General features: G+C 43.0%; 44 protein-coding genes, 1 pseudogene and 1 riboswitch (1 of these 46 running past the window's edge). Of the genes and pseudogenes, 30 read left to right on the top strand and 15 right to left on the bottom strand.

What is annotated here, in order from left to right:
• Both M1F74_RS07475 and M1F74_RS07470 read left to right on the top strand, forming a co-directional pair.
• Positions 1 to 993, top strand: partial view of an ABC transporter ATP-binding protein gene (locus tag M1F74_RS07475; protein WP_000159802.1) — the 3' portion only. Its footprint begins 75 nt before the window's first position; 993 of the gene's 1,068 nt are visible here — the last part of the coding sequence; its start codon lies off the left edge, out of view; its stop codon occupies positions 991 to 993.
• 10 nt (positions 994 to 1,003) lie between these two features.
• Positions 1,004 to 1,933 (top strand): ATP-binding cassette domain-containing protein, encoded by a 930-nt coding sequence (locus M1F74_RS07470; RefSeq protein ID WP_247946723.1) that lies wholly within the window; start codon positions 1,004 to 1,006, stop codon positions 1,931 to 1,933.
• Positions 1,934 to 2,021: 88 nt separating this feature from the next.
• Here the strand turns inward: M1F74_RS07470 and M1F74_RS07465 are convergent, their stop codons facing one another.
• Together M1F74_RS07465 and trkA are read right to left on the bottom strand one after the other, a co-directional pair.
• Positions 2,022 to 3,461, bottom strand: coding sequence for a TrkH family potassium uptake protein (locus tag M1F74_RS07465; RefSeq protein ID WP_247946722.1), 1,440 nt, complete (start codon positions 3,459 to 3,461; stop codon positions 2,022 to 2,024).
• 3 nt (positions 3,462 to 3,464) lie between these two features.
• A complete protein-coding gene (trkA, locus tag M1F74_RS07460) occupies positions 3,465 to 4,814 on the bottom strand; it encodes a Trk system potassium transporter TrkA (RefSeq protein ID WP_247946721.1) in 1,350 nt (449 codons plus the stop codon).
• 401 nt (positions 4,815 to 5,215) lie between these two features.
• Here trkA and M1F74_RS07455 point away from each other — a divergent pair, with 401 nt between their 5' ends.
• The 9 genes from M1F74_RS07455 (at position 5,216) to rpsI (ending at position 14,703) form a co-directional block, all read left to right on the top strand.
• Positions 5,216 to 5,719, top strand: coding sequence for a tRNA (cytidine(34)-2'-O)-methyltransferase (locus M1F74_RS07455; protein ID WP_007522363.1), 504 nt, complete (start codon positions 5,216 to 5,218; stop codon positions 5,717 to 5,719).
• Positions 5,720 to 5,759: 40 nt separating this feature from the next.
• Positions 5,760 to 5,978: riboswitch (FMN riboswitch) on the top strand.
• Between the two features lie 153 nt (positions 5,979 to 6,131).
• On the top strand, positions 6,132 to 6,695 hold the full coding sequence (locus M1F74_RS07450) for an ECF transporter S component (protein WP_247946720.1): 564 nt from the start codon (positions 6,132 to 6,134) through the stop codon (positions 6,693 to 6,695).
• On the top strand, positions 6,685 to 7,335 hold the full coding sequence (locus M1F74_RS07445) for a phosphatase PAP2 family protein (protein WP_247946719.1): 651 nt from the start codon (positions 6,685 to 6,687) through the stop codon (positions 7,333 to 7,335). The genes M1F74_RS07450 and M1F74_RS07445 overlap by 11 nt, the downstream gene beginning before the upstream one ends.
• A 379-nt stretch (positions 7,336 to 7,714) precedes the next feature.
• Complete coding sequence (pheS, locus tag M1F74_RS07440) at positions 7,715 to 8,761, top strand: phenylalanine--tRNA ligase subunit alpha (RefSeq protein ID WP_000103747.1); 1,047 nt, start codon at positions 7,715 to 7,717, stop codon at positions 8,759 to 8,761.
• 128 nt (positions 8,762 to 8,889) lie between these two features.
• Positions 8,890 to 11,295 carry a phenylalanine--tRNA ligase subunit beta gene (pheT, locus tag M1F74_RS07435; RefSeq protein WP_247946718.1) on the top strand — a complete coding sequence of 802 codons (2,406 nt, stop codon included), beginning with the start codon at positions 8,890 to 8,892 and terminating at the stop codon, positions 11,293 to 11,295.
• A gap of 250 nt (positions 11,296 to 11,545) precedes the next feature.
• On the top strand, positions 11,546 to 12,439 hold the full coding sequence (locus tag M1F74_RS07430) for an ABC transporter ATP-binding protein (RefSeq protein WP_247946717.1): 894 nt from the start codon (positions 11,546 to 11,548) through the stop codon (positions 12,437 to 12,439).
• Positions 12,436 to 13,635 (top strand): ABC transporter permease, encoded by a 1,200-nt coding sequence (locus M1F74_RS07425; RefSeq protein WP_247946716.1) that lies wholly within the window; start codon positions 12,436 to 12,438, stop codon positions 13,633 to 13,635. Before M1F74_RS07430 ends, M1F74_RS07425 begins: the two co-directional genes overlap by 4 nt.
• Before the next feature lie 210 nt (positions 13,636 to 13,845).
• Positions 13,846 to 14,292, top strand: coding sequence for a 50S ribosomal protein L13 (rplM, locus tag M1F74_RS07420; RefSeq protein WP_001044624.1), 447 nt, complete (start codon positions 13,846 to 13,848; stop codon positions 14,290 to 14,292).
• Between the two features lie 18 nt (positions 14,293 to 14,310).
• Positions 14,311 to 14,703 carry a 30S ribosomal protein S9 gene (gene rpsI, locus M1F74_RS07415; protein WP_000075973.1) on the top strand — a complete coding sequence of 131 codons (393 nt, stop codon included), beginning with the start codon at positions 14,311 to 14,313 and terminating at the stop codon, positions 14,701 to 14,703.
• Positions 14,704 to 14,809: 106 nt separating this feature from the next.
• Here rpsI and M1F74_RS07410 read toward each other — a convergent pair.
• The 7 genes and pseudogenes from M1F74_RS07410 to M1F74_RS07380 all read right to left on the bottom strand — a co-directional run.
• Positions 14,810 to 15,359 (bottom strand): annotated as a pseudogene (locus tag M1F74_RS07410) (tyrosine-type recombinase/integrase); the annotation flags it as partial.
• 605 nt (positions 15,360 to 15,964) lie between these two features.
• Complete coding sequence (locus tag M1F74_RS07405) at positions 15,965 to 22,114, bottom strand: alpha-L-fucosidase (protein ID WP_247946715.1); 6,150 nt, start codon at positions 22,112 to 22,114, stop codon at positions 15,965 to 15,967.
• A 341-nt stretch (positions 22,115 to 22,455) separates the two neighbouring features.
• Positions 22,456 to 22,932: a glutathione peroxidase gene (locus M1F74_RS07400; protein WP_247946714.1), complete on the bottom strand. Its 477-nt coding sequence runs from the start codon at positions 22,930 to 22,932 to the stop codon at positions 22,456 to 22,458.
• Entirely contained in the window at positions 22,929 to 23,507 is a 579-nt protein-coding gene (locus M1F74_RS07395) for a DUF3278 domain-containing protein (RefSeq protein WP_247946713.1), read from the bottom strand. The genes M1F74_RS07400 and M1F74_RS07395 overlap by 4 nt, the downstream gene beginning before the upstream one ends.
• A 12-nt stretch (positions 23,508 to 23,519) precedes the next feature.
• Positions 23,520 to 23,861: a hypothetical protein gene (locus M1F74_RS07390; protein ID WP_247946712.1), complete on the bottom strand. Its 342-nt coding sequence runs from the start codon at positions 23,859 to 23,861 to the stop codon at positions 23,520 to 23,522.
• A gap of 10 nt (positions 23,862 to 23,871) precedes the next feature.
• Positions 23,872 to 24,414 carry a DUF3278 domain-containing protein gene (locus M1F74_RS07385; RefSeq protein ID WP_247946711.1) on the bottom strand — a complete coding sequence of 181 codons (543 nt, stop codon included), beginning with the start codon at positions 24,412 to 24,414 and terminating at the stop codon, positions 23,872 to 23,874.
• A 15-nt stretch (positions 24,415 to 24,429) separates the two neighbouring features.
• Positions 24,430 to 24,624, bottom strand: a complete 195-nt coding sequence (locus tag M1F74_RS07380; RefSeq protein ID WP_001082470.1) for a helix-turn-helix transcriptional regulator — start codon at positions 24,622 to 24,624, stop codon at positions 24,430 to 24,432.
• Positions 24,625 to 24,786: 162 nt separating this feature from the next.
• On the opposite strand from M1F74_RS07380, the gene rsmH reads away from it, so the two are divergent.
• The 4 genes from rsmH to mraY are packed head-to-tail and all read left to right on the top strand — an operon-like array spanning position 24,787 to position 29,306.
• Positions 24,787 to 25,737, top strand: coding sequence for a 16S rRNA (cytosine(1402)-N(4))-methyltransferase RsmH (gene rsmH / locus M1F74_RS07375; protein WP_247946710.1), 951 nt, complete (start codon positions 24,787 to 24,789; stop codon positions 25,735 to 25,737).
• A 10-nt stretch (positions 25,738 to 25,747) separates the two neighbouring features.
• Positions 25,748 to 26,065, top strand: coding sequence for a cell division protein FtsL (gene ftsL, locus M1F74_RS07370; RefSeq protein ID WP_000840799.1), 318 nt, complete (start codon positions 25,748 to 25,750; stop codon positions 26,063 to 26,065).
• Between the two features lie 3 nt (positions 26,066 to 26,068).
• On the top strand, positions 26,069 to 28,324 hold the full coding sequence (pbp2X, locus tag M1F74_RS07365; protein ID WP_247946709.1) for a penicillin-binding protein PBP2X: 2,256 nt from the start codon (positions 26,069 to 26,071) through the stop codon (positions 28,322 to 28,324).
• Between the two features lies 1 nt (position 28,325).
• Complete coding sequence (gene mraY / locus M1F74_RS07360; protein ID WP_247946708.1) at positions 28,326 to 29,306, top strand: phospho-N-acetylmuramoyl-pentapeptide-transferase; 981 nt, start codon at positions 28,326 to 28,328, stop codon at positions 29,304 to 29,306.
• 69 nt (positions 29,307 to 29,375) lie between these two features.
• Here mraY and M1F74_RS07355 read toward each other — a convergent pair whose 3' ends face one another.
• The gene (locus M1F74_RS07355; RefSeq protein WP_247946707.1) at positions 29,376 to 34,484 is read right to left on the bottom strand and encodes an SIALI-17 repeat-containing surface protein; all 5,109 of its coding nucleotides are present in this window, start codon (positions 34,482 to 34,484) and stop codon (positions 29,376 to 29,378) included.
• Positions 34,485 to 34,808: 324 nt separating this feature from the next.
• On the opposite strand from M1F74_RS07355, the gene M1F74_RS07350 reads away from it, so the two are divergent.
• From M1F74_RS07350 to yidD, 10 genes are all read left to right on the top strand, one after another.
• Positions 34,809 to 35,054: a YneF family protein gene (locus tag M1F74_RS07350; protein ID WP_000364986.1), complete on the top strand. Its 246-nt coding sequence runs from the start codon at positions 34,809 to 34,811 to the stop codon at positions 35,052 to 35,054.
• 205 nt (positions 35,055 to 35,259) lie between these two features.
• A complete protein-coding gene (racE, locus tag M1F74_RS07345) occupies positions 35,260 to 36,054 on the top strand; it encodes a glutamate racemase (RefSeq protein WP_247946706.1) in 795 nt (264 codons plus the stop codon).
• Entirely contained in the window at positions 36,012 to 37,022 is a 1,011-nt protein-coding gene (locus M1F74_RS07340; RefSeq protein WP_432654179.1) for a nucleoside-triphosphate diphosphatase, read from the top strand. Before racE ends, M1F74_RS07340 begins: the two co-directional genes overlap by 43 nt.
• Positions 36,998 to 37,519, top strand: coding sequence for a metallophosphoesterase (locus tag M1F74_RS07335; protein ID WP_247946704.1), 522 nt, complete (start codon positions 36,998 to 37,000; stop codon positions 37,517 to 37,519). Before M1F74_RS07340 ends, M1F74_RS07335 begins: the two co-directional genes overlap by 25 nt.
• A complete protein-coding gene (cbpB, locus tag M1F74_RS07330; RefSeq protein ID WP_000560694.1) occupies positions 37,516 to 37,977 on the top strand; it encodes a cyclic-di-AMP-binding protein CbpB in 462 nt (153 codons plus the stop codon). Before M1F74_RS07335 ends, cbpB begins: the two co-directional genes overlap by 4 nt.
• Positions 37,974 to 38,708, top strand: coding sequence for a site-specific tyrosine recombinase XerD (xerD, locus tag M1F74_RS07325; RefSeq protein ID WP_282184754.1), 735 nt, complete (start codon positions 37,974 to 37,976; stop codon positions 38,706 to 38,708). The genes cbpB and xerD overlap by 4 nt, the downstream gene beginning before the upstream one ends.
• Positions 38,708 to 39,436 (top strand): segregation/condensation protein A, encoded by a 729-nt coding sequence (locus M1F74_RS07320; RefSeq protein ID WP_247946702.1) that lies wholly within the window; start codon positions 38,708 to 38,710, stop codon positions 39,434 to 39,436. Before xerD ends, M1F74_RS07320 begins: the two co-directional genes overlap by 1 nt.
• Positions 39,437 to 39,454: 18 nt before the next feature.
• Positions 39,455 to 40,024, top strand: coding sequence for an SMC-Scp complex subunit ScpB (gene scpB / locus M1F74_RS07315; protein ID WP_000105285.1), 570 nt, complete (start codon positions 39,455 to 39,457; stop codon positions 40,022 to 40,024).
• A complete protein-coding gene (locus M1F74_RS07310; RefSeq protein WP_247946701.1) occupies positions 40,011 to 40,733 on the top strand; it encodes a pseudouridine synthase in 723 nt (240 codons plus the stop codon). Before scpB ends, M1F74_RS07310 begins: the two co-directional genes overlap by 14 nt.
• Entirely contained in the window at positions 40,733 to 40,975 is a 243-nt protein-coding gene (yidD, locus tag M1F74_RS07305; RefSeq protein ID WP_247946700.1) for a membrane protein insertion efficiency factor YidD, read from the top strand. Before M1F74_RS07310 ends, yidD begins: the two co-directional genes overlap by 1 nt.
• Positions 40,976 to 41,006: 31 nt before the next feature.
• Here the strand turns inward: yidD and M1F74_RS07300 are convergent, their stop codons facing one another.
• The 4 genes from M1F74_RS07300 to M1F74_RS07285 all read right to left on the bottom strand — a co-directional run bounded on the left by M1F74_RS07300 (position 41,007) and on the right by M1F74_RS07285 (position 44,730).
• Positions 41,007 to 41,978: a siderophore ABC transporter substrate-binding protein gene (locus tag M1F74_RS07300; protein WP_247946699.1), complete on the bottom strand. Its 972-nt coding sequence runs from the start codon at positions 41,976 to 41,978 to the stop codon at positions 41,007 to 41,009.
• A 97-nt stretch (positions 41,979 to 42,075) separates the two neighbouring features.
• Positions 42,076 to 42,828 carry an iron ABC transporter ATP-binding protein gene (locus M1F74_RS07295; protein WP_247946698.1) on the bottom strand — a complete coding sequence of 251 codons (753 nt, stop codon included), beginning with the start codon at positions 42,826 to 42,828 and terminating at the stop codon, positions 42,076 to 42,078.
• Positions 42,825 to 43,781: an iron chelate uptake ABC transporter family permease subunit gene (locus M1F74_RS07290; RefSeq protein ID WP_247946697.1), complete on the bottom strand. Its 957-nt coding sequence runs from the start codon at positions 43,779 to 43,781 to the stop codon at positions 42,825 to 42,827. Before M1F74_RS07290 ends, M1F74_RS07295 begins: the two co-directional genes overlap by 4 nt.
• Entirely contained in the window at positions 43,771 to 44,730 is a 960-nt protein-coding gene (locus M1F74_RS07285; protein WP_247946696.1) for an ABC transporter permease, read from the bottom strand. The genes M1F74_RS07290 and M1F74_RS07285 overlap by 11 nt, the downstream gene beginning before the upstream one ends.
• 232 nt (positions 44,731 to 44,962) lie before the next feature.
• On the opposite strand from M1F74_RS07285, the gene pepA reads away from it, so the two are divergent.
• Both pepA and M1F74_RS07275 read left to right on the top strand, forming a co-directional pair.
• Positions 44,963 to 46,027: a glutamyl aminopeptidase gene (pepA, locus tag M1F74_RS07280; protein ID WP_049550433.1), complete on the top strand. Its 1,065-nt coding sequence runs from the start codon at positions 44,963 to 44,965 to the stop codon at positions 46,025 to 46,027.
• A gap of 20 nt (positions 46,028 to 46,047) precedes the next feature.
• Positions 46,048 to 46,344: an enterocin immunity protein gene (locus M1F74_RS07275; protein ID WP_049550432.1), complete on the top strand. Its 297-nt coding sequence runs from the start codon at positions 46,048 to 46,050 to the stop codon at positions 46,342 to 46,344.
• A gap of 202 nt (positions 46,345 to 46,546) precedes the next feature.
• Here M1F74_RS07275 and M1F74_RS07270 read toward each other — a convergent pair whose 3' ends face one another.
• Positions 46,547 to 48,178 (bottom strand): Na/Pi cotransporter family protein, encoded by a 1,632-nt coding sequence (locus tag M1F74_RS07270; protein WP_000026662.1) that lies wholly within the window; start codon positions 48,176 to 48,178, stop codon positions 46,547 to 46,549.
• 332 nt (positions 48,179 to 48,510) lie between these two features.
• On the opposite strand from M1F74_RS07270, the gene M1F74_RS07265 reads away from it, so the two are divergent.
• The 3 genes from M1F74_RS07265 to M1F74_RS07255 form a co-directional block, all read left to right on the top strand.
• Complete coding sequence (locus tag M1F74_RS07265; protein WP_247946695.1) at positions 48,511 to 53,235, top strand: endo-beta-N-acetylglucosaminidase; 4,725 nt, start codon at positions 48,511 to 48,513, stop codon at positions 53,233 to 53,235.
• A 242-nt stretch (positions 53,236 to 53,477) separates the two neighbouring features.
• Positions 53,478 to 54,677 (top strand): phosphoglycerate kinase, encoded by a 1,200-nt coding sequence (locus M1F74_RS07260; RefSeq protein ID WP_009730628.1) that lies wholly within the window; start codon positions 53,478 to 53,480, stop codon positions 54,675 to 54,677.
• A 163-nt stretch (positions 54,678 to 54,840) separates the two neighbouring features.
• A partial coding sequence (locus M1F74_RS07255) for an antigen I/II family LPXTG-anchored adhesin (RefSeq protein WP_247946694.1) occupies positions 54,841 to 57,671 on the top strand: 2,831 nt, incomplete at its 3' end.

Here is a 57,671-nt window from a genome sequence, read left to right as displayed (position 1 = left end):
ACGGCTATCAGAGGCGTTTCTCTAGAACTGATTGAAGGAGAAGTTCTTGCCTTGGTAGGTGAGTCTGGTTCTGGTAAATCTGTATTAACAAAAACCTTTACAGGGATGTTGGAAGATAATGGGCGCATTGCCCAAGGAAGCATCGATTATCGTGGGCAAGACTTGACAGCCTTGACTTCGAACAAAGAATGGGAGAAAATCCGTGGTGCTAAAATTGCAACCATCTTCCAAGACCCAATGACAAGTTTGGATCCAATTAATACAATCGGTAGCCAAATCACAGAAGTTATCGTTAAACACCAAGGGAAAACAGCTAAGGAAGCCAAAGAAATGGCAATCGACTATATGAACAAGGTCGGAATTCCAGACGCTGAAAAACGTTTTGACGAGTATCCTTTCCAATATTCTGGAGGGATGCGCCAACGTATCGTTATTGCGATTGCCCTTGCTTGTCGCCCAGATATTTTGATCTGTGACGAGCCAACGACGGCCCTTGATGTAACCATTCAAGCGCAAATCATTGATTTGCTTAAAACTTTGCAAGATGAGTACCACTTCACCATTATCTTTATCACCCATGACCTTGGTGTGGTAGCAAGTATTGCCGATAAGGTGGCGGTTATGTATGCTGGTGAAATTGTAGAATACGGTACTGTTGAGGAAGTCTTCTACGACCCACGTCATCCATATACTTGGAGTCTCTTGTCTAGCTTGCCTCAGCTTGCTGACGATAAAGGGGAATTGTACTCTATCCCTGGAACACCACCGTCTCTTTATACTGAGTTGAAAGGTGATGCCTTTGCCCTTCGTTCAGATTATGCGATGCAAATTGACTTTGAACAGAAAGCGCCTCAGTTTTCAGTCACTGATACTCACTGGGCTAAGACTTGGTTGCTTCATGAGAATGCTCCTAAGGTTGAAAAACCAGAAATCATCGCAGATTTACATGATAAAATTCGTGATAAAATGGGCTTTGCTCATCTAGAAGACTAGGAGGAAGGAAATGTCTGAAAAATTAGTAGAAATTAAAGATTTAGAAATTTCCTTCGGTGAAGGAAGTAAGAAGTTTGTTGCCGTTAAAAACGCTAACTTCTTTATCAACAAGGGAGAAACTTTTTCTCTTGTTGGTGAATCTGGTAGTGGGAAAACGACGATTGGTCGTGCCATTATTGGTTTGAATAATACTAGTAAAGGTGAAATCATCTTTGACGGTCATAAGATCAATGGGAAAAAATCTCATAAGGAATCTTCAGACTTGATCCGTCGTATCCAGATGATTTTCCAGGACCCTGCAGCCAGTTTAAATGAACGTGCGACAGTTGACTATATCATCTCTGAAGGTCTTTACAACTACCACTTGTTCAAAGACGAAGAAGAGCGAAAAGAAAAAGTTCAAAAGATGATTCATGAAGTCGGTCTTTTAAAAGAGCACTTGACCCGTTACCCACACGAGTTTTCTGGTGGTCAACGTCAACGTATTGGGATTGCTCGTGCTCTTGTGATGGAACCTGATTTCGTTATTGCGGATGAGCCGATTTCAGCCTTGGACGTGTCTGTTCGTGCGCAAGTCTTGAACTTGCTCAAGAAGTTTCAAAAAGAATTGGGCTTGACCTATCTCTTTATCGCGCATGACTTGTCAGTTGTTCGCTTTATCTCAGATCGTATCGCAGTTATCTATAAGGGTGTTATCGTCGAAGTGGCGGAGACAGAGGAGTTGTTTAACAATCCTGTTCATCCGTACACTCAAGCACTTCTATCTGCTGTACCGATTCCAGATCCAATCTTGGAACGTAAGAAGGTCTTGAAAGTCTATGATCCTAGCCAACATGACTATGAGACAGACAAGCCGTCTATGGTGGAAATTCGTCCAGGTCACTATGTTTGGGCCAATCAAGCAGAACTTGCTCGTTACAAGGAAGCTCTTAAAAAATAAACAGATTAAGAGAGGACCGAAAGGTCTTCTCATTTTTAATAGAAAAATTCCCCTTTCACTAGCTTGTAAAAGGGGAGCTTTATTGTGATTAGCGTTTGGACCAGGTACGTTTCATAAAGAGAAGCAAAATGGGATAAATCTCTAGACGACCTGCAATCATTGCAAATGAGAGAAGGATTTTAGAGATGGGGCTAAAGATAGCAAAACTAGAAGTTGTACCTAGAATAGGTCCGATGTTATTGAAACAGCTGAAGACAGCACTGGTAACAACTAGAAAATCATTGTTATCTAGACTGACAATGAAGATAAGTGACAGTAAAATCATCACATAAATGACAAAATATTTTAGGACCTTGTGCTGGGTATCCTTATCAATCACAGTTTTATTGACATGTAGAGTCAATACGCGATGAGGAGATAAGATGGACAAGATCTGATTTTTTGCAATTTTTGAAAGGATGAGCCCTCTGATAACTTTGAGTCCACCTGCGGTTGATCCAGCAGAGCCACCGATTCCCATGAGGAAGAGGAGTATAAATTGGGAGAAGAGGGGCCAGTTGGTAATATCTCCGTAACCAAAACCAGTTGTTGTAATGATATTGGAGACCTGAAAGAGGGCCATTTCAAAGCTCTTAGAGACACCTTGGTAGAGGTGGAGCGTATTGAGAGTAATCAAGCCGGTAGAAACTAGGACAATGATTACATACGTGCGAAATTCTTCATCTCCAAAGAAAGCCTTAACCCGACGGAGCATGAGGTAGTAGTAGAGATTAAAGTTAACTCCAAAAACCAGAACTCCGATACTGATGAGATAGGTGATGAGTGAGCTGCCGTAGTGGGCAATTCCGTCGTTATAGACGGTGAAGCCACCGGTTCCTGCCGTTCCCATAGCGATGACAAAGCTATCAAATAGAGGCATGCCAGCTAGATAGTAGATGACTACAAAAAGTGAGAAGAGCCCTAAATAAAGCAGATAGAGAATCTGGGCAGTATTTTTCAGTTTGGATACAACCTTGCCAAAGACAGGCCCAGGGACCTCAGCCTTCATCACCTCTAAGTGACTATTCTTGGCATTGTCCATAATGGCAAGCGCGAAGACGAGTACCCCCATCCCTCCAATCAAGTGAGTAAAACTTCGCCAGAAGAGGAGGGATCGGCTGAGAACGGAGACATCTGTCAGAATGGTTGCTCCTGTAGTTGTAAAACCAGAACTGATTTCAAAGAAGGCATCGATGACACTTGGGATTTGTCCTGAAAAGACAAAGGGAAGCGCTCCAAAGAAAGACCACAGAATCCAACAGAGGGCGACGATTAAGACTCCCTCCTTAGTATAAATTCGCTGATTTTTGGGTTTCCGTAAAATTCCCAAGCTACCAAGAAGTATCAAAATCCCAATTGTTGTAAAGAGAGCTGTAAATACTTGGCTGGATTCTTGATAATAGGTTGCTACGCTAACAGGCACTAGGAGGAGAACGGCCTCAATCAAGAGAAGTTTTGAGAGGAGGTAACGAATCATACTTTTATTCATCTTTTACCTCTCAATCAGATCATAAATCTTGGTGATATTTGGTAATAAGGTCGTCACGAGTAACTGATCTCCTACCTCAAGTCTATCCTCTCCAGTAGGGAAGATTGTTTTTCCTTTTCGGATAATGGCTGCGATGAGAACCCCTTTCTTCAATTTCAGATGTGAAAGAGGTTTGGCAGTCATTTTATTAGCTTCCTTGATTTGGAATTGAAGAGTTTCAATTTGACCGTTTGCTAGATGGTGCATGGCTTGAAGGTCTGAGTATTGAGCGTTTACTCGACCACGGATAAAGTGCATAATGGTATCCACTGCAATGCTTTTGGGTGTGATGATACTTGAAAAATCAGGTGCATGGATAATCTCTAAAAGGCTAGTTCGATTCACCTTGGTGATATTCTTATGGACACCAACACGGTCTAAGAACATAGAGGTAATGATGTTTTCCTCATCAACTCCAGTCAAAGTTGCAACTGCATCATAGTTGGGAGCACTTTCCTCAAGCAAGATATCTTTGGCAGTTCCATCTCCCTGTACGATATAGAGATTTGGAAATTTTTCACTGAAGAGACGAGCTCTCTCAGGATTAATCTCGATAACTTTAGTGTCAATACGGCTATCTTTTAAAATGTCAAGTAGGTAATAAGCAATTTTTCCAGCACCAACGATGAGCAAGCTTTTCACTGTACGTGATTTGAAATAGTTATGGAAAAGCATCATATCCACACGATTCCCAGTAACAAAAATTCTATCTCTATCCTGAATGGTGATATCACCGCTCGGAATCATAAGTTGATGGTCTCGTTCCATAGCGCAGACAATGATATTGCCAAATTTTTTACGAAAATCTGAGATTGGCATTTGACAGAGACCACTGGAATCTTTGACAACAAACTCCATCAGGTTGACCCTTCCCCCTGAGAACCGCTCAACTGAGAGTGCATTCGGAAAATCAATGATATTTGAGATAGCACGGGCGGCTAGGAGTTCTGGGTTAACGATAAGTGAGAATCCAAGAATATTTTTCTCTTTGAAATAGGTATTGGAGTATTCAGGATTTCGCACTCGAACGATAGTCTCTTTAGCGCCCATTTTTTTAGCAAGTACTGCTGAAATCATATTCACTTCATCGTGTTCCGTTAGAGCGATAAAGATATCACACTCTTGAACGCCGGCTTGCTCTAAGATAGCAAAGTCTGCTCCATTTCCAAGGAGTTCCATGATATCAAAGCGACTGACAATATGATTGAGAACAGCCTCATCTTGTTCGATGAGGACAACGTCGTGTTTTTCTGCAACCAGTGAACGACAGAGGGCGAAACCGACTTTCCCTCCACCAACAAGGACAATTTTCATATAAAAACCCTACTTTTTCATGATGTAACTATCATACCCTTTTTTCGCAAAAAATGCACTTGCCAAGGCATTTTAGAGGATAAGAAAAGCCTTTTTTTAAGTGTTTAAAGATAAAATCGGTCACCTTTCATAGAAATGTCTATCATATGAAATGATTTCGCTCATTTAATATCCTTTCTCAGAAAAAGAATGACTAAGTATGGAAATATTATCAAAAAAATAAAAAAATCAAGTCATTTCTATTGACATTGGTTCTGAAAGTGTTATACTAAGAAAGTAGTTTCGCTGATTTACTTCAAACCTGTTGTGAGGTAAGTTAACGACGCCTTAACCACGCTGTTTGCTGAGCTTGACTCCGGGCAGTGTGGCTATTTTTTTGCAATGATAAAAGGAAGCCAATTATGACAAATCACATTGTTTTATTTGAACCTCAGATTCCACAAAATACTGGCAACATCGCGCGTACTTGTGCTGCGACCAATTCTCCCCTCCACATCATCAAACCAATGGGCTTTCCTATCGATGACCGCAAGATGAAGCGAGCAGGTTTGGATTACTGGGATAAGTTAGAGATTTATTTTTATGACAGTTTGGAAGATTTCATGTCTCAGATGAAGGGTAAACTCTATCTGATTTCAAAATTTGCGGAAAAGGTGTACTCTGAGGCAGATTTATCGACTGACGAAGACCATTATTTTCTCTTTGGACGTGAAGACAAGGGCTTGCCGGAGGACTTTATGCGAGACCATCCTGAGAAAGCTCTCCGTATCCCGATGAACGATGAACACGTCCGCAGTCTCAATGTTTCGAATACCGTATGCATGATTGTTTATGAAGCCCTCCGCCAGCAGAACTTTGCAGGTCTCGAACTCGTTCACACCTATGAAGCAGATAAATTGAAATAATCAAAATGCTTGCACTTGCAAGCGTTTTTTGTTATGATTAAAGGGTCTTCAGGGCTGGGTGTGATTCCCGACCGGCGGTGAATTTGACTAGCTATTTTGGCTTTCTCGTCGTTGTCTTATCTCGATATACTTTAAGTATTATCTTCGACTGCGACGCCTAGATTACTCCAAAATATCTTAGTTAAAGAAGTCCGCGAGCGCAAGCTGATGTGGTGTGATTCCACAACCGACAGTATAGTCTGGATGGGAGAAGACGAAAGAATAGCTTTGTCTGTTCTGATGAGTTTATAGATAAATTGCAACCGCTTGCTCAAAAGAGTGAGGGGGAACTTTTGGGATATAAAAAGTGAGAATAGATAGAGGGATCCTTTCCAACTTCTTCTGATTTTATAGAAAATTGGAGGAACCTGTTATGACAAACACACGTCGACTTTCGACCATTGCGATTTTATCAGCCATTTCATTTGTGCTGATGTACTTTGACTTTCCGCTCTTGCCAGCGGCAAGCTTCCTCAAGATCGAGTTTAGTATTTTGCCAGTCCTTGTGGGCTTGGTGGTGATGGATTTGCCTGCTGCTCTCGGGATTCTCTTGCTGCGATCACTCTTGAAGTTACTTCTCAATAGCCAGGGAGTGAATACTTACATTGGTTTGCCAATGAATATCGTAGCTTTGGGAGTTTTTGTTATCGCCTTTGGTTTGATTTGGAAAAAGGAACGTAGCACTCTTCGTTTCCTACTAGCATCTCTAGTGGGAACCATCGGATTGACTGCTGCTATGTTGGTTCTCAACTATGTTTATGCGGTTCCTTTGTACGCGCAGTTTGCCAACTTTGATATTGGAAAAATTTTGGGACTTTCCAACTACCTAATGACCATGGTTTTACCTTTTAACTTGATTGAGGGTGTAATATTTGCCGTTTCATTCTGGTTGTTATACGTCCTCTTGAAACCAACCTTAAAACATTATGAGAGATAAACAAACATTTTTAATGAAGGGCAGTTTTGCCCTTTTACTTTTCGTCCTTCTTGGCTATATGGTTAAGTTCTATCCTGAAACGCTGGTCGGTTTTGATCAACCGATTCAGACTGCTCTTCGTGGGGACTTGCCAGATTATTTGACAGTCCTATTCCGTGCGCTTACGCATTTGATTGATATCCCAGTAATCATTACCTGGGTTGCCATCGCAGCCTTTATCTTTTATCGTAAGCAGTGGAAGATAGAAAGCTACTTCATGGCGGGTAATCTAGCCTTAGCCGGTCTTTTAATCGTGACCTTTAAAAATATCTACCAGCGCCCACGGCCAGCTATTTTACACTTGGTAGAGGAGAAGGGATTTTCTTTTCCAAGTGGCCATTCTCTGGCTGTAACTTTGATGGTAGGGACTCTGATTGTCATTCTCAGTCAACGGATTAAAGATTCGGTTTGGAGAAAAATTGTGCAAATCGTCCTTGGCTTCTACCTAGTCAGTGTACTGGTGTCAAGGGTCTATCTGGGAGTTCACTATCCATCAGACGTCCTTGCCAGTCTCTGTGTGGGCTTGGGAGTCTTGTTTATCGAATTTCCCTTCTATGACAAGCTCCGCTTCCAATGGCGATTTAAAGGCAAGCAGAAGTGAGTATCGAATTCCCTTGAGGAGAAAGAAATGAAAGGGAAAGCAGATGAAACAGATCTTACAAATAGATAGTGCATTGCGTCTTGTTCCTTTTTATATTGAAATTAGTCTGGTCTAACTTGTTTTTTAACTAAAAATTTGATAAACTATGTAATAATCGAATAGAAATCCGCAAGACTAGTAACTCAAGGGAAGTATATCAGGGAGGAGAGCCATGACTGCAAGCTCTCTATATGAAAGCTGAGTGAATTCACTTGCGCATGGATTTAGAAATGAAGGTCTGACTTGTCAGATGAAACGGATGGTACCGCGTGTCAACGCTCCGAGTGGAGTTTTTGGCATGTGGTTTTCTTTTTATCTACGAGCGACTGATGGAGGAATTATGTCAACTATTGAAGAACAATTAAAAGCGCTTCGCGAAGAAACGCTGGCTAGCTTGAAGCAGATTACTGCTGAAAATGAAAAAGAGATGCAAGAATTACGTGTCTCTGTCCTTGGTAAAAAAGGGTCGCTTACTGAAATCCTTAAAGGGATGAAGGATGTATCGGCTGAAATGCGCCCTGTCATCGGGAAACACGTTAATGAAGCTCGTGATGTCTTGACAGCAGCCTTTGAGGAAACAGCGAAACTCTTGGAAGAAAAGAAAGTCGCAGCTCAACTTGCTAGTGAGAGCATCGATGTAACACTTCCAGGTCGTCCTGTTGCGGTTGGTCACCGTCATGTTCTTACACAAACCAGTGAAGAAATCGAAGATATTTTTATCGGGATGGGTTACCAAGTCGTGGATGGTTTTGAAGTGGAGCAAGACTACTATAACTTCGAGCGTATGAACCTTCCAAAAGATCACCCAGCTCGCGATATGCAGGATACTTTCTACATCACAGAAGAAATCTTGCTCCGTACTCACACGTCTCCAGTTCAGGCGCGTGCTATGGATGCTCATGATTTTTCAAAAGGTCCTTTGAAAATGATCTCACCGGGGCGCGTATTCCGTCGTGATACGGACGATGCAACCCACAGTCACCAATTCCACCAAATCGAAGGTTTGGTAGTTGGGAAAAACATCTCTATGGCTGACCTTCAAGGAACGCTTCAGTTGATCGTCCAAAAAATGTTCGGTGAAGAGCGCCAAATCCGTCTGCGTCCATCTTATTTCCCATTCACAGAGCCATCTGTTGAGGTGGATGTTTCTTGCTTCAAGTGTGGTGGAGAAGGCTGTAACGTATGTAAGAAAACAGGTTGGATTGAAATTATGGGGGCCGGTATGGTTCACCCACGTGTTCTTGAAATGAGTGGTATCGATGCAACTGTATACTCTGGATTTGCCTTTGGTCTTGGACAAGAGCGCGTAGCCATGCTCCGTTACGGAATTAACGATATCCGTGGATTCTACCAAGGAGATGTCCGCTTCTCAGAACAGTTTAAATAAGATTGAAACCTGAAACACAGTCCTATACAGTCCTAGTCATTTTCTCTCGATGAGAAGGTGAGGACTGACTCGAAGAAAAAGAAAGGAATTGAAAAGGTCTTACTTGGTGAGATCTTACAATCAGAATTATGCTTGTATCTTATAAATGGTTAAAAGAATTGGTGGACATTGATGTGCCATCACAAGAGTTGGCTGAAAAAATGTCAACTACGGGGATCGAGGTCGAAGGTGTCGAATCACCGGCTGCCGGTCTCTCAAAAATTGTCGTCGGTGAAGTCTTGTCTTGCGAAGATGTGCCAGAAACACACTTGCATGTCTGTCAGGTTAACGTTGGTGAAGAAGAAGCCCGTCAGATCGTTTGTGGTGCCCCAAATGTGCGTACTGGTATCAAGGTCATGGTGGCACTTCCAGGAGCTCGTATCGCGGATAATTACAAGATCAAAAAAGGGAAAATCCGTGGCTTGGAGTCACTTGGAATGATCTGTTCACTTGGTGAATTGGGAATTTCTGACTCAGTCGTACCAAAGGAATTTGCAGATGGTATTCAAATCTTGCCAGAAGATGCAGTACCAGGTGAGGAAGTCTTCTCTTACCTAGACTTGGATGACGAAATCATCGAACTTTCTATCACGCCAAACCGTGCAGACGCTCTATCTATGCGTGGAGTAGCGCACGAAGTAGCAGCCATCTATGACAAGGCAGTCAATTTTAAAGAATTTACTCTGACAGAAACAAATGAAGTTGCAGCAGACGCTCTTTCTGTAGGCATTAAGACAGACAAGGCACCATACTATGCAGCCCGTATCTTGGACAATGTGACCATCGCACCAAGTCCGCAATGGTTGCAAAATCTTCTTATGAACGAAGGTATCCGTCCCATCAATAATGTGGTCGACGTGACCAACTATATCCTACTCTATTTTGGTCAGCCTATGCATGCTTTTGATTTGGATACCTTTGAAGGCAATGACATCCGTGTGCGTGAAGCGCGTGCTGGTGAAAAATTGGTAACCTTGGACGGTGAAGAACGTGAGTTGGAAACAAATGACTTAGTCATCACTGTCGCAGACAAACCAGTAGCCCTTGCAGGTGTCATGGGTGGAGAGGCTACAGAAATCTCTGAAAAATCAAGTCGAGTTGTGTTAGAGGCAGCTGTTTTCAATGGCACATCCATTCGTAAGACTAGCGGACGCCTTAACCTTCGTTCGGAATCATCTTCTCGTTTTGAAAAAGGGATTAATGTGGCAACAGTCGATGAGGCCTTGGATGCTGCAGCGAGCATGATTGCAGAACTTGCAGGTGCGACGGTGCGTAAGGGAATCGTTTCAGCGGGTGAGCTTGACACTTCTGATGTAGAAGTTTCTTCAACCCTTGCAGACGTTAACCGCGTCCTTGGTACGGAGCTTTCCTATGCTGATGTGGAAGATGTCTTCCGTCGTCTTGGCTTTGGCCTTTCTGGCAATGCAGAAAGCTTTACAGTCAGCGTACCCCGTCGTCGTTGGGATATTACCATCGAAGCAGACCTCTTTGAAGAAATTGCCCGTATCTATGGTTATGATCGCTTGCCAACCAGTCTTCCAAAAGATGACGGTACAGCTGGTGAATTGACTGCGACACAAAAATTGCGCCGCCAAGTTCGTACGATCGCTGAAGGAGCAGGTTTGACAGAGATTATTACCTACGCTCTGACAACTCCTGAAAAAGCAGTTGAGTTTACGGCTCAACCAAGTAACCTTACAGAACTCATGTGGCCAATGACTGTGGACCGTTCTGTCCTCCGTCAAAATATGGTCTCAGGTATCCTTGATACCGTTGCCTACAACGTGGCTCGTAAGAACAAAAACTTGGCTCTTTACGAGATTGGAAAAGTCTTTGAACAAACAGGCAATCCAAAAGAAGAACTTCCAAACGAAATCAACAGTTTTGCCTTTGCCTTAACCGGCTTGGTTGCTGAAAAAGATTTCCAAACGGCAGCAGTTCCAGTTGATTTCTTCTACGCTAAGGGAATCCTAGAAGCGCTCTTTACTCGCTTGGGACTAGAAGTGACTTATACAGCAACCTCTGAAATCACTAGCCTCCACCCAGGACGTACAGCCGTGATTTCACTCGGTGACCAAGTTCTTGGTTTCCTTGGCCAAGTGCATCCAGTTACTGCCAAGGCTTACGATATCCCAGAAACGTATGTAGCGGAGCTCAACCTTTCAGCTATTGAAGCTGCCCTTCAACCAGCTGCTCCATTTGTGGAAATCACAAAATTCCCAGCAGTCAGCCGTGACGTGGCTCTACTCCTCAAGGCAGAAGTCACTCATCAAGAAGTTGTAGATGCTATCCAAGCTGCAGGCGTGAAACGTTTGACTGATATCAAACTCTTTGACGTCTTCTCAGGCGAAAAACTGGGAGTTGGCATGAAGTCAATGGCTTATAGCTTGACCTTCCAAAATCCAGAAGATAGCTTGACAGACGAAGAAGTCGCACGCTACATGGAAAAAATCCAAGCATCACTCGAAGAAAAAGTCAATGCAGAAGTGCGTTAACTCATCAATCCATCCTTCGGGGTGGATTTTTAGTTTTAAGAGAACAGTTCAGAAGAGAAAAGCGACAGTTGAGGAGAAAGACACCCTATCCAATTTTTAATGAGCTATACTAAACCTATTACTAGAGCGCTTAAAAACCTTAGATTTGGTAGATTTTTACTATAAATAATATCGATAAAAATGGACATAAAACGTTGTAAAGGCTATCAAAAAGGAGTATAATAAGTGCAACATATCTCGGAGGTGGAAGATGCTAGAAGTAAGAAATCTAGAGAAAAGTTTCGGTTCCAAGCAAGTCTTGTTTGGTGTCGATTTTCAGGCAAGTCCAGGACGGATTCTGGGCTTGGTCGGAAAAAATGGTGCTGGGAAAACAACGATTTTCCACAGTATGTTGAAATTTTTAGAGTATAAAGGAGAGATCAGTCTGGATGGACAGAAGATTCGTCAGGAGACCTACGCTCGGATTGGCTATCTGCCTGAGGAACGTAGCCTCATGCCCAAGTTGACAGTCCTTGAGCAAGTTCGCTACTTGGCTACTCTAAAGGGCATGGATGCTAAGGAGGTCAAGGAAAAACTCCCTCAATGGATGGAAAAATTGGAAGTGAAGGGCAAATTGACTGATAAAATCAAGAGTCTCTCCAAAGGGAATCAGCAGAAAATTCAGCTCATTATCACCCTGATCCATGAGCCAGACTTGATTATCCTGGATGAGCCTTTTAGTGGTTTGGACCCAGTCAATACCGAGTTGCTCAAACAGGTCATCTTGAAAGAGAAAGAGCGTGGTGCAATCATTATCTTTTCTGACCATGTCATGACCAATGTTGAGGAACTTTGCGATGATATTCTGATGATTCGAGATGGGCGTGTGGTCTTGCATGGACCTGTTCAGGATGTCCGTAATCAATATGGGAAAACACGTCTTTTTGTTTCAAGTGAACAAAGCAAGGAAGAACTGGAAAAACTTCCTCATGTCAAACAGGTGAGCTTGACCAAGCAAGGTAGTTGGAAATTGATCCTAGATGATGAGAGCGCTGGAAGGGAACTCTTCCCCATCCTCACTCAAGGTCAATATATCGCGACCTTTGACCAACAAGCTCCAACAATCGATGAAATCTTTAAACTAGAATCAGGGGTGGAAGTATGAGAAATATGTGGGTTGTAATGAAGGAAACCTATCTTCGACATGTCAAGTCGTGGAGTTTCTTCTTTATGGTGATTTCGCCGTTCCTCTTTTTAGCCTTATCTGTAGGAATTGGCTATCTCCAAGGGTCTTCTATGGCCAAGAATAGCAAGATAGCAGTAGTAACAACTGTGCCATCTGTGGAAGAAGGGCTCAAGGGTACCAATGGTATCAACTTTGATTATAAGGATGAAGCCAGTGCTCAAGCTGCTATCAAGGATGAGAAAATCAAGGGATACCTAACCATTGACCAAGAGGACAGCGTTCTCAAGGCCGTCTATCACGGTGAAACTTCTCTTGAAAGTGGCATCAAACTAGCAGTAACCAATAAGCTAAATGAACTGCAATACCAACTCAATCGTTCGGCAGCCAATTTGTCTCAAGAACAGGAAAAACGCCTGGCTCAAACTGTTGACTTTACTGAGAAGATTGATGAATCCAAAGAAAATAAAAAGATGGTCCAAACCATTGCGGCTGCGGGGCTTGGTTTCTTCCTTTATATGATCTTGATTACTTATGCTAGTGTCACTGCTCAGGAAGTGGCTAGCGAGAAAGGAACCAAAATCATGGAAGTGGTCTTCTCTAGTATCCGAGCTAGTCATTATTTCTACGCTCGCATGCTGGCTCTTCTTCTTGTGATTTTGACCCATATTGGCATTTACGTCGTGGGTGGGCTGGCTGCTATTCTGCTCTTTAAAGATATCCCTATCTTGGCACAATCTGGTATTTTAAACCATATAGGAGAGGCCTTCTCGCTCAATACCTTATTGTTTGTCTTGGTTAGTCTCTTTATGTACGTTGTTTTAGCAGCCTTCCTAGGCTCTATGGTTTCTCGCCCTGAGGATTCAGGAAAGGCCTTGTCGCCATTGATGATCTTGATTATAGCAGGATTTGTCGGTGTGACCTCTCTAGGTGCTGCTGGGGATAATTTAGTTCTGAAAATTGGTTCCTATATTCCTTTCATCTCGACCTTCTTTATGCCATTTAGAGCTATAAATGGGTATGCCAGTGGTCTGGAAGCTTGGATTTCGCTTGCCATAACGGTTGTTTTTGCAGTCACTGCAACAGCCTTTATCGGACGCATGTATGCTAGTCTAGTCCTTCAAACAGATGATTTGGGAATCTGGAAAACCTTTAAACGTGCCTTAGCTTATAAATAGGAAAGCCTCGCAAAAGCGAGGTTTTTCTAGATGTTAAACACTGAAATCGGCAAAAATATTTTTCATATCTATTGACTTTTAGTAGTGAAATTTGGTATGATAGTAGACGGTATTGTTTACCCCATTTGTAAGGCCCCGGAACCTTTCAAATACCTCGCGGACCGGAACATCCGCCCAGTAAACAAAAACGATATTCATATAGGAGAAATCATGAACAAAACTACATTCATGGCTAAACCAGGCCAAGTAGAACGCAAATGGTACGTTGTTGACGCAACTGATGTACCTCTTGGACGCCTTTCAGCAGTTGTTGCTAGCGTACTTCGCGGAAAAAACAAACCAACATTCACACCACACACTGATACAGGTGACTTCGTAATCGTTATCAATGCTGAAAAAGTTAAATTGACTGGTAAAAAAGCAACTGATAAGATCTACTACACTCACTCAAACCACCCAGGTGGATTGAAACAAATCTCTGCTGGTGAACTTCGTTCTAAAAATGCAGTACGTTTGATCGAAAAATCAGTTAAAGGTATGCTTCCACACAATACTCTTGGCCGCGCTCAAGGTATGAAATTGAAAGTATTCGTTGGAGCTGAGCACACTCACGCTGCACAACAACCAGAAGTTCTTGATATTTCAGGACTTATCTAAGGAAAGGAACAATAAAGTATGTCACAAGCACAATATGCAGGTACTGGACGTCGTAAAAACGCTGTTGCACGCGTTCGCCTTGTTCCAGGAACTGGTAAAATCACTGTTAACAAAAAAGATGTTGAAGAGTACATCCCACACGCTGACCTTCGTCTTGTAATCAACCAACCATTCGCAGTTACTTCAACTGTAGGTTCATACGACGTTTTCGTTAACGTTGTAGGTGGTGGATACGCTGGTCAATCAGGAGCTATCCGTCACGGTATCGCTCGTGCCCTTCTTCAAGTAGACCCAGACTTCCGCGATTCATTGAAACGCGCAGGACTTCTTACACGTGACTCACGTAAAGTTGAGCGTAAGAAACCAGGTCTTAAGAAAGCTCGTAAAGCATCACAATTCTCAAAACGTTAATCGACACGATTATATCAACGTTTACAGACATTCAAGAATTTACTCTTGGATGTCTTTTTTTGTTCAAAAAACTAAAGTTCACCCCAAAATTCACCCCAAGTTCACCCTATTGCTTTTTGAGACTTCTAAAGGCTATTTCTCCTGCTGTTTGATTTACTGTTTCTGTAGTATTGACATAAGTCTTCGTTATTTAGATGCCACTATGAGTAAGTGCTTCTGAAATAGCATTTAATGATGTTCCAGCCCGTCTTGCCAAAGTTGCTCCAGTGTGTTTTAATTTGTGAGGAGATGCTGGAGGAAGTTCCGGATGTCTTCTTCGAATAGTATTCATTCGATGATTAAGGTAATCAATATGAAGTGGAACGTTAATACCGTTTTTTCTATTATTGTATGTGAAAACGAATTGCTTTTCATTCTGTCTGATTCCAAACAGCTTTAGTTGCTTTTTTGTTCTATTTTCCAATTGGTCAGGATATTTATTAGTTCTTTAGGAGCTTTAAATAGAGTTTTTTTATTTCCTTTGGTTGATTTCAGATTCCCGAATTTGTCTAATGTTTGTTCAATGAGAATTTCATTTTTTTATAATTGATATGTTTCCATTGGAGAGCATAGGTTTCTGATTTTCTATCGCCTAAGAAAAAGGTGAGATAGAATATATGACTTTTTTTCTATAACAAAATAGGCTCCACAATTTCTACAGTAGTTTTACCCACTACAGAAATTATAGAGTCAGATGATTTTCAGTTAGTTCTTAGGAAGTAATTGGAAAGGAAATAGTCCAGAACAACTGTTCTGGACTATTTTTTTATCTTGAAAAATCAGTGACGCTTTTAAACGTTATTAAGAATCAATTTACATAATATTTATAAGTAATTTTTTCTATAAATAATAAAGTATGCCCTTGAACTTTTTTAGTATTCTAGCCTATAAAATATAGGGTATTGATGGAGACTTGTCATCTGAAATGAAATAATAGATCGTTAAGGGATAACAATTGATTTGAGAAGTGTTTGTCCTACTAAGTGATGAATGTGAATTCTGTGAATGGAGATGGCTCGAGTAAGTTTTAGAGGAAACTATTTAAGTAGGAGGCTAGAAAAATATGGGCGTTCAGTACTGTGAATTTATAAAAAGTTCAATTAAATTTTGGGATCCTTTATGGATTTTTTCACACAAGGTTGATCGTGAAAAAAAGAGAAGACCAGATGGTCTTCTCTACGGGGGAACTGAATAATTAGAAGGAATCGATCAAAGAGGGTTATTAGTCTTTAAAATTCCTTTGGAAGATGAGGAGAGACAAGATTGAAGTAATGACTGCCAAGAAGAGGAAGGCAGTTGCTTCTTGTTCCCCAGTTGCAGGGAGTAGTCTTTCCTTGTCTTCTTTGATTGTAGCTGTAACAGGAGCTTTTTCATCTTTTGCTGATGAATTATCTGTTACGGTTGGAGCAGGTTTTTCAGTCTCTCTTGGTAGAACATACTCAGGAAGAGTCACAACTGGTGGCGCTTCTGTTCCAACTGAGCTTTGTTTGCTACCTACCTCAATCACTCGATCTTGAGCTGGAGTTGCTTCTGTTTGGAGAACCTTGCGATTGTTACCATCCACTTCAACATACTCGACTAAGAGACCGTCTTTCCCTTCTGATAGAACTTGCTCTTTTCCTTTGTCTAATTGTGGGTTTTCGCGACGGATAGTCTTGAATGGTACGACCTTATTGACGATTTCCAAGCTTGGAAGTGTAAAGACAAGGTCTTTAACCCCTTCCTCAGGACTTGAAGAAGTGATTGGTTTCTCAGGTTGCGCTGGTTTTTCCGGTTGAGCAGGTTTTTCCGGTTGAACTGGATTCTCAGGTTGAGTTGGTTGTTCCGGTTGCGCTGGCTTTTCAGGCTGAGCCGGAGTTTCCGGTTGAGTTGGTTTTTCAGGCTGAGCTGGTTTCTCAGGTTGAGCCGGTTTCTCAGGCTGAACTGGAGTTTCCGGTTGAGTCGGTTTCTCAGGTTGCGCCGGTTTCTCAGGTTGCGCCGGTTTCTCAGGTTGAGTCGGCTTTTCAGGCTTGGCAGGTTGTTCCGGTTGCGCTGGAGTTTCCGGTTGCGCTGGTTTTTCAGGTTGAGCAGGTTTTTCCGGTTGAACTGGTTTTTCAGGCTGAACTGGTTTTTCAGGATGAGCTGGCTTTTCAGGCTGCGCTGGAGTTTCCGGTTGCGCTGGTTTCTCAGGTTGAGCAGGTTTTTCCGGTTGCGCTGGCTTTTCAGGCTGAGCCGGAGTTTCCGGTTGAGTTGGTTTTTCAGGCTGAGCTGGCTTTTCAGGTTGAGCAGGTTTTTCCGGTTGAACTGGATTCTCAGGTTGAGTCGGATTTTCAGGCTGAACAGGATTTTCCGGTTGCGCAGGTTTCTCAGGTTGCGCTGCTTCGAGTTTGTTGATTTGTTCGAGAGCAGTTTCTAGCGCTTTATTGACTGCTTCCTGAGTTTTAGCTTCTTGGATTGCAGCAATGGCTTGGTCAGCAATTTCTAATAATTTCTTCTTAGCTTCCTTGTTGGATCCAAGCTCAGCGACTTTTTTCTCGATAGCTTTTGTCAAGCTGTCCATAGCCTTATCATACTCAATTTCAGGTTGTTTTGGTTCAGCTGGTTTCTCAGGCTGGTCAGGTTTCTCAGGTTCTTCAGGCTGTTCCGGTTGATCTGGACTAGGTTCCTCTTGCCCTCTTTGATAGTTCTCGTCCTTGGAAAGGATATCTTGTAAGGCGCTGACCGTCAACATGACTTCTTGAACATCTACAGCTTCAGCACTGAGTTGGTTTCTCAATTTTTCTAGATTTGCTTGGAAAGCTTGGCGTGCAGTAGCCGTATTTTTCAAGCCTGCTGGATCAAAGTTGGACAGATCATCTTTCCATTTAGAGATAGACTGGATGATATCTGCCTTGCTGTAGAGTTCGCTACCTTCGCCACGAGTGATGAATTGGTCTACCTGAATACCGATATTTTGAGACAAATCGTTTCGATCAGGATCTAGCTGAAGGGTGACTGCGTGCAAGTTTTCGTCCAGACCTCTTAGGCTAACCAGAGTTTGATTGCCTTGGCGTTGGGCTGCACGACCGCTAAAGTATTTCTTCCCATCAATAGTTGAAGCATTTCCCATGCCATCTTGGTAAGGAACTTCTTTGCCATCTAGGAAGACTTTGTAGATACCATGATTTGGATCAACATAGCCCTTGATATCAAGTCCAGTACCGTAGAAGTAGGCTGTGACAGTTGTCTTTTTCTTTTGCTCATCAGTTAAGCGGCCAAAGGAAGCCCAAGACTCCGTTTTTTGGTACTTGTCTGCCGAATTGGTTTCATGGTGCCAGCCAGGACTATAATCCAACTGACTAGCTTGGTCATCATAACTTGTTTGGTCCTTGATCAGCAATTCAGCTTTCATCACTTGGATGGTTGCATCAGTAGCGAAACCGAGCAGGGCACCATCAGTGACAGAAGTGAGCTTGGCTTTGAAGTCAAAGACAGAGTCGGCTTGTTCTGTAAAGTCAATCGTTGGGATGGTAACAGTCTTTTCTGTTTCTCCGTCTTTAAAGGTCACATCTTGAGTTGTATCTTGGTAAACTTTACCGTGAACTCCAGTTCCAGGTTCTGTGATGAAGCGAACAGTAGCAGCCCCCTTGCTTCCACCAACACGCTTAATCTTAACAGTGACGGGTTTTCCTTTTTCGACTTCGTAGTTGGTAGACTCGAGTTCAAACATCCCTTTGCTATCATTGTTTAGGGTGTAGATTCCTTCTGTAGCAATTGGTTCGCCTGTTTTATTTACAAGGGTAATAGTGTGTTGACCAGGCGCTAAATCGTCTGTTTCATATACTTTTTGGCTACGTTTACGGCTAGCATTCTTAGTTTGGACATCGGCAACCTTTTGACCATCAACGTAGACGGACATTTCTCCGTGACCTGGATCGACTGTAGAGACGACATAGGCCTTGGTTCCTGTGAAGGTATAGCTTACTTTGGCATCTTTTTGATTGGTCCACATAGAAGTGCCACGAACACCTTCAGATTCATTGTACCAAGTTGTTCCGGCTGTATCTGCCGTTGTGTTTGAGTGGTATTCCAGTCCAAGAGGGTAGCCATCTGTCTTTTCAATGCTGCTTGGTGTCTTATAGACTGAGAAGTTGGTCAAGATAGGAGTTGCTTGAGCACCGGTGATGGTCACACGGATTTTTTGTGCTTCAACAGGCTTGCCTTGAACCAAGCGACGGTAACCAACGGTCGAACCTTCGCCGTATGTCACCCAACGTCCGTTGATTTCGACTTCGATCTTGAAACCAGAGATACGTTGCCCTTTGGCGATATCTTCCTTGAGTTCAACGACGTCAAAGCGTCTCTTTTGGCCCAAATCAACTGTAAAGCTACCAGTTGTGGCATCATTTGAGAGCGCCCAGCTAGTGTCATCTTTACCGTCTGTGAGGTGACTTTCCTTGTAAAGGTGGTTTTGACGAGTAGAACTTGCTGTTACAGTCGCGCCTTTGGCAAAGTCAGTCGCATACATTTGGTCTAGGGTTGCCTTAAATTCCTTCAAGCGAGCCACATCCGCATCTGCAAATTTTCCTTCTTTATTTGGTGGAATATTGAGAAGGAGTGGCGTTCCACGACCAACAGACTTGAAGTAGATATCCATCAACTCTTTGAGTGATTTCGGCTGTTGATTGTCATGATAGAACCAGCCCGAACGGATCGAAACATCAGCTTCCCCTACAGAGTACATATCACCATCTGGGTCACCATGGTTGAGGTATTCATTTTTCACATCGTCTGTGATGTTGGCACGTTTGACTTTATGCCAGACAGGGTCGCCTGCAATACCACGTTCATTTCCGATCCAGCGAACGCTTGTCGGTTGAGCAGAGAAGATGGCGATATCTCCTTCAGCTTCTTTGATGTATTTGAACCATTCATCAAAGGTGTAGGTTACTTTTTGGGCACCGCTACCACGCGCACCGTCCATCCAAACCTCGATGAATTTTCCTTTATTACCGTATTTCGGATTTCCAAGGATTTCTTTCAGTTGGTTGAGATAGTATTGGTTGTATTCTTTTTCGGTTGCAACATGGTATTTTGGATGATTGGCATCCCATGGTGACAAGTAAACACCCATATTCATGTCATACTTGCTAGCAGACTTGGAAACTTCTTCGAGAAGGTCACCCTTTCCATCTTTCCATGGGCTAGCAGCTACGGTATGATTCGTATACTTAGAAGGGTAAGCAACGAAACCGTCGTGGTGTTTAACAACCATAATGGTTCGTTTGAAGCCAGTTTCCTTCAGGGTGCGAATCCATTGGTCTGTATCCAAGTTGGTTGGATTGAAGTATCGAGGGTCTTCTTTCCCATTTCCCCATTCCGAATTGGTATAAGTGTTCATTCCGTAGTGGATGAAGGCTGCTAATTCTTCCTTGTGGTAATCGAGTTGGGCCTTGCTTGGAAGAGGTCCATGATTGCCAATCTCAGTTTCTTTATCTTCTGGATGAGCAACTGGAGGAGTCGGAGTTGTTGGATTGGCTGTATCAGCGATTGGTTCGTATTCAAAGACGACTTCATTCACCCCTTTTTGCTGGATCCTTGCTTCCAAGCTAGCCTTAACTGGACGGTAGCCAGCAATGTCTTTTGCATGGAAGGTGTTGACAAAGGAAACCTCATACTCTTGACCGTCATTGTTATCAACTGTCGCTTCCGCTAGTTCAGTAGTGGTTCCTTTTTGACGGTAGTAAACTTTAAAAGAGCCTTTGTTGACTTTATAGACCACCTTGATGACACGTGTACCGGCAGGCGCTTTGCTGACAACATTGTGATCTTCAGCCCAAGTATCTTTTAGTTGTTTATTGACTGCTACGCCATCAATGGATACAATTTCGTACTTGTCTTTATTTTTTTGATAGAAGTCCGTTTTCTCGATTTCTTTTTTGAAATTGTAGTCAAATGGAGAATCAACAGCTGTCTGTTCGATAAAGGTATCATTATCTTTGACAGGATTTCCTTCCTCGTCTTCGTGTTGGATAAGGACACGACCGTATTCAACTCCCTTGGTCAAGGTAGCAATCCCATCTTGGTTAAAGGAATATTCGTTGCTTCCGATAACAGCTGTTTCGTTCCGAAGCATACGCCCCTCATCGGTAAAGTAGTAACGATTTCCGTTATCTCCTTGGTACCAGCCTTTCACACCATATTTGGCAATCATATCTTTAACCCATTTCAGTTGTTCAGGTGAAAGGACGAGTCCGCCACCAAAGCGATCTTTTTCAGGAACACCATTGTCAACGGTTCCGTGTTGGTGAACACCGAGAACTTTTCCTTGGCTATCCACAATCCCACCACCAGACAAACCAGATACAGAAGTGGTTTGGTAGGTGATACCGGTCGTTCCCTTATCATCATAGGACTCAACAGATCGAATAGTCCCGTCAGCCTTGTAAAGTTGGCCAGCTAGGATAGGCTGTTTCAACTCTTTTGAGCTCGAGTCAGTTGGGTAGCCAATCGTACTAATGGCTTCTCCTGGTTGATGCGTCTTGTGATCCGCTAAAGGTGCAAAGGTTGCTTCTTTGTTTGGGCTAGCAATTGGAAGAGGAATAGGAGCTTCTACAAGAGCAAGGTCGTTCTTATAACCTTTTCCAAACTCTTTCTTGTTCCAGAAATGGATGTCCTTTTCTCTGAATAAAACCGTAGTTCCAGAAGATGGCAGTGAGTTTTTCTTTTCGCTGTTTGAACCAACGTTATAGTAGAACTGGGCAGATTTTCCACCACGAATGTGACCTTCGCCAGTTTCTTTATTGGCCTCTAGGAAGTTATGAGCAACGGTAAGGATCAGGTTAGGGGCTACAAAGATTCCGGAGCCTGAAACGAGGTAGCGTTGTTCTCCTGCATTGTAAGTGCTGTAAACCATAGTAGCAGCAGTTGCAGGTTGTCCCTCGTAGTTGATGTGTTTGAGGTCTTGTCCACCGTTAATGATGGCACGGTTTCCGTTCTCAGTTTCTGTTGGAGCTTCTTCCTTGTCCTTTAGAATGCTCTTAGTTTCTACTTTTGGACTAGCTTTTTGGTCAACGATAGTAGTCGTATCGAGTTCTTTGACAGGTGTGTCGGGATAGGCACGGTCCTGAATGTCTTCAGGGAGCAAGTCAGCACTGTTAGTATCTGCAACAGGTGTTTCTTGTTTTTCGGCTTCTACACGACCTTCTTTTTTGACTGGTTCAGCCTTGGTCTCTTCTATATCTGCGACTTGTTTCATTTGCTGATCTAAATTGGATGTTGTGGCAGGAGACGTTTCGTCTGCACGCACGGTTCCAGAAGCAAAAAATGTCAGTCCGACGATAACAGATGCCACACCTACAGTCAACTTCCGAATGCTAAATGTTTGCCCTTTTTCAAAAAGGTATCGATTCATAATATACTCCTAGTTTTTAGAAAGGCAGTCAGCTACTGCCCAAGCCCAAGTCTGACTTGGTTACAACTTGATTTAATGAAAAACTCTCTGATAATTTGTAAGCCACCTTACCTCCTGTTTATAAAGCGCTTTCATTTTAAGATAAAAAAATTTAAAAGGTCATTCCTCCCTTAAAATGACTGAAAACTTTTAATATAACAAATATACTAAATTAATGAAAGAATTGCAATAGCAAAAAGCAAAAAAATAAATATAAATTAAAGAAAATCAGTTACTTTTTAAAGAAAAAACGCATCCTTTCAGGGCTCAAACTAAATGAAAGGATGCGTTTTAAAAAGAAATCAGAGTAATTTTTGAATGAACTCTTGGATGGTTTTGGGGTCTGTTTTGGAAGAGAAGCGCTCAAGGACTTTCCCATCTCGGCCAATGAGAAACTTAGCAAAATTCCATTCGATTCGTTTTCCTAGCGGGCCAGATTTCTGGTCTTTTAGCCAAACATAAAGAGGATCTGCCTCCTTGCCGTTGACCTTGATCTTGGCAAAGCGAGGGAAAGTGGTCTGGTAGTGTAGACTGCAGAAGCTATTGATTTCCTCTGCGCTGCCGGGTGCTTGTCCCATAAACTGATTGCAAGGGAAATCTAGGATTTCAAAGTCCTGATCTTGATAGCGTTCATAGAGTTCTTGAAGCCCCTGGTACTGGGGCGTTAAACCACATCCTGTAGCAGTGTTGACAATCAAGAGAACCTTGCCACGATAGCCCTCCAGGGGAGTTGCTTGGTTGTTTTGGTTCAAAACGGAAAAATCATATATACTGGTCATTTTTCTATATTCTCCTTATGCATTCCTGATTCAGAGTGTTTCATCTCGTGTTCCGATAAAAAGGCGTAGGTCATGGTTCCAAAGATGGCACCAATACCCAATCCCAACACTAGTAAAGGGAGCATTTTATAGAAGTGGGAGAGATTGTCCCAAAAGGTGTCGAGGGGAAGATGCTGAACAAAGAGTTTGTGAAAGGCTGATAAGACAAACAAGCCAATTGGAATGCTGATGAATACACCCCAGCTACGAAGGTTGATTTGGCTTTTGCTGTAGCTTTTGTGATGGATTTCGGACTGGTCATCCTTGTCTAAGTGTAAGTCGCGAACTGCTAGTCTCGCCCTAGACGAGAGGACGAAGATAAGTCCAAAATAGAGGTAGGGCATGGCATCTCGAACCAACTCTATGAAGCGTCCAAATAGGAGATAGAACAAGAAGAGTAGGAGGGAGGAGTAAACGATTTGGATCAAGGCGCGGGCACCAGCTCTATAGATCATCTCTTGGCGGCATTCATCAAAGGGGCCTTGTATGTGAAAGAATAGTTTGAGTAATCGAGTGGTGAAATCTTCTTTTTTCATGGAAGTGATCTCCTAAATGAGTGATTTTTGATTGACTTCTTTAAAGAGTTGATAGAGAGTATAGAAGTAAACAAAACTAAAAATGATACAGATTATTAGAAATACCAGGTATCTCCAATCCATAGGATTTGTTAAAAGTTGTGGAAAGGATACGAGGATAAAACAGAGAGATGCGTTTAGAAGACGTATTTTTTTTGATTGGATTTTCTGAAATCTCTGTCCCTTGTTCAATACAGGAAGGAATAAAAGAAAGATAATCAAGAAAGGATGCTCAATATGTCCAGAAAGTAGGAAAAAGGTAATAAAGATACTGATAAAAACATGAATGATCAGTAGTCTAGCTAGTGATTTCATAAGGCACCTCCTAGTCGTCTTCTTGGTCTTTCTTGGCTTTTCGAATGCGAAGAGAGACAACAATTTGCATCATCAGTCCAAAAAAGAACGCTCCCAGTATCGTTTTTAAAATATGTTTTGAATTCAGAAGAGAACTGATGAAATTTGGATTTTCACTGGTTAGGGTATCGATGAGTGGCATTATAAAAAATATCGCTATGCCAAAGAACAGACCTGCTTTCAGACCAGGTAAATGTAGCTGTTTACTTTCTTTTTGACTCAGCATTTCGGGATCAATAGCTGTGATGCCCGTTTTCTTGGTTTGAGAGATCACATAGAGGGCAGCTACCATCGAAATGCCAAACACCACGAGAGGATAACCGATAGCGACAATTTGCGGGTATTTATAAGCAAGAGCGAGCGGGATAAGATTGCCAAATGTCATCAGATAAAAGAGGACAATAAAGACCTGATTCCCGATACGATCGGCCTCGCGCCGTTTGTGTTCGTCAAGGGGACCAGAAATACCGTATATGCGTTTGATGAGTTTTTCAGTGAGAGTTTCTTTTTTCATTTGTTTGCTCCTTTTTTAAAAATCGTCTTCCCAAAAGAGGCTATTGAGGTCAGTTTGGAGGCTGCGGGCGAGGTTGAGACAGAGTTCTAGGGTTGGATTGTACTTGTCATTTTCAATCATGTTGATGGTCTGTCTCGAGACACCGATATCTTTGGCGAGCTCGAGCTGAGAAATGCCCAGTTCCTTGCGGAATTCTTTAACACGATTCATAGGCTCTCCTTTCTGATATGTCGTATATATTTGACTACATTATATTCTTTTGGGGATGAGATGTCAAGTATATATGACATATTTTTGAGAATTTTTTTCGAAGAAACTTGGCCTTGTCTGACAAGTGCAAGCTGGTCAGATTTGTGGTAAAATAGATAGGATATGACAAAAGAATTTCATCATGTAACGGTCTTGCTTCATGAAACGATTGATATGCTTGACGTAAAACCTGACGGTATCTACGTTGATGCGACTTTGGGCGGAGCAGGCCATAGCGAATATTTATTAAGTAAATTGAGCGAAAAAGGGCATCTCTATGCCTTCGACCAGGACCAGAATGCCATTGACAATGCGCAAAAACGGTTGGCACCCTATATCGAAAAGGGGATGGTAACCTTTATCAAGGACAACTTCCGTCATTTGCAGGCACGTTTGCTGGAGGCTGGTGTCCAGGAAATTGATGGAATTTGTTATGACTTGGGAGTGTCCAGTCCTCAGCTAGATCAGCGTGAACGTGGCTTTTCTTATAAAAAGGATGCGCCACTGGATATGCGGATGAATCAGGAAGCTCGTCTGACGGCCTATGAGGTGGTCAATCATTATGACTATCATGACCTGGTTCGGATCTTTTTCAAGTATGGTGAGGATAAGTTTTCTAAACAGATAGCTCGTAAGATTGAGCAAGCGCGTGAGGTGAAACCCATTGAGACGACGACGGAGTTGGCAGAGATTATCAAGTCGGCCAAGCCTGCCAAGGAGCTCAAGAAAAAGGGACACCCTGCCAAGCAGATTTTCCAGGCTATCCGAATCGAAGTCAATGATGAGCTGGGCGCTGCAGACGAATCCATCCAGCAGGCCATGGACATGCTGTCTCTGGATGGGAGAATCTCGGTCATTACCTTCCATTCGCTGGAAGACCGTTTGACCAAGCAACTATTTAAAGAAGCTTCAACAGTGGAAGTTCCGAAAGGCTTGCCCTTCATTCCAGATGACCTTAAGCCCAAGATGGAATTGGTATCCCGTAAGCCAATCTTGCCAAGTGCCGAAGAGCTAGAAGCCAACAATCGTTCGCATTCAGCTAAGTTGCGCGTGGCCAGAAAAATTTACAAGTAAGAGGAAAAACATGGCAGAAAGAATCGAAAAAACAAGCCAGTTATTGCAAACGAAGTTTAAAGGTTTTTCACGTGTGGAAAAGGCCTTCTATGTTTCGATTGCTGCAACAATGATTATCCTGGCAGTCAGCGTTGTGTTTATGCAGACCAAGCTATTACAAGTTCAGAATGAATTGACCAAGGTCAATGCTCAAATCGAAGAAAAGAAAACCGAGCTAGACGATGCCAAGCAAGAGGTCAATGAATTGATTCGTTCAGAACGTTTGAAAGAAATTGCAAACTCTAAGAATTTGCAGCTGAATAACGAGAATATCCGAGCAACGGAGTAAGAAATGAAACAGTGGAAAGAAAAAATCATCCGTTATGCCGTTCGTAATCGTAAATCTCCAGAAGAAAACCGCAGAAGAGTAGGGAAAAGCATAAGTTTATTGGCTGTCATACTCTTCGCTGTCTTTTTGGTCAACTTTGCGGTCATTATCGGAACGGGTAAAAAATTTGGTAAGGACTTGGTCAAAGAGGCCAAAAAGGTTCACCAAACAACCAAGACGATTCCAGCCAAGCGGGGAACCATCTATGATCGTAATGGTACGCCTATTGCTGAGGATGCGACATCTTATAATATCTATGCTATTATTGACAAGACCTACAAGTCAGCAACAGGCAAAATTCTCTATGTAGAGGACTCTCAATTTAATAAGGTAGCTGAAATTTTCCATAAGTATCTGGATATGGAGGAGTCCTATGTCAAAGAACAGCTTTCTCAGCCAGATCTAAAACAGGTATCTTTTGGTACCAAGGGAAATGGGATCACCTATGCCAATATGATGGCTATTAAAAATGATCTCAAAACTGCTGGCGTTGAGGGAGTTGACTTTACAACTAGCCCTAATCGCAGTTATCCCAATGGACAGTTTGCTTCATCCTTTATCGGTTTAGCGCAACTCCATGAAAATGAGGATGGCACCAAACGTTTGATTGGGACATCTGGATTGGAGAGTTCTTTAAATAGCATTCTGGCAGGTACAGATGGGATTATCACTTATGAGAAGGATCGTCTGGGAAACATTGTTCCGGGTACAGATCAAGCTTCTCAACAAACGGTAGATGGAAAGGATGTGTACACAACCCTTTCTAGTCCCTTGCAATCCTTTATGGAAACACAGATGGATGCCTTCCAGGAAAAGGTAAAAGGCAAGTATATGACGGCTACCTTGGTTAGCGCTAAAACAGGAGAAATCCTGGCTACGACGCAACGGCCTACCTTCAATGCCGATACCAAGGATGGCATCACAAAAGACTTTGTCTGGCGTGATATCCTCTATCAAAGTAACTATGAGCCAGGCTCCACCATGAAGGTGATGATGTTGGCCTCAGCTATTGATAACAATACCTTCCCTGGTGGGGAATACTTTAACAGTAGTGAATTGAAAATAGCAGATGCGACCATTCGAGACTGGGACGTCAATGAAGGATTGACCAGTGGTGGCACCATGACCTTCTCTCAAGGTTTTGCCCACTCAAGTAATATCGGGATGACCTTGCTTGAGCAAAAGATGGGAGATGCAACCTGGCTGGACTATCTCAATCGCTTTAAGTTTGGGGTGCCAACTCGTTTTGGTCTGACAGATGAGTACACAGGTCAATTACCTGCTGATAACATTGTCAATATTGCCATGAGTGCATTTGGACAAGGGATCTCTGTCACCCAGACCCAGATGCTTCGTGCCTTTACAGCCATTGCCAACGATGGGGTTATGTTGGAGCCGAAATTTATCAGTGCCCTCTATGATCCAAATGACCAGTCTGTCCGTAAGTCTCAAAAGGAAATTGTCGGAAATCCTGTGTCAAAAGCTGCAGCGTCCTCTACTCGGGAGCACATGGTCATGGTCGGAACAGATCCTGTCTACGGTACCATGTACAACCACAGTACAGGAAAACCAAATGTCAATGTTCCAGGTCAGAATGTTGCCCTGAAATCAGGGACTGCTCAGATTGCCGATGAGAAGAATGGCGGGTACCTGACAGGTGAAACCAACTATATCTTCTCTGTTGTGTCAATGCATCCTGCAGAAAATCCTGACTTTATCCTCTATGTGACGGTGCAACAGCCAGAGCATTATTCGGGCGTTCAGCTTGGGGAGTTTGCCAACCCAATCCTTGAGCGAGCTTCTGCTATGAAAGAATCCCTCAATCTTCAGTCAACTGCCAAGAGCTTGGATCAGGTCAGCAAGACGACCAGCTATGCTATGCCAGCTACCAAGGACTTTACTCCGGGTGACCTAGCAGAGGAATTGCGTCGTAACCTTGTCCAACCAATCGTTATCGGAACAGGAACAAAGATCAAGGAGCTCTCGGTTTCTGAAGGAGATAATTTGGAAGCCAATCAGCAAATCTTGATCCTGTCAGATAAGGTCGAAGAAATGCCTGATATGTATGGCTGGACAGATGAAAATGTGCAAACATTTGCCAAATGGCTAAATATAGAAGTTGAGTGGGAAGGTAGTGGCAAAACGGTCAAGAAACAAAGTGTCCGTGCCAATACAGCCCTCAAAGACATTAAAAAAATGAAAATAACTTTAGGAGATTAAGATGATTAGTTCCATTAGTGCTGGAGTTCTAGCCTTTCTATTGACCTTGATAGGTATTCCAGCCTTTATCCGATTTTATCGAAAAGCACAGATTACAGGACAGCAGATGCACGAGGATGTCAAGCAACACCAAGCTAAAGCTGGGACTCCAACCATGGGAGGTCTTGTCTTCCTGATCGTTGCAGTAGTAGTGAGCTTCCTTGTTGCTCTCTTTACCCAACAATTTACCAACAATGTAGGCATGATTTTGTTTATCTTGGTTTTGTATGGTTTGGTAGGCTTTTTGGATGACTTCCTCAAAATTTTCCGTAAGATCAACGAAGGATTGAATCCTAAACAAAAGCTTGCTCTCCAGTTGCTTGGAGGAGTGATTTTCTACCTCTTTTATGAGCGTGGTGGCGACATGCTTTCAGTCTTTGGCTACCAAGTTCATCTGGGAATTTTCTATATTTTCTTTGCCCTTTTCTGGCTAGTAGGTTTTTCAAATGCGGTGAATCTGACGGACGGGATTGACGGCTTAGCAAGTATTTCAGTGGTGATTAGCTTATCGGCCTACGGTGTAATTGCTTATATGCAAAATCAACTGGATATCCTTCTTGTGATTCTTGCCATGATTGGTGGTTTGCTAGGCTTCTTCGTCTTTAATCACAAGCCTGCCAAGGTCTTCATGGGAGATGTGGGAAGTTTGGCTTTAGGTGGGATGCTGGCAGCAATCTCTATGGCCCTCCACCAAGAATGGACCCTTTTACTGATTGGGATTATCTATGTCTTTGAGACAAGCTCTGTTATGATGCAGGTTACCTACTTCAAACTTAGTGGTGGAAAGCGTATTTTCCGTATGACACCTGTACATCATCATTTTGAGCTTGGAGGATTCTCAGGCAAGGGCAATCCTTGGAGTGAGTGGAAGGTTGACTTCTTCTTTTGGGGAGTTGGGCTTCTAGCAAGTCTCTTGACCTTAGCCTTTTTATACCTACTGTAAAACTAACTTTTGATGACAAAATAAAACAGGATGAAGGTGATTTTCATCCTGTTTTTGTGTGCTTAAAGGTTAGTTGGAGTCATCCTTTCTTCCTTTTAACATAAAAGTGGCTGTAAGGGCTAGGCTGAGTCCTGCTAAGAAGAGGAGTGGGTTGGACGCTTCTCCTGTTGCTGGAAGTTCTTCTTTAGAAGAATGATTTCCAGTTTTCGCAAGGATCGGACTAGCTGAAAGTTGTTCAGCCTCGTGTGCTAAGGTTTCTGCATCTGAAGTACTTGGTTTTTCCTCAGTGTTAGAGCTTGTTCCAGTTGCTTGATAGACGACAGCATAGGTACTGAAATGATTAGTGATGAATTCTACCTTTCCGTCTTGAACGGTGAAATCAAGGGCTTGCAACTCCTTGGTCGGAGTGATGTAGTAGATATTTTCTACGCTAGCTGAAATAGGCAAGCGAACTAAGACAGAGCCTTTTGGCTGCAAGCTATGATTGGTTGGATTTTTAAGCTGTAGATCGTAAGCATCATAGGTCTTGCCAAAGAGTTCTTGAGCTAGGACACGTCGGCTAGAAACGTGAGAAATTCCTTCTAAGTCGCTGGCTCCACCGATGATTTCTACTCCAGTTTCCTTATCTTTTAAGACTCGAACTGGATAATCAGGAAGGGTAAGGGTTGGAGCGGCCTGATCTCCCGGAGTTCCGAAAGTCTCGGTGTACTCAGGTTTTTCAACAATAGGTGGCACTTCTTGCCCTGCAGTCCCGATAGACTTATTGTATTCAGGTTTTTCAACAATAGGAGCTTCTTCTTGCCCCGCAGTTCCGATAGGCTCGGTGTACTCAGGTTTTTCAACAGTAGGCGCATCTTCTTGCCCTGCTGTTCCGATAGGTTCGGTGTATTCAGGAATTTCAACAGTAGGAGCTTCCTCTTGTCCTGCCGTTCCGATAGGCTCGGTGTATTCAGGAATTTCAACAGTAGGAGCTGGTTCGTCCCCCTTGCTTGTAGTTGGCTGCTTCTCATCTTTTTTAGTAAAGACGGCCACGATAGGGCTGCTTGTGGTATTTCCTTGGATGGTATAAACTTCAATGGCATTTCCAGCTTTGCGATTGGTTTCGTCAGGGATTGGGATTTGAACTTGATTGTCTTGGATTGATAGGATAGTCTGATCTCCACTTGTAACTAGATGCGTTTCATCCACTTTACGCAAAACTAGAGGATCTTTGACACCTGGGAAGGTCACTGCGATGGCTTCCCAATCTCCGGATGGTAGGCTTAAGGAAATGGTTTTGTCATTTTCCTTAAGAGGCGCGATGCTCGGGCTATCTAGACCAACAGCAGGGGCCTTGATGATATCAAAGGAGTCTAGAGAGATTTTCTTGCGACCTTCTGGCGAATCTGGGTCAACTTGTAATGTCAGGGTGTGCGGACCGTCAGTAAGGTTTGTAAATTCGCCAATAAAAGCTCTCTTTTCGGTTGCACCTGAAGTGTAGAAGTCTAGACTTGTCATTTCTTTGCCATCTAGTGTAACACGTGCTCGTCCAAGGGCAAGGCTCTTCAAGCCATAAATTCGAATACCTGTCCCTGTAAAGGAAATAGTTGCCTGAGCTTCTGAAGCTGCACTAGAGTCGCTGTTGTTAATATCAGCGTATTTTTCCGTACCACCGTAGAGTTCAGGGTCAGACCAGTCCTTAAACTGGGAGCCATACTGGATGCGTGAATCACGATCGTCCATTTTTTCAATCGTGTTGCCTGTTCCTGCTAGGATCTTGAAGTAGTCTAATGAAATTTTCGAGCGCTCACTACCACGTCCTTTGTGCTCACGTTTAACACTAAGAGTCAATGTGTGAGGTCCGTCTGACAATCCTGTGAAGCGACCGATGAGACTACCTTTTTCAGTTGCTCCAGCAGTATGGAAGTCAAGCTCTCCGACCTCTTTGCCATCAATTTTAGCAGTGGCAAGACCTAATTCAGACGATTTCAGTCCATAGATTTCGATACCAACGCCAGTGAAAGGAATGGTGGCAGTGAGGTCTTCGTCTGTGTAGTCTCCTTTTGAAAGGTCAGCAAATTTCTCTGTTCCTCCAAATAATTCTGAGTCTGCCCAGTTTCCAAAGGCAGCTCCGTACTGGATGCGGCTATCTCGGTCGTCCATCAACTCGCTATAGGTTTCAACAGTGGCCTGTTCAGACACTTGTGTGGAAAGCTCGCCCAGCATAGCCTTGACAGTATAGGTGTAGGCATGTTGAGGATCTAGTGCTCGGTCAATAAAGTGGGTTTGATTGGTTACAAATTCTCTGGTCGCAGAGGTTTGGCCAGTTTCGTCTTTCACTTGTCTTTGGATGACATAGTGGGTAGCGCCTTCTACTTGGTTAAAGGTGAGTTCGGCAGTGACTCCATTTTGTCGAACTGCTGTTAGACTGGTTACACGACCAGGGAAGTGTTCAAAGGTAATGACGTCACCTTTTTGTGTTGCAAGCTGGATACGATTATCTTTAAGGATCGTTGCCTTGACTGGTTTGCCATTGACCTTGATTTGGCTGGCTTCGATATTTGGATAGTCTACAATTAGGTCTCCACCGACATTTGAAAGGAAGGACAAGCTTTGCAGGTTTTTATCTTTCCACTTCATGCTAACTTCAAAGTTTCCTCGAGCAACCAAGCCAGAAACTTGACCGTCTTTCCAGGCATCTGGAAGAGCTGGTAATGGTGCAATATAGCCAGTGTGTGATTGAAGGAGCATTTCTGCCATCCCACTAGTTGCCCCAAAGTTTCCGTCGATTTGGAATGGTGCGTGGGTATCCCAAAGGTTTTCTAGGGTTGAGTACTTGAGCTGTTCAGCGAGTAGACGATGGGCACGGTTACCGTCTAAGAGACGGGCCCAAAGATTGATTTTATTGGCCTTAGACCAACCAGTACCACCATCTCCACGGTGGTTCAAGGTAGCACGCGCAGCCTCTAGGTATTCAGCCTGGTCCTTGCTAAAGAGCGTACCAGGGAAGAGCCCAACTAGATGGGAAACGTGGCGGTGGTTGTTTTCAATCCCTTCATTAGTGAATTGTGGACTGTCCTCCTCATACCATTCCTTGATACGTCCTTCTTTATTGATATGAAGGGGTTTTAGTTTGTCAAATTTAGCCTTAACCTCTGTGACTAAGTCTTGGTCGACTTTCAGATGGTTGGCAACTTCCATGTAGTCGTGGAATAGCTGCCAAACTAGCGACTGGTCAAAGGTATTTCCGATGGTAATGGTACCGTGTTCTGGTGAGTAGGATGGAGAAGACACCCAACGGTCACTGGCCTTGTCGTAGTGCAAGAAGGAGTTCCAGAACTTAGCTGTTTCCTTGAGCATAGGATAAATCTTCTCTTTGAGATAGGTCTCATCCTTGGTGAATTTATAGTAGTCATAGACATTCTGCATCATCCAAGCGTTGGCTGCTGGAGACCAACCCCAATAGTAATTCCAACCTGGAGTAGTCCAGCCAAATGGTGTTGCTTGAGTGTGGACCAGCCAACCATTTTCTTGTCCGTCTTTGGATTCGATACCAGCGTATTCTTTGGCAGCGATACGGCCATAATAGCGCATGTCGTCAATATAATTGATCATTGGTTTAGCTGTTTCAGCAAGGTTGCTCATGTAAGCTGGCCAATAGTTCATTTGCAAATTGACATTGAGGTGATAGTCAGCGTTCCAAGGTGGATTATCTACAGCATTCCAGACTCCTTGTAGGTTGGCAGGAAGGGCATCTGTCCGATCACGAGACGAACTGATGAGTAGATATCGGCCGTATTGGAAGAAGAGTTCTTCCAGCTTTTGCCCTTTACTAGGGTTATAGCTTTGAAGGGCCTCTTTTGTCGTTTGAGCTGTCTTGCTTCCACCTAGATTTAGTTTAACGCGATTAAAGAGACTTTGATAATCCTTGATATGGTCCTTTTTAAGTGTCTCGTAGTCTTTGGCCTTAGCGGCTTCTACAATCCCTTTAACCGTTTTTTCGAGGTCAATGTCTTTTCGATAGTTGGTCTTTGGATTTTGAGCAAAGTTTGTCTTGGCACTGAGATAGAGGGTCGCATAGCTTGCACCTGTAACGGTTAGAGTCTCATTCTGAACAGTCACCTTTCCGTCCGTTTTAATTCCTAGATAGGATGCAAATTTGAGGCCGTTATCTTTAACAGTTCCTTTTAGAAGAATTCCATTTTCATCTGTAGTAACATGTCCGTTCTTATAGTTGGAATATTCCCAAGAGTAATCACCATTAGCAAGCAAGTCCTCAGTCAAGCTGTTCCAAAGAGTAAAGTCAAGCGTCTTGTTTCCTTTTTTAGTCAAGTGGGTCACGGTGACATCATCAGGATAGCTGGAGAAGGTTTCGCGTTTGAAGGTCGTCCCATCTTGGGTGTAAGAAGTAGTCGTAGTGGCCTCTGTGATATCCAAACCACGGTGATAATCTGTTACGGTATCCAGCCCCTTTTTCTGGTTATTGAAGACCATGAAGATATCACCAAAGGCTAGGTAGCGACCATATTGGGGATTATTAGGCCCAACTAAATTTTGTTCAGCCAGTTGTTTGGCTTTTTGGCGGTCTCCATCTTCTAGAGCCTTACGAATTTCTGCTAAGACTTTGTAGCGATCCTTGTAGTTCCCACCATTATAGTCGGTGCTATCGGGCTGAGGACCTCCTGACCAGAGGGTCTTTTCGTTATACTGGATTCTTTCTTCACCGATTAGACCAAAGACCTTAGCTCCCATCTCACCATTCCCAACTGGAAGGGCTTGTTTTTCCCATCCATCATAAGAGGGAGCTGTTGGTTGATTGTAGTTGAGTTGATAGTTTTCTTGCTTTGTCACGGGCTGATCTGCTTTTTCAGGTTCCTTATTTTCTTTAGCTTCTACAATGGCTTCCTCACTAGCTTGACTATTTGTCGTCTGAGTCTCGTTAGCTGGCTTACTTTCGGAAACTACTGGACTTTCTGCTAGAGACGGATTTGTAGTTTCAGTCGCTTCAGCAGCTTTGGATTCACTATCAGGCTTAGTGATAGATTCGACAGAGGTTGGTTCAGTTTGTTTGACCTCAACACTGTCTGCGACTACAGTATGGTTGACTAGAAAAACAGCCCCCAGCAAAACAGAAGCAGTCCCAACCGTCAGCTTACGGATGCTATAGCGACAGGATTTCTCCCAAAATCTTTTGTCCATAGAAATCTCCTTTATGTTTTTGGAACCGTTTACATTTTGTAAAGCAAATCCCTATATTTTTGTTTCTATTTACCTCCCATTCTACTGGTCATCTAGCATTTGTCAATAGCTTTTTAGCAAGAGTCATATTTGTTGTTGTTTTTTCTTAAAATAGTAGAAGAAAGAGAGGAAAGGGTGGAATTATTCGTAATTTCATAGTTCAATCTGATTGTAAGACTAGCTTAGAATTGGCTTAACCCCCTCTTGAAAGCGTAAAACAAACTAGTCAGGAAAGTCACTTTGTGGTATAATATAGAAGACTCAAAAAGAAACAGGAGAAAAAGAATGGACTTACTTTTAGCAATTGTCTTGATTGTGCTAGCTTTTCTAGGAGGAGCTCTTGGAGGGATGTACTTGGTTCGTAAGCAAATCGAAAAAGAATTTGCGGACAACCCACGTTTGAACGCTGAGGCAGTTCGTGCTCTTTTGAGCGCAAATGGTCAAAAGCCAAGCGAAGCCAAGGTACAACAAGTTTACCACCAAATCATCCGCCAACAAAAAGCAGCTCTTGCTAACAATAAAAAGAAATAAATAGGAAAAGTCTGGGATGAAAGTTCCAGACTTCTCACTATGTTCAATAGTTTTCAAGGATAAGACTGTTTCCTTGCATTCTATTGATATTTGATTATGATTAAAAGAGAGGCAGTTGCCATTCTATCAAGCTGTCTATCCGTTTATTTAGGACGAGTAATCATGATGAACTATCAATCAGAAAAAAGACTAGAAAGAAGACTGTATGGATAATCGACCAATTGGTTTTTTGGATTCGGGTGTCGGGGGCTTGACCGTTGTTCGCGAGCTTATGCGCCAGCTTCCCCATGAAGAAATCGTCTATATTGGAGATTCGGCGCGGGCACCCTATGGTCCCCGTCCTGCTGAGCAAATCCGTGAATATACTTGGCAGTTGGTCAACTTTCTTTTGACCAAGGATGTCAAGATGATTGTCATTGCTTGCAACACTGCGACTGCAGTCGTCTGGGAAGAAATCAAGGCTCAACTAGACATTCCTGTCCTAGGTGTGATTTTGCCAGGAGCTTCGGCAGCCATCAAGTCCAGTCAAGGCGGGAAAATCGGAGTAATTGGAACACCCATGACGGTCCAATCAGACATCTATCGTCAAAAAATCCATGATCTGGATCCGGATTTACAGGTGGAGAGTTTGGCCTGTCCCAAGTTTGCTCCCTTGGTGGAGTCTGGTGCCCTGTCAACCAGTGTCACCAAGAAAGTGGTCTATGAAACCCTGCGTCCCTTGGTTGGAAAGGTGGATAGCCTGATTTTGGGTTGTACCCATTACCCACTCCTTCGCCCTATCATCCAAAATGTTATGGGACCAAAGGTTCAGCTCATCGATAGTGGGGCAGAGTGTGTGCGGGATATCTCGGTTTTGCTTAACTATTTTGAAATCAATCGTAGCCGAGATGCGGGACCTCTTCAACATCGTTTTTACACAACAGCCAATAGCCAAAGTTTTGCCCAAATTGGAGCAGAATGGCTGGAAAAAAAGATTCATGTGGAGCATGTAACTTTATGACAAACAAAATTTACGAATACAAGGATGACCAGGACTGGTATGTCGGTGTCTGGGATGTCTATGGAGGCATCTATAGCCTTATCAAAGATCCTCTCGAGCTTGATTTCATGGATTTAGCGCGGATTTTTCGTGACGAAGAAAATGGCTTTCCGATTACGATGACGGTGATGCGCTGGTCTTCTAACTTTCGTCTGCTCTCCTTTATCGTTGAGATTTTAAATGCAGAAGCAGGTCGCAATCTAGAAGTCATCCAACGTCAGGGAGCTCTGCTCTTGGTTGAAAATGGGCAACTCCTGCATGTAGAATTGCCTAAAGAAGGAGTCGATGTAGAAGCCTTCTTTGAAACTAGCAAGGTTAGAGAAACTCTGCTCATTGCGACTCGCAACGAAGGCAAGACCAAGGAATTCCGAGCTATCTTTGACAAGTTAGGCTACGACGTGGAAAACCTCAATGACTATCCAGATCTACCTGAAGTAGCAGAAACAGGCATGACCTTTGAAGAAAATGCCCGCCTCAAGGCAGAAACCATTTCCCAATTAACAGGAAAGATGGTTTTGGCAGACGACTCAGGTCTCAAAGTAGATGTCCTCGGTGGCTTGCCAGGTGTTTGGTCAGCCCGTTTTGCAGGAGTGGGAGCAACCGACCGTGAAAACAATGCCAAACTCTTGCACGAATTGGCCATGGTCTTTGATCTCAAGGACCGTTCGGCTCAATTCCACACAACCCTAGTCGTAGCTAGTCCAAACAAGGAAAGCTTGGTGGTTGAAGCTGACTGGCCAGGTTATATCAACTTTGAGCCCAAGGGCGAAAATGGCTTTGGTTATGATCCGCTCTTCCTTGTGGGAGAGACAGGCAAGTCCTCAGCTGAATTAACCCTTGAAGAAAAAAATAGCCAATCTCACCGCGCCTTAGCCGTTAAGAAACTTTTGGAGGTATTTCCATCATGGCAAAGCAAACCATCATTGTAATGAGTGACTCTCATGGAGATAGCTTGATTGTGGAAGAAATTCGTGACCGCTATCTAGGTAAAGTTGATGCCATTTTTCACGATGGTGACTCTGAACTCCGTCCAGACTCTCCGCTCTGGGAGGGCATCCATGTCGTCAAAGGAAACATGGACTTTTATGCTGGCTACCCAGAACGGTTGGTGACTCAACTTGGTCCGACCAAAATCATCCAGACCCATGGACACTTGTTTGATATCAATTTCAACTTTCAAAAGTTGGACTATTGGGCTCAGGAAGAAGAAGCGGACATCTGTCTTTATGGTCACTTACATGTGCCAAATGCTTGGATGGAAGGCAAAACACTCTTTTTAAATCCAGGCTCCATCAGCCAACCACGAGGGACTATCAGAGAATGCCTCTATGCCCGTGTAGAGATTGATGACAGCTATTTCAAAGTGGACTTTTTGACACGTAATCATGAGGTTTATCCAGGCTTGTCCAAGGAGTTTTCTCGATGATTGCCAAGGAATTTGAAGCATTTTTATTGGAGCAGGAAGAGACATTTCTTACCCCTGCTGAGAATCTAGCAGCCTTGATTGATACCCATAACGCTGACCATGCGATTTTAGTGTTGAGTCAAATTACCTATACCCGTATCCCTGTTGTGACCTTTGACAAACGCTTTGTCGGGACTATTGGTCTGAGAGACATTTTGGCTTATCAAATGGAGCAAGGTTTGACGGATGAGCAGATGGCAAAGACAGACATCGTCAATATGACTAAGACAGATGTGGCAGTCGTCGCTCCTGACTATAACATCACAGAAGTCCTCCATAAACTGGTGGATGAACCCTTCTTGCCAGTGGTAGATGATGAAGGGATTTTTCAAGGAATCATCACGCGCAAATCTATCCTCAAGGCCGTCAATGCTCTCTTGCATGACTTTAGTAAGGAATATGAGATTCGATGCAAATGAGAGATAGGATTTCAGCCTTTTTAGAGGGAAAACAGGGTTTGTCTGCCAATTCCAAGCAGTCTTATAAGTATGATCTGGAGCAATTTTTAGACATTGTGGGTGAACGGATTTCTGAGACTAGTCTTAAGATTTACCAAGCCCAGCTAGCCAATCTAAAAATCAGCGCCCAGAAGCGAAAACTTTCGGCCTGCAACCAATTTCTCTACTTTCTCTATCAAAAAGGTGAAGTGGACAGTTTTTACCGTCTGGAATTAGCCAAACAAGCTGAAAAGAAGACTGAAAAACCAGAGATTTTAGACCTAGACTCTTTTTGGCAGGAAAGTAATTATCCAGAAGGACGCTTGCTGGCGCTTCTTATCTTGGAGCTAGGGCTCTTGCCTAGTGAGATTTTAGCCCTTAAGGTTGCAGATATCAATCTGGATTTTCAAGTGTTGAGAATCAGCAAGGCTTCCCAACAGAGGATTGTCACCATACCCACGACCTTGACTCCAGAATTGGAACCCTTGATGGGGCAGACCTATCTCTTTGAAAGGGGTGGGAAAACCTATTCTCGTCAGTGGGCCTTTCGTCAGCTGGAGTCCTTTGTCAAGGAGAAGGGGTTCCCAGAACTATCAGCCCAAGCCCTACGGGAACAGTTCATTCTAAGACAAATAGAAAACAAGGTCGATTTGTACGAAATTGCAAAAAAACTAGGATTAAAAACAGTCCTGACCTTAGAAAAATATAGATAATGGATATTAAATTAAAAGATTTTGAAGGGCCCCTGGACTTACTCTTGCACCTGGTTTCTAAGTACCAGATGGATATCTACGATGTGCCTATCACAGAAGTTATCGAACAGTATCTAGCCTATGTCTCAACTCTGCAGGCCATGCGTCTGGAAGTGACGGGCGAGTATATGGTCATGGCTAGTCAGCTCATGCTGATCAAGAGTCGCAAGCTCTTGCCAAAGGTAGCAGAAGTGACAGACTTGGAGGATGACCTGGAGCAGGACCTTCTCTCTCAAATCGAAGAATACCGCAAGTTCAAGCTCCTTGGTGAGCACTTGGAGGCTAAGCACCAAGATCGGGCCCAGTACTATTCCAAAGCGCCAACAGAGTTGATTTACGAGGATGCGGAGCTTGTGCATGACAGGACGACCATTGACCTCTTTTTGGCTTTTTCAAATATCCTAGCCAAGAAAAAAGAGGAATTCGCTCAGAATCACACGACCATTTTGCGGGATGAGTATAAGATTGAGGACATGATGCTCATCGTAAAAGAGTCCTTGACTGGACGAGACCAGTTACGCCTGCAGGATTTGTTCAAGGAAGCCCAGAATGTTCAAGAGGTTATTACCCTCTTTTTGGCAACCCTAGAGTTAATCAAAACCCAGGAACTGATCCTCGTGCAAGAGGAGAGTTTCGGAGATATCTATCTCATGGAAAAGAAGGAAGAAAGTCAAGAGGCACAAAGCTAGACTTGATAGAGAGGAAAGATGAGTACTTTAGCAGAAATAGAAGCGCTCTTGTTTGTAGCAGGTGAAGATGGAATTCGAGTTCGCCAGTTGGCTGAACTCCTATCACTTCCCCCGACAGGCATCCAACAGAGTTTAGAAAAATTAGCCCAGAAGTATGAAAAAGACCAAGATTCGAGCTTGTCTCTGATTGAGACAGGTGGAGCTTACAGATTGGTCACCAAGCCTCAATTTGCAGCGATTTTGAAGGAATACTCCAAGGCACCAATCAACCAAAGTTTGTCTCGGGCTGCCCTTGAGACCTTGTCCATCATTGCCTACAAGCAACCGATTACCCGAATTGAGATTGATGCTATTCGTGGGGTCAACTCGAGTGGAGCCTTGGCAAAGTTGCAGGCTTTTGAATTGATAAGAGAAGATGGGAAAAAAGAAGTGTTGGGCCGCCCCAACCTCTATGTGACTACGGATTATTTCCTAGATTACATGGGGATCAATCATTTGGAAGAATTGCCAGTGATTGATGAGCTTGAGATTCAAGCCCAAGAAAGCCAATTATTTGGTGAAAGGATAGAAGAAGATGAGAATCAATAAATATATTGCCCACGCAGGTGTGGCCAGTAGGAGAAAAGCAGAAGAGCTGATCAAGCAAGGTTTGGTGACGGTCAACGGCCAAGTGGTGCGTGAACTAGCAACCACCATCAAGTCAGGTGACAAGGTTGAAGTTGAAGGACAACCTATCTACAACGAAGAAAAGGTCTACTATCTTCTCAATAAACCCCGCGGAGTGATTTCCAGTGTGACAGATGATAAAGGCCGCAAGACTGTTGTCGACCTCTTGCCCAATGTCAAAGAGCGCATCTATCCTGTGGGACGTTTGGACTGGGATACATCAGGTGTTTTGATTTTGACCAATGATGGGGATTTTACGGATGAGATGATTCACCCTCGTAATGAGATAGACAAGGTCTATGTCGCGCGTGTTAAAGGTGTGGCCAACAAAGAAAATCTCCGTCCCTTGACACGAGGAGTGGAGATTGATGGCAAGAAAACCAAGCCTGCTGTCTATGAGATTCTCAAAGTGGATCCAGTCAAAAATCGCTCAGTAGTGCAGTTGACCATCCATGAAGGGCGCAACCATCAGGTTAAAAAGATGTTTGAAGCTGTCGGTCTTCAAGTGGATAAGTTGTCACGGACACGTTTTGGGCACCTAGACTTGACAGGCCTTCGTCCGGGAGAATCTCGTCGCCTTAACAAAAAAGAAATCAGCCAACTACACACCATGGCTGTAACCAATAAATAATGAAACGAATCTTAATAGCGCCAGTGCGTTTTTACCAACGTTTTATTTCACCAGCCTTTCCACCTTCTTGTCGCTTTGAGCCTACTTGTTCCAACTATATGATTCAGGCTATTGAAAAACATGGCTTCAAGGGTGTTTTGATGGGCTTAGCTCGGATTTTTCGTTGTCATCCCTGGTCGAAAATAGGCAAAGATCCTGTGCCAGACCACTTTTCCCTCAAACGAAATCAAGAAGAAAAATAACCCAACATCAGGTCATGTTGGGTTTTCTTACTTATTTCAAAGCTTTTTGAGCGTCTTCGATCATGAGTTTGGTTGATTCAAGTCCGCCTCCGCTTAGGTACCAGAGGTCTGGTGTTAGTTGGATAATCTTGCCATTTTTAGCGGCAGGAGTTTCAGCGATGAGGGCATTTTCTAGAACGCCATCGTTGCTAGAGTTGTCACCACCGATGGCAAGGGTACGGTTGATGACAAAGAGGATGTCAGGATTGATTTCTTTGACACTTTCAAAACTGACTTCTTGTCCGTGGCGTGAGTCTTCAAATTGAGTATCAGTTGGCTTGAATTTCAAGGTTTGGTACAAGAAAGAGAAGCGCGATTGGGCACCAAAGGCTGCCATTTTCCCTTCATTGAGGAGGATAGCAAGGGCTTTTTTGTCAGAACTTTCGTTTTTAGTAGCGACTTCTTGGATGCTCTTGTCTAGCTTGGCCAATTCTTCCTTGGCTTTCTGTGTGCCTGTTTCACCAAAGGCGCTTGCTAAGGATTCGATATTAGTCTTGGTAGAAGTCCAGTAGTCGTCCTTGCCTGCTTGGAAGAGAACAGTCGGAGCGATTTCTTTGAACTTATCTACGAATTTTTGGGTACGAGGTGAAGCAATGATTAAATCCGGTTCAAGAGCAGCGATGGCTTCTAGGTCTGGCTCGACCATAGAACCAACATTTTTGACATTTCCTGCAAGATCTTTTAGGTAAGTCGGAACAGTTTTTGTAGGCATTCCGACGATATTTTTTTCAAATCCTAGCGCTCGAATAGTATCCGCAGCACCGAGGTCAAAGGTTACAATCTTTTCAGGAACCTTTGAAAGTTTGACCTCGTCTAGTGAACTTTTAATGGTTATCTCTGTTGGAGCAGAGCTACTTGTATCTGTCTGGCTAGTGCTTGAGTTTGTATTTGTACTACATGCACCAAGTAAGAGCAAGAAGCTGGCCACTAGGGCAGTGAAATAAAGTTTAAGGGATGTTTTCATGATTTTTCCTTTTTAAAATGTGATAACGATGTAAGGGGCTCTTAGATAGGCTTGTTAGCTAAGAGGCAGAGGGTTCTCTAACATGAATTCAGAATAGCTAGCTATAGATACAGATCTTTTTGCCATTGATATCAGCTAGCGTGATGGGGATCTCATAGAGTTGACTGAGCAGGTCAGCCTGCATGATTTGAGCAGTCGTTCCCTTGCAAAAGACTTGGCCGTCCTTGAAGGCAACAATTTCATCCGCATACTGACTAGCCATATTGATATCGTGTAGGACGATGATAACGGTCTTCCCTAGTTCCTCCACCAGTCGCTTGAGAATCTGCATCATGCTGACACTTTGCTTGATATCGAGATTATTGAGCGGTTCGTCTAGCAAGATAAAGTCTGTATCTTGGGCTAGTACCATGGCGATAAAGACACGTTGGAGCTGTCCACCAGACAGACTATCGATGTAGCGGTCTTTTAAGCTTGTCAGTTCCAGATAGTCCAGAGTTTCTCGGATTTTTCCCCAGTCTTCTGCTCTCAGTCGACCACGGCTGTAGGGAAAACGTCCAAAGCTGACCAATTCTTCAACAGTCAATTTGGCTTGGTAATTGATCTTCTGCTTTAGGATGGTGAGCTCTTTGGTCAGTTCTTGCGAATTCCAACTCTCGATTTCACGGCCTTTGATGCTGAGAATTCCCTGATCCTTCTTGGTCAGTCTGCTCATGATGGAGAGGAGAGTTGATTTTCCAGCACCATTTGGACCAATGAAAGCTGTCAGTTTCTGAGGACTGATTTCAAGGGAAATGTCTTGTAAAATATCCTGTTTTTGAATGGATTTGTCAATGTTTTCCAGTTTCACCGACGCGCCCTCCTGTAAAGTAAGATAAAGAATAAGAGACCTCCAACGCTCTCAATAATCATGCTGATGCGAATTTCCAGTGCAAAGACTCGTTCGATGAGGGCTTGCCCCAAAGTCAAACTAATAAATCCAATCAGAATGGCTACGATAAAGAGCAACTTGTGCCGATAATCTTTGACGATTAGGTAGGTAAGATTGGCCAGCATAAAGCCGAAGAAGGCCATAGGCCCTACCAAGGCAGTGGCTGTTGAGGTCAAGAGCACGATGCCCCAGAGGAGTTCTCTCTGTTCTTTTTCAACATCGAGTCCCAGTATCTGAGCCGTTTCTCTTTGCAGGTGCAAGACATCCAGAACGACTGCTTTTCGAAAGAAAAAGATTGTCAAGGCGAGGATGATCAGAGAACCGATGGCTAGGATGGAAGTGTTGAGATGCTGAAAGGAGGCAAAGAGACTGTTCTGCAGTTTATCGTATTCATTTGGATCCATCAGAACTTGTAGGAAGGTACTGATATTTCGAAAGAGACTTCCCAGGGCTAGGCAGATTAGCAGAATGAAAACCAGGTCTTGCTTCATCAGCGTCTTCAAGTAACCTTGTAAGGCGAGAAAGAAGAGGGATTGAAGCAGAAGCAAGACTAGAAATTCTAAGATAGGAGACTTCCCAAGCTGTAGAAATTTGCTTTCAAATATCAGTAGCAGGGTCTGTAGCAAGACATAGAAGGATTCGATTCCCAAAATACTTGGCGTCAGAAAGCGATTTTCCGTCAGGGTTTGAAAACTAATGGTCGAAATCCCTGTCGCGATGGCTACCAAGAGATAAACGATGATTTTTTGGGAACGCAGCTTCCAGGCAAAGGCAGACAGGTTAGTGATAGGCCAAAAGTAGAGGAGACAAGCTCCGATGGCCAGAATAATGAGAAGGCAGAAGAGCTTGGTATGTTTGCTTTTAAACTGCATCTTTTTGTCCCCCTCTCCATAGAAGTAGGATAAAGACGAGACTACCGATGATTCCTAGTAGGAGACTGACAGACAGCTCATAGGGCCGAATCAAGACTCGAGAGAGGATGTCACAGGCCAGAACCAGATTGGCACCGACCAGTGCGACGATGAGTTTGGTTTGGCTCAGATTATCTCCATAGCGCTTGCGGACAAGATTGGGAACGATGACCCCGAGAAATGGCAAGGCACCCACGGTAATCATGGTGACACTTGTCGTTAGCGCCACTAGAAAGAGGGCCAGCTTTTCAAGTAGGGAGTAGGAAATCCCTAAACTCTCACTGGTTTCCTTGCCCAGATTCATGATGGTGAAGGTTTGGGATAATTTCCAAACGGCTATCAGGATAATGAGGCCTAAGAAGAGCCACTCATACTGATGAGTCTGAATCATGGAGAAGGAGCCCTGGGTCCAAGCAGTCATACTCTGAACCAGATTGAAACGATAGGCGATAACTTCTGTGACAGAACCGATAATCCCACTATAGATGATCCCGATCAAGGGCAACATCCACCTTTCCTTTACAGAAAAAATAGTCATAAAGGCCAGGAAGAAGAGGGTAAATAAAATGGATGAGCCAAAAGCAAAGAGCATCTTTTGGGTCAGACTCGCAGACGGAAAGACAAAGAGGCTTAACACCATTCCCAGTTTAGCGGCTTCTGTGGTTCCGACTGTACTTGGAGCAGCGAATTGATTTTGAGTAATGGTCTGCATGAGGAGTCCTGCCATGCTCATACTGGAGGCTGCAAGGAGAATACTGATGGTTCTTGGAAGACGCGACTCTTGAAAGAGAAGCCAAGTCTGTTGGTCAAAAGCAAAGAATTTTTCCCAAGAAAAATCACTGGTTCCAATGGTAATGGAGAGAAAGACCAGGAGTAGAAGTAAGCCTGTTAAAATATGAGAGAGTTTCATGCCCCATCCTTTCATGTAGATTTGGTATAAAAATACCCTTGGAGATAATGTAACACGATTTTTTAATCTGTCAATAAATTTTCTGACAATTTAATGTAAAAAGAAAGAAAAATTTCTGAAATAATATCTATCCCTCTATTTTATAGGATAAACTAGTAAAAACTAATCCAATTTCCTACTATCCTTCTCCTATAAAAAGTGGTAAAATGGAGGACAGAAAGAAGGAACTGATATGACAACATTATTTTCAAAAATCAAAGAAGTAACAGAGCTTGCTGCGATCTCAGGCCACGAAGCGCCTGTTCGGACTTATCTTCGTGAAAAGTTGACACCGCACGTGGATGAAGTAGTGACAGATGGCTTAGGTGGTATTTTCGGTATCAAGCATTCAGAAGCTACGGATGCACCGCGTGTCTTGGTCGCTTCTCACATGGACGAAGTTGGTTTTATGGTCAGTGAGATTAGGCCAGATGGTACCTTCCGTGTCGTTGAAATCGGTGGTTGGAACCCTATGGTGGTCAGCAGTCAACGTTTTAAACTCTTTACTCGTGATGGTCGTGAAATTCCTGTGATCTCAGGTTCTGTCCCTCCACATTTGACACGTGGAACAGGTGGGCCAACCATGCCAGCTATTTCTGATATCATTTTTGATGGTGGTTTTGCAGACAAGGCTGAGGCAGAAAGTTTTGGCATCCGTCCTGGTGACACCATTGTCCCTGATAGTTCCGCTATCTTGACAGCCAATGAAAAAAATATCATCTCAAAAGCTTGGGACAACCGCTATGGTGTTCTTATGATTAGCGAGCTAGCAGAAGCCTTGTCAGGTCAAAAACTGGGAAATGAACTCTATCTTGGTTCTAATGTCCAAGAAGAAGTTGGTCTGCGTGGTGCTCATACTTCCACAACCAAGTTTGACCCAGAAGTCTTTCTGGCAGTTGACTGTTCACCTGCTGGTGATGTTTATGGTGGTCAAGGCAAGATTGGGGATGGAACTTTGATTCGTTTCTATGATCCAGGTCACTTGCTCCTCCCAGGTATGAAGGATTTCCTTTTGACAACGGCTGAAGAAGCAGGTATCAAGTACCAATACTACTGTGGGAAAGGTGGAACAGACGCTGGAGCAGCTCATCTGAAAAATGGTGGTGTCCCATCTACAACTATCGGTGTTTGTGCCCGTTATATCCATTCTCACCAAACTCTCTACGCGATGGATGACTTCTTAGAAGCCCAAGCTTTCTTGCAAGCCTTGGTGAAAAAATTGGATCGTTCAACGGTTGATTTGATTAAACATTATTAAGCATAAGGGAGGTGGTCGGGATGGCAGAACCAAACCTAGAAAGCCTTATAAGAGATCTCTACAACCATGCTCGTCAGGGTTTGAGTGAAGATTTAGTTGCTGCTCTCTTAGAGACTGCTAAAAAACTACCCACTACAAATGAGCAATTACTAGCAGTCCGACTCTCAGGACTGGTCACCCGTGAATTGCTTCTAAATCCCAAGCACCCAGCACCAGAGTTGATCAACTTGGCGCGTTTTATCAAAAGAGAAGAAGCCAAGTACAGGGGCACTGCAGTTTCTGCTATCATGTTTGGTGAACTCTTTAAGATGCTTTGATTCACAATGGAATCAAAGCTTTTTTATATATGCTCCAAAGGAAATTCTTAATGAGGAGACAAAAAAAGCCATCCCATTCAGGATAGCTTCTTGGTACTTATACTCAATGAAAATCAAAGAGCAAACTAGGAAACTAACCGCAGGCTGTACTTGAGTACGGCAAGGCGACGTTGACGTGGTTTGAAGAGATTTTCGAAGAGTGTTAGATTTGTTCAGCAATGACCTTTTCAGCTAGGTTCATAGCATGGTCAGATACACGAGTGTAGTGGGAAATGATGTCGATAAAGTTGACTCCAGCTTGTGTAGAACACTCACCTTTGTTAAGGCGTTTGATGTGAGTCTTTCTGAGAACGCGTTCCATATTGTTGATTTCTTTATGGCGTTCAATCAGACTTTGAGCTTTTTCAATATCATTGTTTTCCACACTATCAAGGGCATCCTTGATGAATGCGGTTGTTGCTTGATAAATCTCAGCTAATTCCTCTAAAGCAGCATCAGAAAATTGAACATTCTTACGTTGAAGGTAGTCTGTTAGGTTGAGCAAGCCTTCTGCGTGGTCCCCAATCCGTTCCAAATCACGAGATGAATCCAGGATGTTGGTCAAGACTTCACTTTCCTTTTGACTCAAGGATTCGCTTGAGAGTCTGATGAGGTAACGAGTGAGTTTTTCATCGATGGTATTGATGGCTTCCTCTGTCTTGTGCCCTTTTTCAGCTACCTTTTCATCCAAACCGATGATATAGGTATAAGAAAGGTCAAAAGCTTTAGCTGCATAGTTCCCTAAGTGCAAGAGTTCTTTTTTGGCATTTCCTAGAGCGATAGAAGGAGATTGCTGGATAAGTTGCTCGTCGAGATAGAGGGGCTCGTACTTGACAACCTCGTCTTCACCAGGGATGAGCTTGGTTACAAAGTAGGCCAAGGCTCCGATGAATGGAAATTGTACAATGGTGTTACTTACGTTAAAGGCACCGTGAGAGAAGGCGATGGTCATCTCAGGTGAGAGATGAAGTAAAGCTTGGAAATACTCGATCATAGCAGTGAAGGGGCCTAATAGGATTAAGCAAAGAATAGTTCCTAGAACGTTAAAGGTAACGTGGGTTGCCGCAACGCGCTTTGCAGAGACATTGGCTCCAGCTGCCGCAATGATAACGGTTAAGGTTGTCCCGATATTATCCCCGAAGAGAACTGGTAGTGAACCTTTAAGGTCAAGGAACCCACCTGCATAGAGGCCTTGCAAAATCCCGATTGTAGCCGAGGAAGCCTGGATGAGGACGGTAATCACTGCACCAGCTACCACTCCTAAAATAGGATTTTGTCCCAAGGTTACCATATATTCCTTGAATTGTGGTAAATCTTTAAGAGGACTCATACCGGCACTGATGAGGTTAAGGGCGTAGAAGATTCCCCCAACACCAAACAGGATGCGCCCGATATTGTTTGCTGTTCTGTTTTTTGTGAAGAAGAGGAACATAGTTCCAAGGAAAATCAAGGGTAAAGCATACTCGCCTAGTTTGAAACCGATGATAAAGGAAGTAACAGTGGTTCCGATGTTGGCTCCCATGATAATTCCGATAGCCTGTCTAAGAGTGAGAAGACTAGCGCTGACCAGTCCGACCGTGATAACTGTAACCCCCGTACTTGACTGAATCAGGGCAGTCACGACAATCCCGACTAGAACACCTAAAAAGGGATTGCTAGTGTACTTGTCAATGTAAAAACGAAGGCGATCTCCAGCAGCTTGTTGCAAACCGTCTCCCATGGTCTTGATACTGTATAAAAACAGTCCTAGACCTCCTAAAAAGTGAAATAAAATTTCCTGCCAATTAATGGACATTTCTTTTTCCTCCGGAAAATAATAACGGAATTTCTCCTATTCTATTTTAAAGGATAAAAGTAAATCTCACAAGTGTTTAGCTGAAATTTTCATAAGAAACAAGAACTTTCTTTTAAAATGAGAGATAGATTCCCTTTAAGATAGATGATTTATAGGATTGTGTCCAAATTTTACTGATTATTATCCTAGTTATAGTTTTTATGTTAAATAGATTGACATCGCTTTCATATAGGATAAAATGAAGATGATCCTGTTCTGGTGGTGTGCACTGAGAACAGTTACTTTTTATCAAAAAGTAAAGCGCTTACTTTATATTTTATTAGGAGGATAAGATGAAAGATCTATTTTTTGAAAAACGTTGCCGTTACAGTATTCGTAAGCTGTCAATCGGGGCTTGTTCCTTAATGATTGGTTCAGCTCTATTCGCGAGCCCAGCTCTTGCCGAACAGGTCGCTGTCCCTGAAACAGCTACTAATACGAGCGCCCAAGCTACAAGCACTAATGAGACAACTAATCCAGATACTGCAGCTATCGAAAAACAATTATCGGAAACAGAGAACAAAGTAGCTGAGCAACCAATTTCAGAAAGCACTCCAGCAATAACGGATTTGGTTAATGAAAAAGAAGAAGCAAAGCCAACTCCGACAGATAAAGCTGAAAAACCTGCTCAACCAACTGAAAAAGAAGAAGTCAAACCAGCGGAAGCTCCTCAAGTAGCTGAGAAGAAAGCCGACAAATCGACTCTAGCAGACGTTCCTAAAAATGAAGAAAAGAGTCTCCGACCAAAAGAAATCAAATTTGATACATGGGAAGATTTGTTGAAATGGGAACCGGGTGCGCGTGAGGATGATCCCATTAACCGTTCCTCAGTTGAACTCGCCAAGCGCCATAGAGGTCAGTTGGTCAATGAAAAAGCAAGCAGAAGAGCCAAGGTTCAAGCGCTGGCAAATACCAACTCGAAAGCTAAAGACCACGCTTCTGTTGGTGGAGAAGAATTCAAGGCCTATGCTTTTGACTACTGGCAATACTTGGATTCAATGGTCTTCTGGGAAGGACTAGTCCCTACTCCAGATGTCATTGATGCCGGTCACCGCAACGGAGTTCCCGTTTATGGAACCCTCTTTTTCAACTGGTCAAACAGCATTGCTGACCAAGAGAAATTTGCAGCTGCCTTGAAACAAGACGCAGATAGCACCTTCCCTATCGCACGAAAACTTGTCGATCTTGCTAAGTATTACGGATTTGATGGCTATTTCATCAATCAGGAAACAACGGGTGAATTGGTAGAACCTCTTGGTGAAAAAATGCGCCAATTCATGCTCTATACAAAGGAATATGCAGCTAAGGTCAACCACCCAATCAAGTATGCTTGGTACGATGCCATGACCTACAAATACGGTCGTTACCACGAAGATGGTCTAGGTGATTACAACTACCAGTTCATGCAAAAAGAAGGAGACAAAGTCCCTGCAGACCAATTTTTTGCCAATTTCAACTGGAACAAGGAAAAGAATGACCACTCCGTAGAGATGGCCAAATGGCTAGAACGTAGCCAGTATGATGTCTTTGCAGGCTTGGAATTGCAACAAGGTGGCTCTTATAAGACCAAAGTCAAATGGGATGCCCTCTTAGATGAAAAAGGCAAGTTGCGTTTGTCACTTGGACTTTTTGCACCAGATACGATTACCAGTCTAGGAAAAACAGGCGAAGACTACCATAAGAACGAAGATATCTTTTTTACAGGATACCAAGGAGATCCAACGGCTCAAAAACCAGCAGATAAAGAGTGGTATGGAATTGCCAATTTAGTTGCTGACCGCACACCAGCAGTTGGCCGAACCTTCACGACCTCCTTTAATACAGGTCATGGTAGAAAATGGTTTGTAGACGGTAAAGTTTCTAAGGATTCTGAGTGGAACTACCGTTCTGTTTCTGGTGTCTTGCCAACATGGCGCTGGTGGCAGACTTCGACAGGGGAAAAACTTCGTGCAGAATATGACTTTACAGATGCCTACAATGGAGGAAACTCCCTTAAATTCTCAGGCGATGTAGCTGGTAAGACGGACCAGGATGTGAATTTGTATTCTACCAAACTAGAAGTAACAGAGAAAACCAAACTTCGTGTTGCCCACAAGGGAGGAAAAGGCTCTAAAGTTTATATGGCTTTCTCTACAACACCAGACTACAAATTTGAGGATGCAGCCGCATGGAAAGAGCTAACACTTTCTGATAACTGGAAGAATGAAGAATTTGACCTTAGCTCACTAGCAGGTAAAACCATCTATGCAGTCAAACTCTTCTTCGAACATGAAGGGGCTGTAAAAGATTATCAGTTCAACCTAGGACAATTAACAATTTCGGACAATCACCAAGCACCACAAGCGCCGACGGGGCTATCTGTGGTGAAACAATCTCTTAAAAATGCCCAAGAAGCTGAAGCAGTGATCCAATTTGCGGGTAACCAAGATGCAGACTTCTATGAAGTCTACGAAAAAGATGGAGATAACTGGCGTTTGTTGACAGGATCATCTGCTTCAACCATCTACTTGCCAAAAGTTAGCCGTTCTGCTAATGCGACTGGTACGACTCAGGAACTGAAAGTCGTTGCAGTTGGTAAAAATGGCCTTCGTTCCGAAGCTGCGACGGCATCCTTTAACTGGGGGATGACAGTTCAGGATACGACTCTTCCAAGACCTTTGGCTGAAAATATTGTTCCAGGGGCAACGGTTATTGGTAGCACTTTCCCGAATACTGAAGGCGGCGAAGGTATCGAAGGTATGTTGAACGGTACCATTACTAGCTTGTCAGATAAGTGGTCTTCAGCTCAGTTGAGCGGTAGTGTGGATATTCGCTTGACCAAGCCACGTACCGTTGTTAGATGGGTCATGGATCATGCGGGAGCTGGTGGTGAGTCTGTCAACGATGGTTTGATGAACACCAAAGACTTTGATCTTTACTACAAGGATACAGATGGTGAGTGGAAACTAGCTAAGGAAGTCCGTGGCAACAAAGCACACGTGACAGATATCACTCTTGACAAACCAATTACTGCCCAAGACTGGCGCCTAAAAGTTATCACTTCAGATAACGGAACACCTTGGAAAGCCATTCGTATCTATAACTGGAAGATGTACGAAACCTTGGATACAGAAAGCCAAAATATTCCAATGGCTAAGGTAACCGCTCGTTCACTTGGAAACCATCAAGTTCAACTCGGCTTCTCTGATGTTCCAGCGGGTGCAACCATCACCGTTTACGACAAGGCAGATTCACAAACGCCAATTGCAACTTTGAAGTCTGAAAATGGTGGCGACCTAGCAACAGCACCATTGGCCTTTGACAAGCAACCAAATCTACTCTATTATCGTACCCAACTACCTGGTAAAGAAATCAGTAACACATTGGCAGTAGCGATTCCGCAGGATGAAAGAAAAATTGCTGCAGTTAGCCTTGAAAAAGGGCCTAAGAAGACAGTTTACAAAGAGGGAGAAAAACTTGACCTCAGAGGCGGAACCCTCCGTGTTCAGTACGAAGGGGGACAAGCTGATGAGCTGATTAACCTTACTCACTCAGGTGTGACAGTATCTGGCTACGACGCTCATCAAAAAGGGGAACAAAAGCTCACAGTTAGCTATCTTGGACTTCCAGTTACTGGTGACTTAAAGGTACAAGTGACAGGTCAAGATGAAGGAAAACCGAAAGAAGTAGCAGGTTTGTACATTACTCAGAAACCGAAAACAGACTATCTAGTAGGAGAGCAACTGGATCTTGCAGAAGGTCGCTTCGGTGTTCTCTATGATGATGAGACAGAAGAAAGCCATGCCTTCACAGATCAAGGTGTTGAAATTACGGGCTACGATGCTCAAAAGACTGGTCGTCAGACCTTGACCTTGCATTACAAGGGGCACACCGCTGAGTTTGATGTCTTGGTTTCTCCAAAAGCAGCTGTCAACGATGAGTACCTCAAACAAGAAATCACTGCAGCCCAAGGCCGTCAGTCAACCCTTGCCTACACCTTCTCTAGCGAGGACAAACAAGCAGCACTAGTAGAGAAGCTCACTGCAGCGAAAACTGTAGCAGAAAACCATAATGCTAGCCAAGAAGAAGTCAACCGGGCTTTGAATGAGTTGAAACAAGCAGGGACAGACTTGGATGGAAATCAACGTTATCGGACTGCTAGAGAAGAATTGGAAGGTTTGCTCGAATCCGTCCGTGAAAAAGATCCTAAAGCTGAGTTGATTGAACAAGCAGAAGCTTTGTTATCTTCACAAACGCCAACTCCTCAAGCATTTGCGGACATGAAAGAAAAGTTGAATAAGAAACTAGCTCCTACAGAAGAAAGTCACCATGTTGGAAGTATGGATCCAAATGAAGTGGCTCCAACGGTTGAGGCCCTCCCTGAACTAGTTATTGAAACTGAAACAACAGCCTTTGAACGTCAGGAGCGACCAAACTCCGAACTTCTCAAAGGACAACGTCGTGTTGTGCAAGCTGGAGTTGAAGGTCAAAATCGTCACTTTGTAGAAGTAGATGTCCAAGGTAAACGCACTCTACGTTCGACTGAGGTAGTCAAGGAAGCAATCCCAGAAATCACCGAAGTTGGTACAAAAGTTCTATCAAGTAACCAACCAGCTGAAGGTGTGAAAGATTTAGTTCTAGCAAATCCGAAACTGGAAATTGAAGAGGGAATAGTTTCCTTCGAACGTCAAGAACGACTAAACGCCGAGCTTCTCAAAGGACAACGCCGTGTTGTGCAAGCAGGTGTGGAAGGTCAAGTTCGTCGCTTTGTAGAAGTCGATGGTCAGGGCAAACGCACCCTTCATTCGACTGAGGTTCTTAAGGAAGCTATCCCAGAAATTGTTGAAGTAGGAACGAAAGAAGAGCAAGTCTCACAAACAAGGGATCAAGCGCTTTTAGCTACACCCGCAAAAGTTGAAGAAGCAAGCAAAGAGCTTCCAAATACTGGTGTAGAAACAGATGCCAGTCTAGTAGCTCTGGGACTTCTCGGAGCAATGAGTGGTTATGGCTTGCTTGCTAGAAAGAAGAAAGAAGACTAATCGATTTAGAATTCTTGGATTTCCTCATAAAAACTAAAAACAAGGTTTGGCTGCAGTCAAACCTTGTTTTGATTATTTTATCTCGCATTGATTACTTATTTGATAAGGTTTTTCTAGATTTGATTTTAAAAAATGCTAGTTTTAATTATAAGAAAGAACAAGAAAAGTTTAGGGTTTTTCTATCTCTTTTGTTGATTTTGTGATATAATTAACACGTATAAAAAAAGAAGGAGTCATATCTAATGGCAAAATTGACTGTTAAAGACGTTGACTTGAAAGGGAAAAAAGTTCTCGTTCGTGTTGACTTCAACGTACCTGTTAAAGATGGCGTGATTACTAATGACAACCGTATCACTGCAGCTCTTCCAACTATCAAGTACATCCTTGAACAAGGTGGACGTGCAATCCTCTTCTCTCACCTTGGACGTGTAAAAGAAGAAGCAGACAAAGAAGGTAAATCACTCGCTCCTGTAGCTGCTGACTTGGCTGCTAAATTGGGACAAGAAGTTAAATTTATCCCAGGTGTTACACGTGGTGCTGAATTGGAAGCAGCAATCAACGCTCTTGAAGATGGACAAGTTCTCTTGGTTGAAAACACTCGTTTCGAAGATGTTGATGGCAAGAAAGAATCTAAAAATGATCCTGAACTTGGTAAATACTGGGCATCACTTGGAGATGGTATCTTCGTAAACGATGCATTCGGTACAGCTCACCGTGCACACGCATCAAATGTTGGTATCTCAGCAAACGTTGAAAAAGCAGTTGCTGGATTCCTTCTTGAAAACGAAATTGCCTATATCCAAGAAGCAGTTGAAGCTCCAGAACGTCCATTCGTGGCTATCCTTGGTGGTTCAAAAGTTTCAGACAAGATCGGTGTTATCGAAAACTTGCTTGAAAAAGCTGATAAAGTTCTTATCGGTGGTGGGATGACTTACACATTCTACAAAGCTCAAGGTATCGAAATCGGTAACTCACTTGTAGAAGAAGACAAATTGGATGTTGCAAAATCTCTTCTTGAAAAAGCAAACGGCAAATTGATCTTGCCAGTTGACTCAAAAGAAGCAAACGCATTTGCTGACTACACTGAAGTGAAAGACACTGAAGGTGAAGCAGTAGATTCGGGTTTCCTTGGTTTGGATATCGGTCCAAAATCTATCGCTAAATTCGATCAAGAATTGACTGGTGCGAAGACAGTTGTATGGAACGGACCTATGGGTGTATTTGAAAACCCTGACTTCCAAGCTGGTACAATCGGTGTGATGGACGCTATCGTGAAACAACCAGGCGTGAAATCAATCATCGGTGGTGGTGACTCAGCTGCCGCAGCAATTAACCTTGGTCGCGCAGACAAGTTCTCATGGATCTCTACTGGTGGTGGAGCATCAATGGAACTCCTTGAAGGTAAAGTATTACCAGGATTGGCTGCACTCACAGAAAAATAAGAGTATAATTAAGAAGATGGTTTCGCCATCTTCTTTTTTTGTACCTTTTTAAATGTATATTATTGCATATATGAAAAGAAAAGGATTAAATATTTGCATCTTGGGTTTTAAAGTGATACTATGGATAGTAAACGACAAAAATGAGATACAGAAAGAGATTACAATGAAAAATAGAAAAGAAGTCTATGGATTTCGTAAAAGCAAGGTTGCAAAAACTTTGTGTGGTGCTGTTTTAGGGACTGCTTTGATTGCTTTTGCAGATCAGGCAGTTTTTGCTGATGAAGTCACAGAGACAACTAGTACAAGTACAGTTGAGGTAGCTACTACAGGAAACCCAGCCACAAATCTACCTGAGGCTCAGGGTGAAATGAGCCAAGTTGCCAAAGAGAGCCAAGCTAAGGCTGGTTCTAAAGACTCAGCTTTGCCAGCAGAAGTATCATCAGCTGATCTGGATAAAACAGTTGCTGATGCAAAATCTGCAGGAGTTAAGGTAGCTCAAGATGAAACAAAAGACAAAGGAACAGCTACAACTGCTACAGAAAATGCTCAAAAACAAAATGAGATCAAAAGTGACTATGCTAAACAAGCAGAAGAAATAAAGAAGACAACTGAAGCATATAAAAAAGCAGTAGCAACTCATCAGGCTGAAACAGATAAAATCACTGCTGAAAATAAAGCAGCGGATGACAAGTATCAAAAAGATCTAAAAAGTCACCAAGAAGAAGTCGAAAAAATCAATACTGCCAATGCAACAGCTAAAGCAGAATATGAGGCTAAGCTAGCGCAATATCAAAAAGATTTAGCGACTGTCAAAAAAGCAAACAAAGATAGTCAAGAGGATTATCAAAATAAACTTTCAGCTTATCAGACAGAATTAGCTCGAGTACAAAAGGCTAATGCTGAAGCTAAAGAAGCCTATGATAAGGCGGTAAAAGAAAATACTGCGAAAAACGAAGCGCTTAAAGCTGAGAATAAAGCCATTAAACAGCGTAATGAAACTGCAAAAGCGAATTATGAAGCAGCGATGAAGCAGTATGAAGCGGATCTTGCAGCTATTAAGAAAGCTAAAGAAGATAATGATGCTGATTATCAAGCTAAATTAGTAGCTTATCAGACAGAATTGGCTCGTGTTCAGAAAGCAAATGCTGATGCAAAAGCAGCCTATGAAAAGGCTGTTGAAGAAAATACTGCTAAGAACAATGCTATCCAAGCTGAAAATGAAGCGATTAAACAACGAAATGAATCAGCCAAGACAACTTATGAGATTAAAAAAGCACAATACGAAAAAGACTTGGCAGCAGTCAAACAAGTAAATGAAGCTAACGAAAAAGGCTACCAAACTAAGCTAGCAGCTTATCAGACAGAACTAGCTCGCGTTCAAAAAGCAAATGCTGATGCAAAAGCAACCTATGAAAAGGCAGTTGAAGACAATAAAGTAAAAAATGCTTCGATTGAAGCTGAGAATGAAGCAATCAAGCAACGTAATGCCACGGCTAAAACTGACTATGAAGCAAAATTAGCTAAATATGAAGCAGACATTGCCAAATATAAGAAAGATTTGGCTGAGTATCCGGCTAAGTTGAAGGCTTATGAAGATGAGCAGGCCAAAATTAAAGCAGCACTTGTAGAGCTTGAAAAGAATAAAGATCAAGATGGATACTTGTCTAAACCATCTGCTCAGAGTTTGGTTTATGATTTAGAACCGAATGCTCAACTTGATCTTAAAACAGAAGGAAAACTTCTTACAGCAACAGCAGTTGATGAAGCCTTCAAGAAAGATACAGACCAATATGGTAAAAAGAATCTTCAGTTAGACAATCTAAATGTCAAGAATTTGGAAAATGGTGCTACCACTTCTTCGGTGGAATTGTATGGTAACATCAACGACAAATCTGACTGGACCACCAATGTAGGGAATAAAACTGAAGTTAAATGGGGCTCTGTTCTTCTAGAGCGTGGACAAAGCGTAACAGCGACTTATACCAACCTTCAAAATTCCTACTACAATGGTAAAAAGATTTCTAAGATTGTTTACAAATATACTGTAGATCCTTCTTCTCAATTTAAAAATCCTAGTGGGAAAGTTTGGTTGGGAATCTTTAGTGACCCTACTCTAGGAGTCTTTGCTTCAGCATTTACGGGTCAGGTAGAAAAAGATACGTCAATTTTCATTAAAAATGAATTCACCTTCTATGATGAAAATGACAAGCCAATTAATTTTGACAATGCCCTTCTTTCAGTAGCATCTCTAAACCGCGAGCACAATTCTATTGAAATGGCTAAAGACTATAGCGGAACATTTGTTAAAATTTCAGGTTCATCTATTGATGAAAAAGATGGAATGATTTATGCTACCAAAACCCTCAATTTTAGAAAAGATCAGGGTGGATCTCGTTGGACTATGTATCCTAGAGCAAATGAACCTGGATCGGGGTGGGATTCATCAGATGCACCAAACTCTTGGTACGGTGCAGGTGCTATTAGTATGTCTGGATCTACGAATCATGTTACAGTTGGCGCAACATCTGCTACTAATGTGATGTCTGTTGCGGATATGCCCCAAGTTGCTGGAAAAGATAATACAGAAGGCAAGAGGCCCAATATCTGGTACTCGCTCAATGGGAAGATTCGTGCCGTTAAAGTTCCGAGAATTACCAAGGAAAAACCAACTCCGCCAGTAGCACCAACTGAACCACAAGCTCCTACTTATGAGACAGAGAAACCATTGGAACCAGCTCCAGTAGCACCAAGCTATGAAAACGAGCCAACACCACCGGTAAAAACTCCAGATCAACCGGATCCATCAAAACCAGAAGAGCCAACATATGAGACAGAGAAACCATTGGAACCAGCTCCAGTAGCACCAAGCTACGAAAATGAGCCAACACCACCGGTAAAAACTCCAGATCAACCGGAGCCATCAAAACCAGAAGAGCCAACATATGAGACAGAGAAACCATTGGAACCAGCTCCAGTAGCACCAAGCTACGAAAA

It is taken from the genome of Streptococcus oralis (assembly GCF_023109315.1).
Lineage (GTDB): Bacteria > Bacillota > Bacilli > Lactobacillales > Streptococcaceae > Streptococcus > Streptococcus oralis_BS.
Note: the sequence above shows the minus strand (reverse complement) of the source record. Positions and strands in the feature narration are given on the sequence as shown.

Coding starts and splice junctions, on each gene's coding strand:
- M1F74_RS07290 (WP_247946697.1), bottom strand. CDS start 43,781: ATGCAGTTTAAAAGCAAACATACCAAGCTCTTCTGCCTTCTCATTATT.
- pheT (WP_247946718.1), top strand. CDS start 8,890: ATGCTTGTATCTTATAAATGGTTAAAAGAATTGGTGGACATTGATGTG.
- M1F74_RS07265 (WP_247946695.1), top strand. CDS start 48,511: ATGAAAGATCTATTTTTTGAAAAACGTTGCCGTTACAGTATTCGTAAG.
- trkA (WP_247946721.1), bottom strand. CDS start 4,814: ATGAAAATTGTCCTTGTTGGTGGAGGGAAAGTCGGTTTCGCCCTCTGT.
- M1F74_RS07335 (WP_247946704.1), top strand. CDS start 36,998: ATGGCAAAGCAAACCATCATTGTAATGAGTGACTCTCATGGAGATAGC.
- pepA (WP_049550433.1), top strand. CDS start 44,963: ATGACAACATTATTTTCAAAAATCAAAGAAGTAACAGAGCTTGCTGCG.
- M1F74_RS07260 (WP_009730628.1), top strand. CDS start 53,478: ATGGCAAAATTGACTGTTAAAGACGTTGACTTGAAAGGGAAAAAAGTT.
- M1F74_RS07470 (WP_247946723.1), top strand. CDS start 1,004: ATGTCTGAAAAATTAGTAGAAATTAAAGATTTAGAAATTTCCTTCGGT.
- mraY (WP_247946708.1), top strand. CDS start 28,326: ATGATTAGTTCCATTAGTGCTGGAGTTCTAGCCTTTCTATTGACCTTG.
- M1F74_RS07445 (WP_247946719.1), top strand. CDS start 6,685: ATGAGAGATAAACAAACATTTTTAATGAAGGGCAGTTTTGCCCTTTTA.
- M1F74_RS07355 (WP_247946707.1), bottom strand. CDS start 34,484: ATGGACAAAAGATTTTGGGAGAAATCCTGTCGCTATAGCATCCGTAAG.
- M1F74_RS07270 (WP_000026662.1), bottom strand. CDS start 48,178: ATGTCCATTAATTGGCAGGAAATTTTATTTCACTTTTTAGGAGGTCTA.
- cbpB (WP_000560694.1), top strand. CDS start 37,516: ATGATTGCCAAGGAATTTGAAGCATTTTTATTGGAGCAGGAAGAGACA.
- M1F74_RS07425 (WP_247946716.1), top strand. CDS start 12,436: ATGAGAAATATGTGGGTTGTAATGAAGGAAACCTATCTTCGACATGTC.
- M1F74_RS07385 (WP_247946711.1), bottom strand. CDS start 24,414: ATGAAAAAAGAAACTCTCACTGAAAAACTCATCAAACGCATATACGGT.
- M1F74_RS07430 (WP_247946717.1), top strand. CDS start 11,546: ATGCTAGAAGTAAGAAATCTAGAGAAAAGTTTCGGTTCCAAGCAAGTC.
- M1F74_RS07310 (WP_247946701.1), top strand. CDS start 40,011: ATGAGAATCAATAAATATATTGCCCACGCAGGTGTGGCCAGTAGGAGA.
- M1F74_RS07395 (WP_247946713.1), bottom strand. CDS start 23,507: ATGAAAAAAGAAGATTTCACCACTCGATTACTCAAACTATTCTTTCAC.
- M1F74_RS07350 (WP_000364986.1), top strand. CDS start 34,809: ATGGACTTACTTTTAGCAATTGTCTTGATTGTGCTAGCTTTTCTAGGA.
- M1F74_RS07400 (WP_247946714.1), bottom strand. CDS start 22,932: ATGACCAGTATATATGATTTTTCCGTTTTGAACCAAAACAACCAAGCA.
- M1F74_RS07450 (WP_247946720.1), top strand. CDS start 6,132: ATGACAAACACACGTCGACTTTCGACCATTGCGATTTTATCAGCCATT.
- racE (WP_247946706.1), top strand. CDS start 35,260: ATGGATAATCGACCAATTGGTTTTTTGGATTCGGGTGTCGGGGGCTTG.
- scpB (WP_000105285.1), top strand. CDS start 39,455: ATGAGTACTTTAGCAGAAATAGAAGCGCTCTTGTTTGTAGCAGGTGAA.
- M1F74_RS07300 (WP_247946699.1), bottom strand. CDS start 41,978: ATGAAAACATCCCTTAAACTTTATTTCACTGCCCTAGTGGCCAGCTTC.
- M1F74_RS07405 (WP_247946715.1), bottom strand. CDS start 22,114: ATGAATCGATACCTTTTTGAAAAAGGGCAAACATTTAGCATTCGGAAG.
- M1F74_RS07320 (WP_247946702.1), top strand. CDS start 38,708: ATGGATATTAAATTAAAAGATTTTGAAGGGCCCCTGGACTTACTCTTG.
- M1F74_RS07465 (WP_247946722.1), bottom strand. CDS start 3,461: ATGAATAAAAGTATGATTCGTTACCTCCTCTCAAAACTTCTCTTGATT.
- rpsI (WP_000075973.1), top strand. CDS start 14,311: ATGTCACAAGCACAATATGCAGGTACTGGACGTCGTAAAAACGCTGTT.
- M1F74_RS07275 (WP_049550432.1), top strand. CDS start 46,048: ATGGCAGAACCAAACCTAGAAAGCCTTATAAGAGATCTCTACAACCAT.
- M1F74_RS07455 (WP_007522363.1), top strand. CDS start 5,216: ATGACAAATCACATTGTTTTATTTGAACCTCAGATTCCACAAAATACT.
- pheS (WP_000103747.1), top strand. CDS start 7,715: ATGTCAACTATTGAAGAACAATTAAAAGCGCTTCGCGAAGAAACGCTG.
- yidD (WP_247946700.1), top strand. CDS start 40,733: ATGAAACGAATCTTAATAGCGCCAGTGCGTTTTTACCAACGTTTTATT.
- ftsL (WP_000840799.1), top strand. CDS start 25,748: ATGGCAGAAAGAATCGAAAAAACAAGCCAGTTATTGCAAACGAAGTTT.
- pbp2X (WP_247946709.1), top strand. CDS start 26,069: ATGAAACAGTGGAAAGAAAAAATCATCCGTTATGCCGTTCGTAATCGT.
- rplM (WP_001044624.1), top strand. CDS start 13,846: ATGAACAAAACTACATTCATGGCTAAACCAGGCCAAGTAGAACGCAAA.
- M1F74_RS07285 (WP_247946696.1), bottom strand. CDS start 44,730: ATGAAACTCTCTCATATTTTAACAGGCTTACTTCTACTCCTGGTCTTT.
- rsmH (WP_247946710.1), top strand. CDS start 24,787: ATGACAAAAGAATTTCATCATGTAACGGTCTTGCTTCATGAAACGATT.
- M1F74_RS07380 (WP_001082470.1), bottom strand. CDS start 24,624: ATGAATCGTGTTAAAGAATTCCGCAAGGAACTGGGCATTTCTCAGCTC.
- M1F74_RS07390 (WP_247946712.1), bottom strand. CDS start 23,861: ATGAAATCACTAGCTAGACTACTGATCATTCATGTTTTTATCAGTATC.
- M1F74_RS07340 (WP_432654179.1), top strand. CDS start 36,012: ATGGCTGGAAAAAAAGATTCATGTGGAGCATGTAACTTTATGACAAAC.
- xerD (WP_282184754.1), top strand. CDS start 37,974: ATGAGAGATAGGATTTCAGCCTTTTTAGAGGGAAAACAGGGTTTGTCT.